This is a genomic window from Mycobacterium sp. (assembly GCF_035570115.1).
GTDB lineage: Bacteria > Actinomycetota > Actinomycetes > Mycobacteriales > Mycobacteriaceae > Mycobacterium.
The window spans coordinates 1-57,671 of the sequence record NZ_DATMLH010000088.1 but is presented as its reverse complement, the minus strand read 5'-3'; the positions used below and the strand labels follow the sequence as shown (position 1 = coordinate 57,671).

Annotated in this window: 52 protein-coding genes (1 of these 52 running past the window's edge); 22 read left to right on the top strand and 30 right to left on the bottom strand. The window is 64.1% G+C overall.

All coding sequences use genetic code 11. From position 1 onward, the window contains the following. A protein-coding gene (locus tag VNW74_RS07825) for a PEP-utilizing enzyme (protein WP_325676033.1) crosses the window boundary here: on the top strand, positions 1–1,428 show its 3' portion. 183 nt of this gene lie to the left of the window's left edge; only the last 1,428 of its 1,611 coding nucleotides appear in the window; its start codon lies beyond the left edge, outside the window; its stop codon occupies positions 1,426–1,428. Between the two features lie 45 nt (positions 1,429–1,473). Here the strand turns inward: VNW74_RS07825 and VNW74_RS07820 are convergent, their stop codons facing one another. Both VNW74_RS07820 and VNW74_RS07815 read right to left on the bottom strand, forming a co-directional pair. Further along, on the bottom strand, positions 1,474–2,208 hold the full coding sequence (locus tag VNW74_RS07820; protein WP_325676032.1) for a hypothetical protein: 735 nt from the start codon (positions 2,206–2,208) through the stop codon (positions 1,474–1,476). Beyond that, complete coding sequence (locus VNW74_RS07815) at positions 2,201–3,229, bottom strand: hypothetical protein (protein WP_325676031.1); 1,029 nt, start codon at positions 3,227–3,229, stop codon at positions 2,201–2,203. The genes VNW74_RS07820 and VNW74_RS07815 overlap by 8 nt, the downstream gene beginning before the upstream one ends. 162 nt (positions 3,230–3,391) lie before the next feature. Here VNW74_RS07815 and VNW74_RS07810 point away from each other — a divergent pair, with 162 nt between their 5' ends. Beyond that, positions 3,392–4,486 carry an AraC family transcriptional regulator ligand-binding domain-containing protein gene (locus VNW74_RS07810; protein ID WP_325676030.1) on the top strand — a complete coding sequence of 365 codons (1,095 nt, stop codon included), beginning with the start codon at positions 3,392–3,394 and terminating at the stop codon, positions 4,484–4,486. A 73-nt stretch (positions 4,487–4,559) separates the two neighbouring features. On the opposite strand, the gene VNW74_RS07805 is transcribed toward VNW74_RS07810, so the two are convergent. The 4 genes from VNW74_RS07805 to VNW74_RS07790 all read right to left on the bottom strand — a co-directional run bounded on the left by VNW74_RS07805 (position 4,560) and on the right by VNW74_RS07790 (position 9,731). Further along, entirely contained in the window at positions 4,560–6,209 is a 1,650-nt protein-coding gene (locus VNW74_RS07805; RefSeq protein ID WP_325676029.1) for a PEP-utilizing enzyme, read from the bottom strand. A 2-nt stretch (positions 6,210–6,211) separates the two neighbouring features. Next, positions 6,212–6,832 (bottom strand): hypothetical protein, encoded by a 621-nt coding sequence (locus VNW74_RS07800; protein WP_325676028.1) that lies wholly within the window; start codon positions 6,830–6,832, stop codon positions 6,212–6,214. Between the two features lie 430 nt (positions 6,833–7,262). After that, entirely contained in the window at positions 7,263–8,276 is a 1,014-nt protein-coding gene (locus VNW74_RS07795; protein ID WP_325676027.1) for a spirocyclase AveC family protein, read from the bottom strand. A gap of 219 nt (positions 8,277–8,495) precedes the next feature. Continuing rightward, positions 8,496–9,731, bottom strand: a complete 1,236-nt coding sequence (locus VNW74_RS07790) for an LLM class flavin-dependent oxidoreductase (RefSeq protein ID WP_325676026.1) — start codon at positions 9,729–9,731, stop codon at positions 8,496–8,498. A 564-nt stretch (positions 9,732–10,295) separates the two neighbouring features. Here VNW74_RS07790 and VNW74_RS07785 point away from each other — a divergent pair. Then, entirely contained in the window at positions 10,296–10,700 is a 405-nt protein-coding gene (locus VNW74_RS07785) for a nuclear transport factor 2 family protein (RefSeq protein ID WP_325676025.1), read from the top strand. A gap of 34 nt (positions 10,701–10,734) precedes the next feature. Here the strand turns inward: VNW74_RS07785 and VNW74_RS07780 are convergent, their stop codons facing one another. The 16 genes from VNW74_RS07780 to VNW74_RS07705 all read right to left on the bottom strand — a co-directional run bounded on the left by VNW74_RS07780 (position 10,735) and on the right by VNW74_RS07705 (position 28,475). After that, positions 10,735–11,934 (bottom strand): acyl-CoA dehydrogenase family protein, encoded by a 1,200-nt coding sequence (locus VNW74_RS07780; RefSeq protein WP_325676024.1) that lies wholly within the window; start codon positions 11,932–11,934, stop codon positions 10,735–10,737. A 92-nt stretch (positions 11,935–12,026) separates the two neighbouring features. Further along, on the bottom strand, positions 12,027–13,199 hold the full coding sequence (locus VNW74_RS07775) for an acetyl-CoA C-acyltransferase (RefSeq protein WP_325676023.1): 1,173 nt from the start codon (positions 13,197–13,199) through the stop codon (positions 12,027–12,029). Positions 13,200–13,387: 188 nt separating this feature from the next. Continuing rightward, entirely contained in the window at positions 13,388–14,227 is an 840-nt protein-coding gene (locus VNW74_RS07770) for an acyl-CoA thioesterase (RefSeq protein WP_325676022.1), read from the bottom strand. Beyond that, positions 14,220–14,924, bottom strand: a complete 705-nt coding sequence (locus tag VNW74_RS07765; protein ID WP_325676021.1) for a TetR/AcrR family transcriptional regulator — start codon at positions 14,922–14,924, stop codon at positions 14,220–14,222. The genes VNW74_RS07770 and VNW74_RS07765 overlap by 8 nt, the downstream gene beginning before the upstream one ends. Before the next feature lie 42 nt (positions 14,925–14,966). Beyond that, positions 14,967–15,734, bottom strand: a complete 768-nt coding sequence (locus tag VNW74_RS07760) for an SDR family NAD(P)-dependent oxidoreductase (protein WP_325676053.1) — start codon at positions 15,732–15,734, stop codon at positions 14,967–14,969. A 2-nt stretch (positions 15,735–15,736) separates the two neighbouring features. Beyond that, positions 15,737–17,428: an AMP-binding protein gene (locus VNW74_RS07755; RefSeq protein WP_414686623.1), complete on the bottom strand. Its 1,692-nt coding sequence runs from the start codon at positions 17,426–17,428 to the stop codon at positions 15,737–15,739. 45 nt (positions 17,429–17,473) lie between these two features. Continuing rightward, entirely contained in the window at positions 17,474–19,093 is a 1,620-nt protein-coding gene (locus tag VNW74_RS07750; protein ID WP_325676020.1) for an AMP-binding protein, read from the bottom strand. A 124-nt stretch (positions 19,094–19,217) separates the two neighbouring features. Then, positions 19,218–20,057, bottom strand: coding sequence for an enoyl-CoA hydratase/isomerase family protein (locus VNW74_RS07745; RefSeq protein WP_325676019.1), 840 nt, complete (start codon positions 20,055–20,057; stop codon positions 19,218–19,220). Continuing rightward, complete coding sequence (locus VNW74_RS07740; RefSeq protein ID WP_325676018.1) at positions 20,050–21,717, bottom strand: AMP-binding protein; 1,668 nt, start codon at positions 21,715–21,717, stop codon at positions 20,050–20,052. Before VNW74_RS07740 ends, VNW74_RS07745 begins: the two co-directional genes overlap by 8 nt. Then, on the bottom strand, positions 21,717–22,685 hold the full coding sequence (locus VNW74_RS07735; RefSeq protein ID WP_325676017.1) for an acyl-CoA dehydrogenase: 969 nt from the start codon (positions 22,683–22,685) through the stop codon (positions 21,717–21,719). The genes VNW74_RS07740 and VNW74_RS07735 overlap by 1 nt, the downstream gene beginning before the upstream one ends. Further along, on the bottom strand, positions 22,682–23,830 hold the full coding sequence (locus tag VNW74_RS07730) for an acyl-CoA dehydrogenase family protein (protein WP_325676016.1): 1,149 nt from the start codon (positions 23,828–23,830) through the stop codon (positions 22,682–22,684). Before VNW74_RS07730 ends, VNW74_RS07735 begins: the two co-directional genes overlap by 4 nt. Continuing rightward, a complete protein-coding gene (locus tag VNW74_RS07725; RefSeq protein WP_325676015.1) occupies positions 23,827–25,068 on the bottom strand; it encodes a cytochrome P450 in 1,242 nt (413 codons plus the stop codon). Before VNW74_RS07725 ends, VNW74_RS07730 begins: the two co-directional genes overlap by 4 nt. A gap of 27 nt (positions 25,069–25,095) precedes the next feature. Continuing rightward, the gene (locus VNW74_RS07720) at positions 25,096–25,344 is read right to left on the bottom strand and encodes a ferredoxin (RefSeq protein ID WP_325676014.1); all 249 of its coding nucleotides are present in this window, start codon (positions 25,342–25,344) and stop codon (positions 25,096–25,098) included. Positions 25,345–25,366: 22 nt separating this feature from the next. After that, positions 25,367–26,179 (bottom strand): enoyl-CoA hydratase-related protein, encoded by an 813-nt coding sequence (locus VNW74_RS07715; protein WP_325676013.1) that lies wholly within the window; start codon positions 26,177–26,179, stop codon positions 25,367–25,369. Further along, positions 26,176–27,294: an NDMA-dependent alcohol dehydrogenase gene (locus VNW74_RS07710; protein WP_325676012.1), complete on the bottom strand. Its 1,119-nt coding sequence runs from the start codon at positions 27,292–27,294 to the stop codon at positions 26,176–26,178. Before VNW74_RS07710 ends, VNW74_RS07715 begins: the two co-directional genes overlap by 4 nt. 38 nt (positions 27,295–27,332) lie before the next feature. Then, positions 27,333–28,475 carry a Rieske 2Fe-2S domain-containing protein gene (locus VNW74_RS07705; protein ID WP_325676011.1) on the bottom strand — a complete coding sequence of 381 codons (1,143 nt, stop codon included), beginning with the start codon at positions 28,473–28,475 and terminating at the stop codon, positions 27,333–27,335. A 455-nt stretch (positions 28,476–28,930) separates the two neighbouring features. On the opposite strand from VNW74_RS07705, the gene VNW74_RS07700 reads away from it, so the two are divergent. Next, positions 28,931–30,067: an LLM class flavin-dependent oxidoreductase gene (locus VNW74_RS07700; RefSeq protein ID WP_325676010.1), complete on the top strand. Its 1,137-nt coding sequence runs from the start codon at positions 28,931–28,933 to the stop codon at positions 30,065–30,067. Between the two features lie 12 nt (positions 30,068–30,079). Here the strand turns inward: VNW74_RS07700 and VNW74_RS07695 are convergent, their stop codons facing one another. The 3 genes from VNW74_RS07695 to VNW74_RS07685 all read right to left on the bottom strand — a co-directional run bounded on the left by VNW74_RS07695 (position 30,080) and on the right by VNW74_RS07685 (position 32,092). Next, positions 30,080–30,676: a TetR/AcrR family transcriptional regulator gene (locus VNW74_RS07695; RefSeq protein ID WP_325676009.1), complete on the bottom strand. Its 597-nt coding sequence runs from the start codon at positions 30,674–30,676 to the stop codon at positions 30,080–30,082. 176 nt (positions 30,677–30,852) lie between these two features. Further along, positions 30,853–31,374 (bottom strand): MarR family transcriptional regulator, encoded by a 522-nt coding sequence (locus tag VNW74_RS07690; RefSeq protein WP_325676008.1) that lies wholly within the window; start codon positions 31,372–31,374, stop codon positions 30,853–30,855. A gap of 169 nt (positions 31,375–31,543) precedes the next feature. After that, positions 31,544–32,092: a TetR/AcrR family transcriptional regulator gene (locus tag VNW74_RS07685; RefSeq protein WP_325676007.1), complete on the bottom strand. Its 549-nt coding sequence runs from the start codon at positions 32,090–32,092 to the stop codon at positions 31,544–31,546. 123 nt (positions 32,093–32,215) lie between these two features. Here VNW74_RS07685 and VNW74_RS07680 point away from each other — a divergent pair, with 123 nt between their 5' ends. Together VNW74_RS07680 and VNW74_RS07675 are read left to right on the top strand one after the other, a co-directional pair. Continuing rightward, complete coding sequence (locus VNW74_RS07680) at positions 32,216–33,118, top strand: hypothetical protein (protein WP_325676006.1); 903 nt, start codon at positions 32,216–32,218, stop codon at positions 33,116–33,118. A gap of 2 nt (positions 33,119–33,120) precedes the next feature. Continuing rightward, complete coding sequence (locus tag VNW74_RS07675; protein ID WP_325676005.1) at positions 33,121–34,215, top strand: phosphotransferase family protein; 1,095 nt, start codon at positions 33,121–33,123, stop codon at positions 34,213–34,215. A 22-nt stretch (positions 34,216–34,237) separates the two neighbouring features. Here VNW74_RS07675 and VNW74_RS07670 read toward each other — a convergent pair whose 3' ends face one another. Next, positions 34,238–34,651, bottom strand: coding sequence for a hypothetical protein (locus VNW74_RS07670; RefSeq protein ID WP_325676004.1), 414 nt, complete (start codon positions 34,649–34,651; stop codon positions 34,238–34,240). Between the two features lie 273 nt (positions 34,652–34,924). On the opposite strand from VNW74_RS07670, the gene VNW74_RS07665 reads away from it, so the two are divergent. The 10 genes from VNW74_RS07665 (at position 34,925) to VNW74_RS07620 (ending at position 45,097) form a co-directional block, all read left to right on the top strand. Next, the gene (locus VNW74_RS07665; protein ID WP_325676003.1) at positions 34,925–35,992 is read left to right on the top strand and encodes a phosphotransferase; all 1,068 of its coding nucleotides are present in this window, start codon (positions 34,925–34,927) and stop codon (positions 35,990–35,992) included. 82 nt (positions 35,993–36,074) lie between these two features. After that, entirely contained in the window at positions 36,075–36,269 is a 195-nt protein-coding gene (locus VNW74_RS07660; RefSeq protein ID WP_325676002.1) for a ferredoxin, read from the top strand. Positions 36,270–36,712: 443 nt separating this feature from the next. Further along, positions 36,713–37,588, top strand: a complete 876-nt coding sequence (locus tag VNW74_RS07655; protein WP_325676001.1) for an SDR family oxidoreductase — start codon at positions 36,713–36,715, stop codon at positions 37,586–37,588. Between the two features lie 41 nt (positions 37,589–37,629). Further along, a complete protein-coding gene (locus tag VNW74_RS07650) occupies positions 37,630–38,862 on the top strand; it encodes a cytochrome P450 (RefSeq protein WP_325676000.1) in 1,233 nt (410 codons plus the stop codon). A gap of 4 nt (positions 38,863–38,866) precedes the next feature. Continuing rightward, on the top strand, positions 38,867–40,045 hold the full coding sequence (locus tag VNW74_RS07645; RefSeq protein WP_325675999.1) for an aromatic ring-hydroxylating oxygenase subunit alpha: 1,179 nt from the start codon (positions 38,867–38,869) through the stop codon (positions 40,043–40,045). Positions 40,046–40,052: 7 nt separating this feature from the next. Continuing rightward, complete coding sequence (locus VNW74_RS07640; RefSeq protein ID WP_325675998.1) at positions 40,053–40,949, top strand: hypothetical protein; 897 nt, start codon at positions 40,053–40,055, stop codon at positions 40,947–40,949. Further along, a complete protein-coding gene (locus VNW74_RS07635) occupies positions 40,946–41,704 on the top strand; it encodes a Zn-ribbon domain-containing OB-fold protein (RefSeq protein WP_325675997.1) in 759 nt (252 codons plus the stop codon). Before VNW74_RS07640 ends, VNW74_RS07635 begins: the two co-directional genes overlap by 4 nt. Beyond that, the gene (locus tag VNW74_RS07630) at positions 41,701–42,867 is read left to right on the top strand and encodes a thiolase C-terminal domain-containing protein (protein ID WP_325675996.1); all 1,167 of its coding nucleotides are present in this window, start codon (positions 41,701–41,703) and stop codon (positions 42,865–42,867) included. The genes VNW74_RS07635 and VNW74_RS07630 overlap by 4 nt, the downstream gene beginning before the upstream one ends. Positions 42,868–42,891: 24 nt before the next feature. Next, on the top strand, positions 42,892–44,418 hold the full coding sequence (locus VNW74_RS07625) for a class I adenylate-forming enzyme family protein (protein ID WP_325675995.1): 1,527 nt from the start codon (positions 42,892–42,894) through the stop codon (positions 44,416–44,418). Next, positions 44,384–45,097 (top strand): TetR/AcrR family transcriptional regulator, encoded by a 714-nt coding sequence (locus tag VNW74_RS07620; RefSeq protein ID WP_325675994.1) that lies wholly within the window; start codon positions 44,384–44,386, stop codon positions 45,095–45,097. Before VNW74_RS07625 ends, VNW74_RS07620 begins: the two co-directional genes overlap by 35 nt. A gap of 216 nt (positions 45,098–45,313) precedes the next feature. Here VNW74_RS07620 and VNW74_RS07615 read toward each other — a convergent pair whose 3' ends face one another. Together VNW74_RS07615 and VNW74_RS07610 are read right to left on the bottom strand one after the other, a co-directional pair. Then, on the bottom strand, positions 45,314–46,120 hold the full coding sequence (locus VNW74_RS07615) for an SDR family oxidoreductase (RefSeq protein ID WP_325675993.1): 807 nt from the start codon (positions 46,118–46,120) through the stop codon (positions 45,314–45,316). After that, positions 46,117–47,280 carry an aromatic ring-hydroxylating oxygenase subunit alpha gene (locus VNW74_RS07610; protein WP_414686624.1) on the bottom strand — a complete coding sequence of 388 codons (1,164 nt, stop codon included), beginning with the start codon at positions 47,278–47,280 and terminating at the stop codon, positions 46,117–46,119. Before VNW74_RS07610 ends, VNW74_RS07615 begins: the two co-directional genes overlap by 4 nt. Before the next feature lie 322 nt (positions 47,281–47,602). Between VNW74_RS07610 and VNW74_RS07605 the strand changes: the two genes are divergently transcribed. From VNW74_RS07605 to VNW74_RS07585, 5 genes are all read left to right on the top strand, one after another. Continuing rightward, a complete protein-coding gene (locus tag VNW74_RS07605; protein WP_325675991.1) occupies positions 47,603–48,847 on the top strand; it encodes a cytochrome P450 in 1,245 nt (414 codons plus the stop codon). Positions 48,848–48,867: 20 nt separating this feature from the next. After that, on the top strand, positions 48,868–49,362 hold the full coding sequence (locus tag VNW74_RS07600) for a Zn-ribbon domain-containing OB-fold protein (protein ID WP_325675990.1): 495 nt from the start codon (positions 48,868–48,870) through the stop codon (positions 49,360–49,362). 10 nt (positions 49,363–49,372) lie between these two features. Further along, positions 49,373–50,551 (top strand): thiolase C-terminal domain-containing protein, encoded by a 1,179-nt coding sequence (locus tag VNW74_RS07595; protein WP_325675989.1) that lies wholly within the window; start codon positions 49,373–49,375, stop codon positions 50,549–50,551. Between the two features lie 66 nt (positions 50,552–50,617). Further along, entirely contained in the window at positions 50,618–52,105 is a 1,488-nt protein-coding gene (locus VNW74_RS07590) for an aldehyde dehydrogenase (RefSeq protein WP_414686622.1), read from the top strand. 165 nt (positions 52,106–52,270) lie between these two features. Further along, positions 52,271–53,791 (top strand): class I adenylate-forming enzyme family protein, encoded by a 1,521-nt coding sequence (locus tag VNW74_RS07585; protein WP_325675988.1) that lies wholly within the window; start codon positions 52,271–52,273, stop codon positions 53,789–53,791. A gap of 5 nt (positions 53,792–53,796) precedes the next feature. Here the strand turns inward: VNW74_RS07585 and VNW74_RS07580 are convergent, their stop codons facing one another. Beyond that, entirely contained in the window at positions 53,797–54,492 is a 696-nt protein-coding gene (locus VNW74_RS07580; RefSeq protein WP_325675987.1) for a TetR/AcrR family transcriptional regulator, read from the bottom strand. 121 nt (positions 54,493–54,613) lie between these two features. Continuing rightward, on the bottom strand, positions 54,614–57,457 hold the full coding sequence (locus VNW74_RS07575) for an ATP-binding protein (RefSeq protein WP_325676050.1): 2,844 nt from the start codon (positions 57,455–57,457) through the stop codon (positions 54,614–54,616). Between the two features lie 101 nt (positions 57,458–57,558). Here VNW74_RS07575 and VNW74_RS07570 point away from each other — a divergent pair. Further along, positions 57,559–57,671: FAD-dependent oxidoreductase (locus VNW74_RS07570; protein WP_325676049.1), on the top strand; the 113-nt coding region annotated here is incomplete at its 3' end.

Here is a 57,671-nt window from a genome sequence, read left to right as displayed (position 1 = left end):
GATGCCGAGCTGAAGTTACCGGCAGATCCCGCCGACTGGTACCTGCGCGTGTTCTACGGACGACTGTCGTGCCAGGTCGAGTACATGGCCGCGATGGGTGATCGCGTGCCCGGCACGACGGGGCAGGACGCGGTCCGCTCACTATTTGGCGAGGCGCCCCCAGATATGACGTTCAACCCGACGCGGCGTTACTACGCGTCGATCGCGTGGCGCCTGCCCCGCATGTTCCTGCGGTTCCCCGCCACGCTGGGCAGGCTGGCTTCCGAAACGGACATGTGGTGGCGGGACTCGGTGGCGCGCGTGGACGCGATGACCCGGGACGACGCACTCAGGGTGTTCTCCGAGGCGGTGCGCCGTTTCGAGCGCACCAGCTGTCTCCAGATGGTCGGCACGTTGTGCAGCGTCCAGCCGCTCTACGATGCCGTCGAACGGCTGATCGCCCGGACCGGGGTCGGTGACATCGGTGTTCTCAGCGGCACCGGTGGCGCCGAAATGGCCGTCATCGCTGACATCTGGAAAGCATCGCGGCACCAGACAACGATCGAGCAGGTGGTCGCAAACCACGGCTTCCACGGTCCGGGCGAAGGTGAGATCTCCAGCGTGGTGTGGCGCGAGGATGACACGCCACTGCGCGATCTGATCGCCCGCTACGCCGAGCGGCCTGAGAGCGAGAGCCCGATCGCCCGAGAGCGTGCGCGAACCGAGGAGCTGGCCCGAATGCAGGCCGCCTTGGTGGCGGCACTGCCACATCATGCGCGTCCAGGGGCCAAGCTCATACTGCGTTTGGCGGCCCGGCGGATCCCGCTGCGTGGCGTCGGCAAACGCGCATTCCTGCAATCAATCGATGCGGCCCGCGCCTCCGCCCGTCGTGTGGGGGATCTGCTCGTGGAGGCCGGGCGCGTTCGGGACGCCTCGGACGTATTTCTGCTCACCGGTGAGGAGTTGCTGGCGGCGCCGCCCACCGATCTCGAGGACCTGATCGAGCGGCGGCGGCTGACGCGGGCAAGGTACCAGGCGCTCAGGCTGACGAGCACCCACTGGGTGGGCCTGCCCGGGACCGAGCCAGCTGGCGCCGCGGGCCCGACCGGCACTGACGGCGTGATCAACGGCGTCGGCGTGTCCGGTGGTGTGGTCGAGGGGACGGCGCGCGTCGTCACCGATCCGTCGTTCGCCGAGGTCGAACCCGACGAGGTTCTCATCGCACAGACCACCGATCCCAGCTGGTCGTCGATTATGTTCATCTCCTCGGCGCTGGTTGTCGACATTGGGGGCGCGCTCAGTCACGCGGCCGTGGTCGCACGCGAGCTGGGGATTCCGTGCGTCGTCAGCACGGGTCATGGGACGAAGCTGATCAAGACCGGAGACCGGGTGCGGGTCGACGGCTCCACAGGAAAGGTCGAGATCCTGGCCCACGGGCCCGCCCGCTGAGCGGGCGATGAGCCCGCCCCGGTCGTCCTGGTGTACCGCCCGCCGTCACGCGGTTGCGTACGTAACCGGCTGCTCGGCCTCGTGCGTCTCATCCAGCAGCGAGCGACGAATCAGGTAGAACATCGATACGAACCAGCCGCAGAACACCGTGAGCGGTATCCAGAATCCCAGCACGCCGTTCCACGCGAAGGGTCCGGTCTTGAAGAAAAACAGTGCTTGATCTGGGAGGAACGCGATAAAGGTCATGATGCTCTGGTAGCCGAACCATCGTGGGAACACCGGGTGTGCGCTCTTGTCGTTGAATGCCACGACGACCACGACGACGAACATCGGCATGATGAGCGACAGAGCGCCGAGGAATTGGAGCCAGGCGATGTCGTTGAGCATCCGGGTCGTATCTGCCGAGCGCTCGGTGGTTCGCCAGGTGGCGGCGATCCACCACAGCGGGGGGTAGAAGGTCAACAGGGCGTTGGAGTAGCCGGCCATGGTCATGGTGCGGGTCAGTGGTCCGGTGCGGCCTTCGAACCGGGCGACGTAGTCGGCCATCGTCGATGTGAAGGGAATGAATACGGCCGCGCCCCACATCACAATGACCATGCCGAGGCGGATGCCGACGACGTCCTGCCGGAAGAAGCCGGCGATCTCCTCGGCCCCCGCCGAGGGTTTGTGCAACGGGAAGAACCCGCCGACCACCCACCAGCCGAGCAGCAGCAGCGCGATATAGCCGATGCCGCACCAGGCGCCGAACAGATTGGTCTTCCGGATAACGGTTTCATGCATGGGTCGGCTCCTTTTCCATCAATACCTGACGGAGATCCGGCGTCCAATGATGCGTGGTATGGAAGACGGGCAGGATTCCCGGCGCGGCGTTCACCACGTATGGAATTGCCTGCAGGCACGGCGCCGCGACCGCGTGGTAGCTGGCTTCGAAATTTGGGTTCCCGGGAATCGCGTAGCGTTCACCGGTCTCGAGATCCGCCTTCAAGTCGATCACCGTCCGAATGCTGGGCCGCCCTTCGACGGACAGCACCCAGCCGGTGACGTCCTCCTTTACATGGCTGGGAACGGCCTTGCCGCCCGCGTGCCAGTTGTATTCGATTTGGAAGAACGGCTGGTCGCCAAGTTTGTCGAGGTAGCCGCTCCACCGTGTGGTGTAGCAGCACACCGTGCCTTTCTCGACCAGCAGCCCCGAGGGCGTTTGGATGTCTTCGGGCGCAACGGGAAAGATGCGCTCGACGGTGCGCCGGTCATAGGTGACGCCCATCATCTCGGCCCAGGCGTAGGTGACCATCTTGCCGTAGTTGTCGCCGAACGACAGGCTGTCGGCGTTGGCTTCGACTTGTTCCCTGGGCTGGCCGAAACCGATCACCCGCAAGGTGTCGATGCCAAACGCGCCGACATCCCAGTTTTCCTGGATCTGCGCGTGGCGGATGTCGGTGCACATGCTCGTCAACGCGGGCAGCACTCGGTCGCAAACCGTGTCGGGGTCCACGCCGGTGGCGTGGAAGACCGACCGCCCTTTTCGGCAGGCCGCTTCCAGACGATCTATGAAGGCCTGATCCCTGACGGCTTCCAAATGTTGGTACGGCAGGGTCGTGATGACATTCTTGCCCGCTTCGAGCAGCGCAATGATCTCGTCATCGGTGTGGTAGATCCCCATGTCCAGGGCGCTGTAGACGACGGCATCGCAGTCGATGCTCATGACGGCGGCCACGTCGGTGCTGACCGTGACACCGATCTCGCCGATGCCGATCAGCACGCCCGCGTCGACGCCGTGCTTGTTCTCGCTGTAGGCGCGCACGCCCACCAGCCTCAGAGCCGGGTTGAGCGTGCATTCCCTGATGCAGATCGCGCCAAGGCGACCGGGGCCCCAGACAATAACCCGAAACGGGTCTCGCATCTTTCCCCTATTCCCCATTAACGTTAGGCGGCACAAGCCTATGGTTGGGCCGGAGGACTGAGAATGGCGAATCCGGTCAGGATGCGGACCAACCAGGACGATTACAGCGGGCCGGCCACCGGCGAGCTCACCCGGCTCCGGCCGGCCAAGATCAACTTCTACCTCAAGGTCATGCTGCAGCAGGGATATCCCGGCGAGCAGGTACTGGCCGGCACCGGCATCGGCGTGCGGGATCTTGCTGACCCGCTGTATCTGGTGGAGATTTCGAAGTACATCCGGATCATTTCCAATATCAACCGCCTGTCCGGATCTGCCTCCCTGGCCTTCACGCTCGGCGAGCAGTTGACCCTCGGTGACCTCGGAATCCTCGGTTACAGCGTGATGACCTGCGAAACTTCAGACGAAGCGACGCGGCTGTGGCATCAGTACAACCCGGTCTTTTTCGGCAATCTGATTGCGATGGATTTCGCGCCCGTCGGCGATCAGTTGTTGCTGACTTATCTTCCCTATCCGCATATTCGTTCCGACCTGCTGCAGTTCCTGATCGAAGAGAAGATTGCCTGCGACATGGCCTTGCAGCGGCTGATCGGCATCAGGAAGTTCCCCGTTGAGCGACTGGCGCTGACCTACCCGGAGCCCGCGCATCTGCACCGTTACCGGGAACTGATGGATTGTCCGATACGGTTCTCCGCCGTCCGCAGCACCATGTTGCTCACCACCAACGCCATGAGCATTCCGCTGCGCGGTCATGACCCGGAAACGCACCAGCTTTGTCTGAAGCACCTGACGGACGTATTCAACAGCGTCAAGGCCGGCTCCATGGTCTCGCACAAGGTCCGGGCCATCCTTTACCAGAACCTGCACCGCCACTTGAGCATTGCCGATGTCGCCGAACGGCTGCACTGCACCGCCAGGACGCTGAACCGCAAGCTCGAAAAAGAAGCACTCAACTTCAGCGAGGTCAACATCGCCATCCGGCTGGAAGCGATTCAGAATCTACTCGCGACAACGGATCTGGAGATTAGGCAAATCGCTCATCGCGTCGGCTTTTCCGACGAACGCAGCCTGAGGCGCTTCTTCAAGGCCCACATCGGCAGGACCATTCAGCAGTTCAGGAAAGAGACGCTCGGGGATGGAATGAGCCTCGCCAGTCGGTAGCTGAGACGATCGCTGACCTCAACTCGTTCGATGCGACAGGGCTTTAACCGGTCAGAAGCGTTGTGTGTCAGTGCTACTGCGGCCCGTGCGCCGTCTGGACGGGTTGGCGCTGGACCACCTCGACGATCCCCGACGAGCCGTCGACACGAACGATGTCACCGTCACGAAGATCGCGGGTCCCCGATCGGGTGCCCGCCACGCACGGCACCCCGAGTTCGCGCGCCACGATCGCCCCGTGCGAGCCTGCGGCACCGATGTCGATGACCAGTGCGCCGGCAAGCGTCATGAGCGATACCCAGCCCGGATCGGTTGTCGGGCAGACCAGGATGTCACCGTTATCGATGGTGACGTCGTCGGCGGCGTCGCGCACGATACGCACACGCCCCTGCACAGTGCCGGGACTGACCCCGAGACCCCGCACCGTCGTCACGTCCGCGGTGGGCGACTCCGGCCGTGAACCGACGACCGGCTCACCCTCCCATGTCTCCGGGAAGTCTTCGGTCAGGAACGCCGCGTGCAATTCTTTGCGTGCGTCGATCGTCGCCGCGACGTGGCGGCCGTTCCACTCGGCGATTTCATCGCAATACAAATGGAATACATCGTCGACGTCACTGGTGATCCGTGCGGCGACCATCTCAGCGCCAACCACGCGAGCGGCGGCCCGGCCGACATCCACTGTTCGCAGCATCGACGTCTTGGTCCCCTCGATACTGCGCGCGGCTATCGGCGCCAGGTGAACCGCCAAGCGCGCCAACGGCCTTCGATGTACGGGCAACTGGGCGAGAACGGCCTCGACAGTTCGACGCCGATCGGCAACCATCCGGGCGCGGCGTTCGGCCGGTGGCTCCGCAGTGGCGAGAGCATCGAGCAAGCGCTCAACTGGCCGGCGGTCCTCGCGCCAGACACGGGCAGCCGGATCCCCCGAATTCGGTCCTTGATACCCGTGGTCGGCGATGAACCGGTCCAGGGACTTGCGACCCGTAGCCACGTGAAACAAGTCATCCGCGATGCGGGCTTCTTCGGTCGCCGCTGCGCCGCCCAGCAGCGTACCCACGATTTCAGGCCGCCCGACGAAGTCCGCGACCGCGGCCAGCTGGGCGGACACGGCTTGACCGAACACCCGCATCCAGATCTGCAGTCGCAGTGTCGTGATGAATTCTGCCAGTGCCGCGTGGGCAGTGCCGATGGGATCCAGGCCCTCTCGCAGGGAGTTGCCGTCGACGCAAGCGCGCCACCAAGCCTCGACCCTTGCGTGATGCTCACGCGCTTGCCGGCCGCCGGTGAACATCACCGCGGGGATGCGGGTCATCAGCGCCCCCATGCGTCCGGCAGGCGGATCCTCGACGATCCGGTCGCGTACCGAGCCCAGCAGATCGCGTTCGATGTCATCACCGGAAACTCCCGGTAAGGCACCGAAGATGCGCCGCGCCACATTGACGTTGCCGCTCAGCCGGCCATGGAAGGAGGCGACAATTCGTTCGCGCACCGGCAGTGGAAAGATCGACTCGCCGGCGTCGATCAACCCGAGATGGTGGAAGCCGCGCCGAAGACCAGACTCCACTCCGTACGCGTAGTAGCTCCAGGCAAACGGCTTCATGATCCCAGGCATCAATTCACCGGTGTTCACCCGCGTCCACAGCACACCATCCGCTGGAGGACACGTCAGACCTTGGTGGCTGCACCCCGCGCGGGCGTCGGACTCTGAAGGCGGAACAACCTTCATGCTCACGCTCCCTGAGGCCGCGGCAGCGTCGATTGACGTGCGCTGCGCTCAAGGAAGCCGACGCCGCGCTCGCCGTCCGCCGTCGTCAGGGCGACGATCCCTTCGACCATGACCATCGGGTCCGACGACACCTGCCAGTCGACGCCGTTGTAGTTGTCACCGTCCTCGGTGATGGTGATGGGCAGAGCATGAATAATACTGGCATTCAGTGTCATCGGGCCCGACGGCCCGTCTACCACCATCACGTTGTCTACCGGTGCACCGGTAGCGTCGCTGAGTCTGGGCGCCTCGAACTGGGTGATGGCTGTCGTGACACCGTCTTCCATGACCAAGCCGATCGGTTCAGCAGCGGTACGGTCGTCACGGAACACCGTGAAAGCATGAACCACCCACCGGGGCATCAGCGCGATCATGAACCGGTGGCCGTGCCAGGCACCGAAAGTCCTAGCGCCGCTGGAGTGGTCCTTGAATCCGACGCCGTGAAGTGGATACTCGACGCCGTCCACCCATAATGTGCCTTCAGTGGTGGCGGCTTGTTGGATGTGCAGCATTGACGCGAAGTCCTGTTCGCGATCGGTGCTCGAGTACACATCCCAGACCGGTGCCGCGGCGGTAGCGGTCACCTGCCACCGTACTCCGGCTGTAGGTCCTGCACATCCACGCGAGGCTGCGCTGAGCGCGGCCGTGCTCGTCAGTTCGCATACTCCGTCAAACCTGGAGTGCCAACCACTTTCGCTGATTGTGAGGCTCAGGTTCTGCGAATCGAGACCGGCCGGACTCACGTTGCGGAACCAGAACCGGTCAACAGCCAACAAGCCATCTGGAAGGTACGCGGCGATATGCGCCCACCACATGTCAAGGTCTTTACGGAACCGCCCAGTGTGAATGTAGATACCCGCTCCGGCCTCTACGCTCCAGCAGCAATGCCATCGCGTCTCGCTCCACAGTGGCACGGTGAAGTCGGCATCCGCGTTCCGGTCCAAAGTAGCACCGGCGGAAAAGCTGCGGGGTCGCGAAGCCTGGCGCCTGTTCATTGAGCCCTTCGACCGCCGGTCATGAAGCTGGGCACGGGTAGGGCGTCGCGCCATCGCGGACATTGTTGTCGCACATGCCGTTTGTGAGGTAGGCAGGGTAGTGCTCCCAGGGGCCCGCGTACGGTGCAGCGAGCATAGCGGGCGCGAACGAGACAATCACCGTGAGCTGAATGAAGCCGATAACGGCAAGAAGGGAAACGAATCGGCTTCGGACCGTTCGGGTTTGATTCCGCTCCAAGAAGCTCTCGCCACGGTCGTTGCGGTGCATGCGAAGGGCAGTTACCGAAGCAGTGATGAGGGCGAACGTGAACGCCGTGGTCAGCGAATACCGGTTCGCATCTTGCAACCCCGGCGGCGCGAGCAGGTCGGGTCCTGAGGCGTACTTCCACAAGCCGAGATGAACTGCAGGCACTTCCATGACGAAGTCAAACACCGCACCAACCAGGCCAGCCCAGGCGACGGTATGCCACACACTCCAACTGCCGACGCGTGGACGGACCTTGCTTATCACCCATGCCGCGAGCAGCGCCGCGACGAGGACATCGACGTAGAGAAGGGGAACGATCAAGGGTTCTGGCGTGTTTCCGCATTGCGTGTTCAGGACGCCGGGCATGTCGCCGCACCAGGCACGCACATTGACGAACTGCGAGCTGTAAAGAAATATCTGCTTGTAGAACATGAACGCGGGATCCAGCCAGGCCGATGACAAGAGCGCAACCGCGATCATTGCGTCTAGGGTGAACCTCTTCTGGCGCAGCGCATTCCGCGCGATGTATACGATCAGCGCGATCGTTATCGCGAGAAACACCAGCTCGAATACCCGGGCGGCAACCCACGATGTCGCGCCGGGATCGCGAAACCGAACGATGGACTCAACGTGGCCCCGCGCGAGCCACCGCACAAAAGTCGACGCCTGCCAAGCAAGAAGCACCGCACCTGCTACGGCGAAAAGCCACGTCAACGCGCCCCGCCGCCGATTGGGCAGGTGAACAAGACGATCGGGCTCCGAAGTAAGGGTCCGGGTGATCGTCATCGTTGGACTCCTATGCTCGTCGCTACACCTGACTGGTGGCAGCCTAAGCCAACGCGCATCACATTATCAACCGATCGTTCGAGGTTTTCTGTCGAAGGTTCAGGGCCGCGATCGACTCCCAGTCGCGCTGCGGCACCAGAGTTCCCCACCAAAGGCGGGACGGCGCGACCAACTGGTTTGGCCCTCATCCTCAACTGATCGGTCGACATTCTCGGGAACTCATACTGCGAGGCCCGAACCTACGTAGTCGCGAAGGCTTTGCATGGTCTCTGCGAGCAGATTGACATTGGCGACCGCGTCGCTGAAGTCACCAGTAGTGACGAGCTGGCCATAATTCGCGACGAGAACGTGGGTCATTCCGGCATCGATGTACGGTGCGATCATGTTCGCAATCGTCTTCGGACTGCCGGTGAACTTGGATTGCGCCACGATCTCGGGCGGGACCGACTGGGCGATTCGGACCGCGTCCTCGCGTGACCACTCCATAGGAATCAGGTCGCGGGCATAGTGGAATTCGTCGCCGAACGGGTGCGGTGGGTTATCCGGGTTCCACTGGTGCCATGACGCTCCGCTCGGCATCATCACCGCTGCGTCCCAACGCAATGCGAGGTTGTCGCACAGCGCTTCGGCCGCCGCGTCGGTTTCCTCCATGACACACAAGAACATGCCCATGAGAATCTGAGCATCGGGGTCCCGGCCGGCCCGCTCGGCGAACTCGCGCAGCTCTTGGCGGCGGCCGGCGAACCATTCAGCGTCTCCACATGCCGGAAAATAAGACGCCCACCCGTCAGCGTGGGTGCCGGCGATCTCGATGGAACGCCCCGGGCCGCCGAGCACGACGATCGGAGGCGGCTGGCCGACGTTGTACGGATTGAGGCTCAGGATGGCGTCTTCCAACTTCCAGATTGGTCCGTCATAGGACACGGGATCGTGGCTCGCCCAGAGCTTCTTGATGATCTTTATCGACTCCTGCAGATGAGTGAAGGGCCTCCGACGCTCCAAGCCATACGGGCGAAACTGTTTGGTCTCGCCGGCGCCCATGCACAACATGAACCGGCCTTTGCTCATATGGTCAACGCTCAACGCCAGCTGAGCCAAGTTCGCAGGTCTACGGCGAAGCGCATCGCTGACACACGAGAGCTGCACTTTCTCCGTGACGACGGCCGCCGATCCGGCAAGCACCCAGGGATCCATCCAACAGTCGATGTCAAAATTGGCCGCGGCCTTGACCAACTCGGGTACCCACATCGAGCGCGGGATCGTCAGGTTCAACTGGTCGAAGAAAATCGAGAAATCGATACCTGTCGCGTCGGCCATCTGAGCCCCGGTCAGCACGTTGTCGGCCGGGGGAAAGTACACGCCCGCGTTGCCGAGCTTCACCTTGGCCATCCGAACACTCCCGTTCTCCTCGAGGAACACCTGGCACAACAAGATGTCGCCGAGCGCTACGACCACCCCCGCCCGACGCCTCCGGTCGTTCGGAACAAGTGCGGGCGGGGCGGACGGTCCATCCGGACACCACGGCAGGTCGTAACGTAACCCGCGTTACGCCAGTCTGTCAATCGTTCGGTTGAAAGAGCCGCGCTCGGTCAATGACAGCGGACCGCTTGCGCGATACTGCCCTGATCCAAGGCACTTTGACCATCACGGCTACTCCCGCGGCCTAGGATCAGCGAGCACTGAACGCACCCCATAAGAGGTCTTTTTGGACCGAATCCAACCGTACGTATGGTGCAGCTTCGTCGGTCACCGAGCAGCCTGAAACGGCGCGCGGCTGCCACCAGCAACGGTCGTACGTGCGGTTGAAATGAGGCCATCTGGCTAGCAACGCCTATCGGTCTGCGGTTGGCAAGAACAGCCGAATCACGCGCTCCATGTACACGTATATGCGTTAGGCAAAGGCAATTTCACTCTCCGGCGCCGGTCTCGCAGGAAATCTCAGGCAATCGCCGTAGCTCACAACCGAACGGCTGATAACCTTGGCTCTTTGCAAGGAAGGGACTACACACCATGGTGCATGTGGAATCGCCAACCACGACCACAACCCGCGCTGTCGTCAGCGCGGCATACGCAGCGGCCAGCAATTCCGATATGGCGGCAATCCTGGAGATTCTGGATCCCGACGTGGTTCTGCACGAACCGGCCAGCCTGCCCAACGCCGGTGTTCACCGCGGACTGCAGAATGTGTTGCGAGCGCTGGCGTACGTCTTCGAGGACTTCGACATGTCCCGGCTCACCGTCGATGAGCTCATCGTGGACGGCGAAAGGGCGGTTGGCCTGGTCAACCTCACCTTGCGTGGCCGCGAAATCCAGAGCAGCGTCGCCGAGGTGTGGCGAGTGCGCGGCGGCCGAGTGGTGGAGATTCGCCCGTACTACTTCGACACGGCCGCGATCTTGGGGCCGATCATTTGGTCCTGGAGGTGATTCCCTGGCATCGGAACCGCAGGGGTCGCGGCGCTCAGGTGCGGCTCAGCAGATCGCGGGCGATGGTTCGCACCTGGATCTCGTCGGTTCCGCCGTAGATCTGCAGGACTTTGGCGTCGCGGTACAACTGTTCGACGTGGTTCTCCGCCATGTAGCCATTGCCGCCGAACACCTGCACCGCCTCGCTCGTAACGTCCACTGCCGCTTGGGCCGCATAGAGTTTGACGGCCGACGCCTCGGCCATCGTCGGTCGGACGCCGGCGTCGGCCATCGCCATGTACTGCAACAACAGGTGTTCGGTATTGAGCCGCGCCACTTCCATTTTGGCCAGTTTGAGCTGGATAAGCTGATAGTCACCGATCGGCCTGCCGAACTGCACACGGTCGCGGGCATAGGCGACAGACAACTGCAGACAGCGCTCGATGATGCCCAACGCGGTCGCCGCGATGCTGGCCCGCTCCATGGCGAACGTAGAACTCGCGCCCGAGCTGCCCGATCCCTTCGCGGCATTCCGCGCTGGTCCCTTGAGTAACCGGTCTTCCCTGACCTGAACGTTCTCGAGGTGAAGCTCACCGGTCGGCGAGGAATGCTGACCCATCTTGCGCAGCGGCTTGCTCTGCAAGAGCCCGGGCATGCCACTGTCGAGGACGAAGGTCATGATGGGACGCTGCCGAGACGGTGTGTCGGACCCGTCGTCGAGCTTGCAGATGAACACCAGCGTGTCCGCGTAGGGGCCGTTGCTGATGTACGTCTTGCTGCCATTGAGGACCCATCCCCCGTCGACGGGACGTGCGCTGGAACGCATCCCGCCGAACGCGTCCGACCCGGACTCAGGCTCGGTGATCGCCCACGCGCCAACCTTTCTCAGCGTCAACAGGTCGGGAGCCCATCGCCGCTTCTGTTCATCGGACCCGTCCCGAAGGATCGCACCCGCAGTCAGGTCGATGCTGGTGCCGAGCGCGACCGCCAAACCGGGGCTGCACCGGGCGAACTCGACCAACGGGATCAGCTTTTCCGCCGCGTCACGAGGTGGCCGCGGACCACCCGACATTGTCGCCTCGAACCGCTCGATCGCGCTCTCGCCGACGCCGAACTCCTTGTAGAACTGACGCAGCACGTCGTACGGCGGCAAGCCCTCGAACTCCAGCGCCTCACGTTGTGGCACAACCACCGTCTCCACGAATTTGCGTACCGCCCGCCGGTACAACGTCTGTTCCTCGGTCCAGCGCAGCATGGCCGATCCCTTTCTCTCCTACTGGTGGTGGCGTCAGCTGGCGGACCAGCGCGGCGCGCTTCTCGGCAAAGGCGCGTGGGCCCGCCTTGCCGTCAGATCCGTTGCACGAGGGTTCCGGTGCCGAGCCCGCCGCCACAACACATCGTGACCAGCCCGTATTCGCCGTCGCTCCGAACCAATTCGTGCACAGTCTTGGCGACGAGGGCCGAGCCCGTTGCCCCCAGCGGATGACCCATCGCGATGGCGCCGCCGTTGGGATTCACGGTGGCCATGTCCGGCGACAACTCGCGTTCCCAGGCCAGCACAACCGAAGCGAACGCCTCGTTGATCTCCACGACATCGATATCGGACATGGCGAGCCGGTGAGCCTCGAGCAATTGGCGTGTGGCAGCGATGGGGCCGGTGAGCATCAGTACCGGGTCGGTACCCACCAGCGCCGTCCCGACCACCTTGGCCAGCGGGCTCAGACCTGCCGCAGCCTCCGCCGACATCAACAGCACCGCCGATGCCCCATCGGAGATCTGCGACGACGTCGCGGCGGTGTGCACGCCGTTCTCGCGGCCGGTGGGTTTGAGGGTGGCCAGCTTTGCCAGCGTCGTCTCCCGGACTCCCTCGTCGGCAGTGATGGTGCGCGTCTCGCCGGTGGGCTCTCGGTCATCGCCCAGTGCCGGCGCGTCGACATCGACAAGCTGTGTCGCGAATGCCCCCACGGCCTGCGCGGCCTTGGCGCGGTCTTGGGACAACTTGCCAAATGCGTCGGCGTCGCCGCGGGTGATCCCCCACCGTGCTGCTATCCGTTCGGCCCCCTCGAACTGGCTGGTGTACTCGTAGTGTTTCCAATAGTTGCGGGTGACGGGCTTACCCAGGTGACCGTCGCGGGGCACTGTCGAACCCATCTTCACGGTGCTCATCACCTCCACCCCGCACGCGAGAACCACATTGGCGGCGCCCGAGGAGATCAAGGCGTGAGCGAGATTCACCGCCTGTTGCGAGGAACCGCACTGAGTATCGATCGTGGTCGCCGGTGTCTGCATCGGTAATCCCGCCGTCAGCCAGGCTCCGCGACCCACGTTGAACGCCTGCATGCCGACTTGCCCGACACAGCCGGCCACCACCTGATCCACTGCCGTGGGGTCGAGCCCGGCGCGCTGCAGAACAGTCTGCTGCACCAGGCCGAGCAGCTCGACCGAGTGCATTCCTGCAAGTGCACCATCGCGCCTGCCGAACGGCGTCCGCACGGCCTCCACTACCACCACATCAGGCATGCGCACCTCCGGATCGACCAGTCAACATACTGTATGTATAGCATATGATATTGGCGGCTACAACACGGCGTCGAGGATCGGTAGATGAATTCAATTACGTTGCAGGAGTTTGATTTCCGCAGACCGACGACGCCATCGCGCGGCATCCCCGCGGAATGACGTGGCGCTTGGACGTCGACTATCGGTGCTCACGCCGGTGTGAGACCGATTGCCACCTCTTGGACGATCGTGGCGACGGGATCGCCACCGACGGTGCGGACTTCGCCATAAACCAATCCGCGGCCGCCGGCCAAGGCCGGGGAGCGGGATTCAATGAGCAGCCAGTCGCTGAGCACGGGACGCTGATGAAACCACATCGCGTGCTGGGTAGTTCCATACCGAATCCTGCGGTCGTTGCCCTGGCAGCCGTGCTCGAGGCAGATGGGCTCAAAGAAATAGATGTCGCTAACGAACGTCAGGACACACTCGTGGACGGCGACCGCGGCGGGCAGGTCCTCGAGCGCCCGGAACCACAGTCGCCGAACGACCCCGTGCTCCTGCGTCGACTCGTCGTGATAACGAATGTCGAAATCGGTCGCCCTGACCGCGCGCGCCCGATGCGGTAATCCCTTCGCCGGCAGGCCATCTGGCTTCTCCCCGGGGTCCCGTCGGCCGTGGGACCAACCGTCGCGGGGGGTGTGGAACGAAACTGTGCCCACCGCAACGGTCCGGCCATGCTGGGTCGCCGTCACCCGCCGCACCGCCGAGGAGCGACCATCGTGGGCGCGTTCCACGTGATAGTCGACGGGTAGCCCGCCATCGGCGGGCTGCAGGAAATGGATATCGAGGCCGCTCGTGGCGGGCGGACCCACGGTTGCGGCGCGGGCCGCCGCGAGCAGCCGGGCGGCCAACGTGCCGCCATACATCCGGCCGCCGAGCGGATCGCAGTCGCGGCCACGCCAGGTGAGGTCGGCGATCTGGTCCACCGCGAATCTGTCCAGGACGGTGGCACCGGCCTTGTCGGGCGCCGACAATTCCGAACTAGCCACGCGACTTCTCCGGCGCACTCGCGCCCTGCGGCAGGCCGCCTTTCGCGGCGTACTCCACGATGACGAGCGCCAGCCGCTGATACCGCTCCACCAACTGCTCGACAGTGATGTCACCATCGTTCCGATACCAGTTCGGGATAGCGTTCAGCGTCGCCAGCAGCGAGCGGCACGCGTCGTCGGGAAACGGCGTCGCAAAAGCCCCACGTTCGACGCCCGCCTGTATCAGCTCGGCGAACAGGTGCTGCACTTCGTCGCGCCTGGTTGCCAGGCGATCCGCGAATTGGGGCTCCAGATTACGGAATTCGCGGATGAAGAGCAGACTCTCGTTGGGCAGCAACGCGCGGTAGCGCACGGTCGCATCGACCAGGAGAAGGAAGGACGACACTGGATCGGCGCCCGGGCCTATCTCCGTCATCCGTTGTTCGTAGATGGTGTGAAATGCATCAACCGCGTCGTTGAGCACCTGATAGAGCAGTTCCTGTTTGCTGGTGTAGTAGTGGTACAGCACCGACAACGTGATACCCGCCTCGCGGGCCAGATCGCGGATGGAAACTGCGTAGTACCCCGAGGCGACGAACTCACGTAAGGCGACTTGACGCAGAGCTGTCAGCGCGGCCTGGCTGTTTCGCTCAGCTCGCCGTGCGGCGCTACGTGGCCCGGATCCCTTGGCAGCAGCCCCACGTCGCTCTTTGGTCACCGACACAGTCTCGCACCTCCAGTGGCTCGGTCGACGGTGCTGTCAGCGCGGCGGGAGTCGAACGGCACCGTCGAGCCGGACGACTTCGCCGTTCATGTAGCTGTTGGTGATCAGTTCCAGCGCCAGCGAGGCAAACTCGTCGGAGCGGCCGAGTCGCTGCGGAAACACCACGCTGGTCCCGAGCTTGGCCTTGAAGGCCTCGGCCTTCTCCCCTTCGCCGTAGATCGGTGTGTCGATCAGCCCTGGCGCGATCGTGTTTACCCGGATGCCGTGCAGGGCAAGATCGCGGGCCATCGGCAGGGTCATGGCCACGACACCGCCCTTGGCCGCCGAATAGGGCGTCTGACCGATCTGCCCGTCGAACGCCGCCACCGAAGCGGTGTGCAGAATGACACCGCGTTCGCCATCGGGGCCGGGCTCCGACTTGGCCATGGCCGCCGCAGCCAGGCGCGCACAGTTGTAGCTACCGATGAGGTTGACGCGGACCACGAACTCGAACTTCTTCAATGGGATCGGAATGCCGTCGCGATCGACGATGCGGGTTGCCGGCCCCAGCCCGGCGCAGTTGACCAGCACGCGCACGGGTCCCAGCCCGATGGCAGCGTCGACGGCCGCCTGGACCTGGTCCTCGTCGCTGACGTCGGCGAGCATGTACACCCCGCCGATCTGCTCGGCGACCCGTTGGCCCGCCTCGGCGTGCCGGTCCAGGATCACCACACGAGCGCCGCCGGCAGCCAGCGCCCGCGCGGTCGCCTCGCCCAGGCCCGACGCTCCGCCGGTGACGATCGCTGAGACGCCGTCAATGTCCACAGTCACTCCGTTTCATTCGGTTGCGGTCGTATTGCGGGCTCGAACACCTGCTCCGCTGCCCACCCGTAATCGCCCTTCCCACTGGGATTACGGCGGATGAGGTCGACGACGTGCACGCATTTGGGAACCTTGTAGCGAGCGAGCCTGCGACGACAGAACTGCAGGAGCTCCTCGATATTCATCACGGGACGCGCGGCCACCACGGCGACGACCTCGGTGCCCCATCGCGCGCTGGGCCTACCGACGACGAGAGCATCCACGATGCCGGGATAGTCCTTGAGGACGGACTCGACCTCCTCGACGAACACCTTCTCCCCACCGGTGTTGATCGTCAGAGAATCCCGGCCGAGCAGCTCGACTTGGCCATCGGCTCGCAGCCTGGCCCGATCGCCGGGGATCGTCACACGGACGCCATCGACGACCGGAAAGGTGCGCGCCGTTTTCACCGGGTCGCCTAGATAGCCCAGCGGGATGCGTCCGCGGCGGGCGAGCCAGCCCGTCGCGTCGTCGCCGGACCTGAGGAATGAGGTCATGTCCTCGGAGGCCACCAGGGTGGAGCGGTCGGGAACGAAGGCCCCGTCGTGGCCCACGGCGGTCGTTCCACGGCTGCCCTGAACGCCAGACTCCGAGGACCCGATGTTCTCGACGATCCGAAGGCCGGGGACGAGCTCGTGCAGCCGGTTTCGTGCTGTTGCGTGCAGGGCCGCGCCTCCCGACACCACAACACGCAGCGACGACACGTCATGCTGGTGGCGGTCGAGCTCCTCAACGAGCGGATAGGCAAACGCGTCACCCACGATCGTCACAGCGGTGACACGGTGTTGCTCTACGGCGCTGAGAACATCAGCGGCGCGAAAGGATTCGGCCCGCTCAGGGAACACGACAGTGTTGCCCTCACACAGGAATCCGAGCACCGCCCATTGTGATGCGCCATGCATCAACGGTGCGCACGGCAACACCCGGGACGGACGCGACCGAACCGCATCGACGATCTCGGTCACCGACTGCCATTCGCGGGCATGCCGCCGGTTCTTGATTCCGAACGTCGACACCGCGGCGTCGGCCTGCCGCCAAAGCACCCCTTTCGGCATCCCGGTGGTTCCGCCTGTGTAGATGACGTACAGGTCATCCGGAGAAGGATGGGTGTCGATCGCGGGTTCGGAGCCCGCCAGGGCTGCTTCGTAATCGAGTGCCCCGGCAAGAAGCGGGTTGGCACTGTCGTCGCTCACCTGCAACAGCAGCGGCACCGTCGTCAGCTTGGGCAGGACTTCGGCCAACTGTGGAGCAAACGCCGCGTGGTACTGAATAACGGCCGGCGCGCCATCCTTCAGCAAGTAGAGCAGTTCGTCGGCGCGGTAGAGGTAATTGACATTGAAAGGCGCGACCCGGGCCCGGAATCCGCCGAGCAGTCCCTCGATGTATTCCTGTCCGTTGTGCAGATACTGAGCGAGCATGTGCTGCCCGCTCTCGTGCCCAGCGAGGTCGCGCCGCTCGGCGAAGCATCCCAAACCGCGATCGCTGAGAAACCGGGCCAGGCGCGCGGAGCGCTCCGCCAGGTTGCGATAAGTCTGTACGTCATCACCGCGGATGATCGCGGGCCGGTCTGGGTGTCGGGCAGCCACGGCGGTGAACAGTTCGCCGATGTTGATCTCGACCGCAGGATCAGCCGTTGCCGTCGTCACCGCATCCGCCACGAAATCAACTTATCGAACGTTCGGCTGAAAACGCAAGTTGGCTGTTCAACGCCTCTTATCTCGCGAGATACCCAAGCCCAGTTTCTCGAAATCCCATGCGTTCTCGTTCCCCCGCTCGCTCAGCTTGAACTTCTGCACCCTGTTCAGGGCATTCACCGGTAATTCATCGATGAGTTCCACGTAGCGGGGCACAGCAAAATACGGAAGCGCGCCGACGAGGAAGGCGTGCATCCCATCGGGTGTCAACGCCGCGCCTGGCTCGGCCACGATCCAGGCCTTCAGATCGTCTTCACCCAGCGCCGACGGAACGGCATGTGTCGCAACAGCTTTGATATCGGGATGCTTGACGATCGCGGCTTCCACCTCGACGCAGGAAATATTCTCCCCACGGCGTCGAATGGCGTCCTTCTTTCGGTCGAAGAAGACCAGACTGCCGTCCTCGGCTCGTCGCGCCATATCTCCGGTGTGATGCCACAGCGTGCGGCTGGTCGCAACGGTGGCGGCCGGATTGTTCCAGTAGCCATCGAACATCACCATCGGCTCCCGGGGCCGGATCGCTATCTCGCCGGGTTGGCCGTCGAGTACTGGCTGATCGTTGTCGTCGAGGATCTCGACGTCGACCCAAGCAGCAGGCGCACCGAGCACGCCCGGCTGAGCTGTGTGCGCATCGAGCGGACTCAGAGTGATCGGATTGCATTCGGTCTGGCCGTACACCTCGCTGACCACACCAACTCCGAAACGCTGCTGGAACTGTTGTCGCGCCGTGGGCGCCATCGGTGGGAAGACGGTGATCCGCAGGGTGTGGTCACGGTCGTCGTCACTGGGCGGGGTGGCAAGCACCGCCATCCCCATTGGCCCCACCCCGAACGCGGCGGTCGCGCCGGCCTCGCGGCATTGCGCGATGAACCGACCGGCGCTGAATGACCGAAGGAATGTCGTCGCCAAACCGCCCTGCAATGCCGACATGAGCGTCATACCCTGACCGGCGATATGAAACATAGGCAAGGCGGTGATCACCCGTTCATCCGGGCGGTACCAATCGCTTTCGAACCAGCCCCGGGGAAGGAACATAAAGTAGCCCTGGCTCAGCACACACCCTTTGGGGAGTCCGGTCGTGCCCGAGGTGTACATGATCGCCATCGGGTCGCGCGCGGCGATGTTGTGGTCGGGGCACGACAGTTCACTGTCCACGAGCTCGCCGAAACCCACTGCGCCGGAGACCGTCTGGTCTCCGATGCTGACGAAGTGCCGTAGATCGCTCAGTTCGCCGCGAACGCGCATCGCTTCGGCGATACCGGGCGCGTCACTGAGTAGGCACGTCGTTCCCGAGTCGGCAAGTTGGTGGCGAAGGAACTCGCCCTTGAGGTAGGCGTTGAGCGGTACTTGGATCGCGCCGAGCTTGGCCAACGCCAGTATCCCCAGGTATGCCTCTTCGCAGTTCGGCAACATGACGGCCACCCGGTCGCCTTTGGTGATACCGATCTTCGACAGTCCACCGGCGATGGCGTCGGTCTTGGAGTCAACTTGCCCGAAGGTCAACCAGCCGCCGCCACAACGGAAGAACGTTCGATCGGGCTCGGTGCGCGCCCAGTGGCGCAGGCGGTCGGGAATAACACGCCAACGGTTGATCTCGGCGAGTTCGTCAGGCTCCCAGCGTCTGCTCATCGATGCACCTTTGCGTCGGTGAGGGCAGACCGGGCGCACTCGCCGGCATGCCCCTCGGTGGAATCTGTTGAACGTGGCGTCGCCAGCGCCGCCTTCACGATCGCTCCTGCGGCGGAAGTTGGACTCATGACTTCCCCTGGTGGCGGTCGGCCATCCGCCGCAGCGCGTCCGTCGTGTCGGCGTGGGCGAACAACTGCCGCTGAACCATCCATTCCCGTTCCAGCTGTTCACCGATCGACGACGACCAGGCTGCCCGCAGCAGGCGCTTGGCCGCCCTGGCACTCTGAGGTGGCAGCGAAGCCAATGCGGTGGCCCTGGCCAGCGCAGCGTCCATCAGCCCGTCGGAATCGACCAACTGGGTGACCAGGCCCAGTGACAGTGCTTCTGGCGCCTCGACCGGCGACGTCCGCGTCATGACGTCAAATGCCCTGCCCGAGCCGAGTACACGGGGTAACAGCCAGCTCATGCCCATCTCCGGCGCCAGTCCGATGATGGGCATGGCAGCGTGGAACCTGGCTGTCGTCGCGGCGATTCGGACGTCGTGGAGCAGCGCGAGGGCGAAACCACCGCCCGCCGCGGGCCCGTTAACCGCAGCTACCATCGGAGCGCCGATGTCCAGTACACGCAGGACCCACCGCCCGATGCCGAGATGGTCGGCCTGGATTTGTGACCGCGACTGCGGGCTGAGCCCCTTCCGGCCGCCCAGACCGTCAACTCCGATGTCCCCCAGCTGTATCGGTCCCCGGTCCAGCGCGGTTCCGAGTTCGGACGCGTCGGCACCGACACAGTAAGTCCGCCCGACTCCAGTCGTGACGATTGCTCCGACACGCTCGTCTCTGTCGGCCTCCTCGAGCGCAGCGAGCAGGTCGGCGAAAAGGGCGCCCCCGACGCTGTTGGCGTTGGCGGGACGGTCGAAGGTGATGACGGCAACCGGGCCGTGGCGTTCGCTGCGGACGTCAGACATGGTCGGCGTGACTCCTTGCGGCGAGATCGCCTCGACGCTGATCACGGCGCACGATGAGGCCGCGATCGGCGAGGTCGATCGTTTCAGGTGTGATCCCGCGCGCCCGTAACTCGTGCTTCATGACGCGGCCCAGCGCATTGGTCGGCAGTGCGTCGAGGAACTCGACGTACGCCGGTACGGCGAAATATGGTAGCGCACTGACGAAGTGGTCGAAGAGCTCCTCTACCTTAAGGATCTCTTCGCCGGCGGGCACGATACAGGCCTTGATGTCGTCTTCGGACAACCGCGAGGCCACCGCGTGCACCGCGCACGCGGCGACCCGGGGATGGTCGAGGATGGCCTTTTCGAGTTCCAGTGACGACACGTTCTCGCCGCGCCGCCGCAGTGCGTCCTTCTTGCGATCAGTGAACGTGATGAATCCGTCTTCGTCTGCATAGGCATAGTCGCCGGTGTGATGCCAGAGATTGCGCCAGGCCTGGGTGGTGGCCACCGGGTTGCCCCAGTAGCCGGAGTACATCGCCTCCGGGCGGCGCGGCCTGATGACGATCTCACCAATCCGGCCGGTCGGCACCGGCCAGTCGTGGTCGTCGACGACCGCGATATCGAGGTAGGGAACAGGTTTGCCCGAAGTTTGCCGTCGACGATCGCCACTGATGTGGTTGATCATCGCCGGTGCGCATTCGGTTTGGCCGTAGCCCTCACAGATGGTTGGCGTGTCGAACCGGCGCTCGAACTCCAGTTGCGCCTCCGGTGTCATCGGTATCCACGTTGCCAGCCGAAAACCCCGGGGCTCCGAGGTCGTGACAGGCTGGGCCAGGATCGCCATCGCCATCGCCCCGATGCCGAACAGCATGGTAGCGCCCTCGTCGCGCGCCGAGCACATGAACGTGCTTGCCGAAAACGACGGCGTCACAAAGACACTGATGCCCAGCTGTAACGCGGTCTGCATGACGATGGTCTGCCCGCTGAGGTGGAAGAGCGGAAACGGCGTACAGATGCGGTCACCGGGAATCACCCAGTGCGCCTCGAGGTAGGCGCTGGGCACCAGTGTCAGGTATCCGTGCGACAGCATGCATCCTTTCGGCATACCCGTGGTGCCTGACGTGTAGACGATCGCCCCGATGTCCTCGGCGGTGACCACGGTGTCCGGCAGCGGCCCTGTGCAGGCACGCAGCTCGTCGAACGGCACCGCACCGACAACCCTGCACCCGACACTGACAACACGTTCCACGATGGTCTGGTCACTGATCTGCTGGTAGGCGGCGATGCCGCCGCGATCGGCGATCAGTGTGGTGGCGCCACAGTCAGTCAGCTGATACCGCAGGAACTCTCCGCTTAGATAGGTGTTCAGCGGCACCTGTGTCGCGCCGAGTTTGGAGCAGGCGAAAACGGTGTCGACGAATTCGTCGCAATTGTCCAGCACCACTGCCACCCGGTCGCCCGGCCGAACCCCGGCAGCGGCCAACCCGGCCGCCACCCGATCTGACCGGGCATCCAGTTCCGCGTACGTCACCCAGTCGCCGCGGCATTTCACAAACGGGGCGGTGGGCCGTTGGGCTGCCCAGTAGCGAAGCGGTTGGTGAACCACGGCCGTGATGCGGTCAACACCGCCCAACGACCTGGCTCGGATGGCGGGCCCGTCGTCAAGCGACGCGGTCATCACCGACTCGCCGCCGACTGCAGGGTGAGCTCTCGGTCCACAAGCTGCCGCGCCAGGCTCAGGCTGCCGCCGAGGTCGTCTTGCAAACACAAGGCTCTCTTGTAGAAACGGTGCGGAATCGCTTCGCTGGTGAATCCCATCCCGCCGTGTACCTGTATGGCTGTTTCGCCGGCCGCGACCGCAGCGCGGCCGGCCACCAAAGCGGCCGCGGTGCCCTGTACCCGCGCACCAGCATCGCTTTCGGCCCAGCACAACGCGGCAACCAACACCTGGCTGCGCGCCATCTCCACCTCGGTGTAGGCGTCGGCCAAAAGATGCTTGATCGCTTGAAAGCTGCCGATCGGTTTGCCGAACTGGTTGCGGTCCTTGGCATAGGCCACCGAAGCGTCGACCGCGCCGCTCCCGATCCCAACCAAGTGTGCCGCAGTCAAAATGCTGAATTGCCACCGCCACATCCGGACCGTTTCCGCGTCCGCGATCAGCGTGCCGGCTTCGGACGATGGAACACGGACAACGGCGCGCGGCGCCGCGGGATCCAGTTCCGGCAGGGGTGTCCAGTCCAGGGCATCGGTAGCGAAAGCCCGCGCGCCGGCGGTATCAGCCAGCACGGTGACGTCAGTCGCGCCGCCGAAGCTGACGGCACACCCCGGCGCGAGTGCTCCGGTGACCGACACGGCACCGCTGAGCGCCCCCGGTACGGCAGTGCCGACAAGATCAGCCCACACCAGAAGTGCCGTCGGGGCGAGCGCAGCACCGCACACCTGCGCGACGAGAGCGGCTTCGACGGGCCCGAAACCACTTCCGTCCGGTTCCGGATGGCGCACACCCAGGATGCCCACCGAACCGAGTTCTCTGAGGCCCGCGTGACGTGCCGACGAGAGATCGCGCCAATCCGCGGCGAGCGACTCGCAGATATCGGTGGTTGTCGACACCAACGCGCGCTGATCGGCGTCCAACTCAAGATTCACCGTGCGCTCCTTGGAAGTCCCAGTAACCGTTCGGAGATAATGTCTCGCTGGATTTGCGATGTCCCGCCGGCGATCTCGAGCGCGAATGTCCACAACCGTTGCCGCAGAACATCGGAGGCCCATTCCCGATCCGGGCCGCTCAATGCCGCAGTCGCCACCGGTGCGGCCAGCGCTCCCAGCCGGTTGGCCAATCGCGAGAAACCGAGTTTGAACGTCGATACCTCGAACCGCGGAGCCTGGCCGTACGCCGACGCGGAGACGTTCCGGCGCAACAACGCCCAGGCCGAAGCGAGTTCGGCTCGCAGCACGGCGAGCTCGCTGACGAGTTCAGCCTCGTGAACCCGCGCGGCCAGCTCGTCGGCAAGTGTGGTGGCCGCGACCAGATCCCCCGTGAACGCCAATAGGCGTTCATGTGTCAGGGTGGCCATCGCAACCTGCCAGCCACCGCCTTCATCGCCGACGCGGTGCGACAACGGGCATCGGACCCCGTCGAGAAAGACCTCGCAGAAGTCTGCTCCACCGTCGATCGTCTTAATGGGGCGGACTTCGATGCCGGCAGAGTCCATCGGCACAGCCAGCCAGCTCAACCCCTGGTGCCCCGACGAATCGGGATCGGTACGAACGACCATCTCGCACCAGTCCGCGACATGCGCATTGGTGCTCCAGATCTTTTGGCCGGTGATCACGTAATCGTTGCCGTCGCGTTCGGCGCGGGTACGCAGGGCGGCCAGGTCGGATCCCGCTCCGGGTTCGCTGAACCCCTGGCACCACACCGTGTCGCCGTGCAGGATGGGCGGTACCAGCCGGTTGCGAATGTCGTCGTCGGCCATCGCTACCAGAGTCGGCCCGGCGTGCATCAGTCCCACCAGGTTCACCCCGACCGCGGGAGCGTTGGCACGGCCCGCCTCCTCGAGGAAGATCAACTGCTCGGCCGCGGTGCCGCCCTGTCCGCCGAACTCGACCGGCCAGTCCATTCCCGCGAAGCCGGCATCAGACAGTCGCCGCTGCCAATCCAGATCGTAAGTCCGTCGACCCCAATGGTCGTCGCGCGCCGGCGGCGACGGAAGCCCCGGAACGGTGTTGGTCAGCCAGGCGCGCAGCCGGGCCCTCAGCTCGGCCTGGCGTTCGTCGTCGCGCAGCCTCATGCCGAACCGGCCGCGCCGCGTCGCTTTCCTGGGGTGAATCGGACTTTGAGGTTTGTCACACCGCGGGTGATGCTGGCGTACCGTGCGATCGGTTCGACCAACTCGTAGTCGCCCAGGCGCGGAAGCGATTCCTCGAGAAGCACTTTGAGCTCCATGCGCGCCAGTGCCGCACCGAGGCAGCGGTGCACTCCGACACCGAACGACAAATGCCGGTTGGGCGCGCGGGTCAGGTCAACCGTCTCGGGGTCGGGGAACTCCGCCGGATCGTGATTGGCCGCCATATAGCACAGTTGCACCTTCTCACCCTCGGCGATCTCCCGCCCGTGCAGCGTCGTAGCCTGCGTTGTGGTCCGGAACAGGGCGGGCAGTGGCGTCAGGTGACGGAGGAGTTCCTCGACCGCAGAAGGGATCAGATCCGGATCCTCAATCAGCTGGCGACGCTGGTCAGGGTGCTTGGCAAGGTAATCGAACATCAGCGCGCCGCTGTTGGTCGTCGTATCGAGCCCACCCACCATGATCATGATCATTGAGAGAATGAACTGTGTCTGATCCATTGGGGCGCCATCGATCTCGATGCGGGTCAGAATCGTCGGCATGTCATCATCACGCGGTTCACGCCTGACCTCGTGGTACATCTCGGCGAAATAGCCCATGCACGACCCGATCGCCTCCAGGTCCTGGCCCGCCGAGGACAGCAGAGCGGCCCCCCACGCCTGAAAGTTGTCACGGTCCTCTACCGGAATGCCAAGCACCGGAGTGTTTACGATCGCAGGCAGCGGCATCGTCAACTGCGTTGCCAGGTCGGCGTGACCATCCTCGATGAACGCGTCGATCAGGCCGCTCACGACCTCACGCGCATGCGGCTCCTGTTTTGCCATCGCAGCCGGCGAAAAGTGTTTAACCAGAGCAGATCTGTAAACCGTGTGCAGTGGGGGATCCACCTCGATGGGCGGCAGCGGAGCCATCCCGTGCCACGGCATCGAGACACCCTGTGCCGAGGAGAATACTGCGGTATTGCGCTCCACATTCCAGATATCCTCGTAGTGCGTCAGCACCCAATTGCCACCCTGCTGTTCGCTCCAACCAATCGGGCAGCGCTCTTGCATCTCCCTCAAGCGCGGGATTGGGTCCTCATCGAGCGACAGGGTCGTGAAGTTGTCGAATGAACCGAACAGATCATCCGTCGGATGGCGGGGTTGTTCATTCTGCCGTTGGTCGTCACTTTGGCTGATGGACATCGGCACTCCTCGCTACGCGGTTGCAGGTCAAGGCCGCGCTGGCGGCTTGGTGTTGGCGTTATCGACTGCTGAGCATCGGTCAGGAACTGATTGCAGAGTGATCGCCCGTTCAGGGCACGCCGCAGCTCCCCGCCGAGCTTGTTCGACGAACTGGGCGGGAATATCCTCCACGGGAGATATCGCGTTACCCAGGTCGTCGAGGACGAACACATCGGGCGCGTTTGCCGCGCACTGTCCATGTCCGACGCAATGACCGGCGTCAACGCGGGCTCTCATGACGGTCCTCCTTTCAGCGCCTTCAGCGCCACTGCCAATCTGGTTTCCGCTTCTCCAAGTACGCCGCCCGTGCCTCGGCACTGTCGGAGTAGGTGAGCAGGCGGTTGGTGTAATCCTGTTCGGTCCGGTACGCCTCTTTGAGAGGTAAGAACTCCACCCGGTTCATCGCCTCCTTCGCGAGCCTGAGCGCGATCGGGCTCTTGGCGGCCAGTTGCACGGCCACCTCATGGGCGGTCGCGTAGAGCTTTTCCACGGGTACGACCTCGCGGATGGCACCGAGACGATGAAGTTCCTCGGCGTCGACCTTCTCGCCGAGGAAGTACATCTCCCGCGCTTTATGTCGGCCGACCATCAGCGAGAGTTGCGCGCTGGCACCGAGCAATCCGACGTTGATCTCGAGCGCGCCGAACTGCGCGTGGTCTGCGGCGACAATGATGTCGCAACATCCGGCGAAGGCCACACCGGCACCGATGGCGGGTCCGTTAACGGCAGCGATCACCGGCACAGCACAGTCGGTGACCGACCACAGCGCTTCCCGAGCGACCACACCCATGTCGACGGTCTCCGAGGGCGGTTCGTCATCAAGGCGGACGCCGTAGCTGTCGAGGTCCGCACCCCCGATGAAGGCACGGGTGCCGGCTCCGGTGAAAATCGCCGCTCGGACATCGCGGCGCTCGTTCAGCGACGTGAACGCACTCCGAATGGCCACCAGCGCGGCGCGGTCAACGGCGTTGACCGGTGGCCGGTCCAGCGTCACCGTGGCCACGAAATCCGAAACCTCTACCCGGACCGGGCCGAGATCCGTTCGCCCATCGGACGTCGACGAGGTAGTCATGAGAAGGTGATGATGCCGCGGAGATTCTTGCCGGCCTTCAGATCCTGATACCCCTGGGCGACCTGATCGAGCGGATAGCGCGCGGTGATCAGCTCGTCGAGTTTGAGGTTGCCATTCAGGTAGAGCGCCAACTGTCGTGGAATGTCGCGCGACGGGTTGCACTGGCCATACAGCGAACCCTGAATTCGTTTCTGGGACAATGTCAGATCCATCAGCGGGATGTTGGTTGCGGTCTCGGCGAAGTTACCGATGCCCGTCACGACACAGATGCCACCCTTCCGGATCGTCGCGAAGGCGGCCGCGACATGCTCACCGGTGGTGACACCCACCGTGACGATGGCCGAGTCGGCACCCTGGCCGTTGGTCACACTGCGCGCGAAATCGCCCGCCGCCGCGATGTTATCGAAAGACTCTGTTGCGCCCAGCTTCTCGGCGAGTTCACGCTTGAACGGTACGGGTTCCACGGCGATGATGTGGGACGCCCCAGCGTGCGCAGCGCCCTGCACGGCGTTGATACCGATGCCGCCGACCCCCATGACAATGACGGTGTCCCCCACCTGGACCTCTGCCGAATTCACCGCTGAACCCCAACCCGTTCCCACTCCGCAACCCAGCAGGCACAACGTCTCCAACGGAACTTCCTTGGGAACTTTCACCGCACTGTTGACATCAACGGTGGTGTACTCCGAGAAGGTCGACAGGCCGGCCATCTGTCCCACCGACTGCCCGTCGAGATGCAGCCGGAAGCTGGTCGGATCATCAAACCGAGAACCCACCAGCAGGTTTGCACCGAGATCGCAGAGATTCTGCATACCCGAGGCGCACCAGCGGCAGTGTCCGCAGGCGGGCAAGAACGAGAACACCACATGGTCGCCTTCGGTGAAACCTTTGACGCCGTTTCCTACTTCGACCACGACACCGGCACCTTCGTGTCCACCGGCGAAGGGCAACGTGGCCATCGGCATGTCCCCGGTCGCGAGATGATCGTCGGAGTGGCACAGGCCCGCCGACACCATCTTCACCATGAGTTCGCCGGCACCGGGAGAGTCCAGATCGAGCTCCACCACTTCGTACGGGCTTGGGATTGCGCGGACTATCGCTGTTCGCGTCTTCATCTCGACTCCTGCGATCGGGGTTACTTGTCGGGTAGGTGCTATCTGGCTGCGGTGGTCACGGTGGTGGCGCCGTGCGCAGGCCCGTTTGCCGAGCCGTTGGCATAGACGGGGTTGGGATAGAACTGATCGAAGTGGCGGCGGATAAACGCGTAGCGGGACTGCTCTTCGGGGCCGGTGAAGATCGGCTTCACCAGATACTTCTGGTTCTGCCAGATGTGAAAGTCATTGCGGATCTGCCAATGTTGGGCCTTCATCATCCGCCCGCTTCGGCCCCTCGGGATGTCGCCGTCATCGCCCGGCTCCCGGGTCCCCGTGACGGTACTGAAGAAGATCGCGTTGTCGTGGTCGACCGGCGTGAGTGTCGGGAGGTGGATACATACGAGATCGTCGATCCGGAATCGTGCGACCCCCAACGACGCGCCCCAGAAGAAATTGTCGACGTAGCCACGGACAGGTCCGTTGGGTGTCAGCCAAGTCTGCTCCTGGCCACCGCCGAACACCAGCCGCATGACGTTCTCCGCACACGCGCCGTCGACCTTGTAATCGGAGAACTCCGCATCGAGGTAGGACCCGTGCACATATTTGAAATGGTGTGGGTCAGCACTGTTCTCGAACGGAAACTGCGGCTTCGCGAGATAAGGTCCGTCGACTGTCGTGTCGAGCGGGTAGTAGCTGGACTTGTCGCCGTAGTAAGGCAGTCCGGGCCACTCGTAAGTGGGGGCACGGCGCTCGTGATCGAACCACATGAGGATGATGTCGTCGACCTCCGCAACATGCTTCTTCTCGATCGTGGCTTTGACCGGATGCCCAGGGCGGTAGGGGATGTCGACGTTGCGCCCTTCAGGGCTCCACTTCCAGCCGTGGAACGGACACTCCAATGTCTCGCCACAGACGCCGCCCCCCAACTCAGCCGGGCTTACCTTGCCCAGGTGGGCGCCCATGTGGGGGCAGTAAGCATCAAGGACCGAGAGCACGCCGGAGGCGGTGCGGAACACGACGAGATCCTGATTGAACCATTTCGCCGGCTTGACTTGACCCGGCTTGATCTCCCACGAATAGCCGATGACGTACCAGCCGGTGGCGAAGTCCGAATAGGGCCAGCCAGCCATCCGCTCGGGTCCCACCCCCAGGCCCATTTCGATGCCGCTGCGGGTGTCAGTCCGCATATCGAATGTCGCCATCTCGTCCTTCCTCAGACTGCTGCGTCCTTCTGGACGTCGTCTGATGAGACTAGGCCGCCTGTCATCCGTCGTCAAACGATCGGTTGGAATAATTCACGCCCAGACTCACTAATCATGGTTTGACCATACTATTTCGCGATCGCGGTTTGGTTGAATTCCGGGAAGGTGGGGGCGGATCTCGGTGATGTGATTGGTCAACGAGGCGGCGACGACGACGGCGCGGACGACGGCGTCGCGAGAGAGCTCCGTCCAGTTCGGCGCTGCGGGGCAAGACACACCCCTCCAGGAGTGGCGTCGTTGGTCGAACGGTTGAACTATCGATCGGTGAGACCGTACTGTCAGGATGGAAGACCTGGATAGACCTGCTGTGGACCGGCTGACGGGCAGCAGGTCATTTCAAACGACTGGTTGAAACTCCTTGAATACTCGGCGTGGCTTCAATAGCCTCATGTCCTATGACTCCGCTGACATCGGTGCCGGTTCATTTCGATCGCTCCCGCTCCCCCCGGCTAGTGGGTGACATCGCCCGAGAGCTCGAATCCTCTGGCGTCGTGGATTTCTTCCAGACCTATGACCAACTGACCAACTTGTTACCCAATGCGCTGTGGACGCCGGAGGTCACGCCGCTGTCGGAGTTATCTGCGGACAACGACAGCTTCGCCGATGGACTGCTCCTGGCAGCCTTCGGTATGGCTGCTACCGAGGGGCGCCTCGGCGTTTCATGGACTACCGATGCGGTCCGGCGCGGACCCGCCGAACTCGCGCAGAGCATGCTGACGCTGGCCAATGCGGCGAGCTCCACGGTCCTCATGCTCGGCGCCGGCGAGCTCAAACAGTGCCGACCCTACGGCTACAAACGTGCTGAAGGGCTTGCGCGGCTCGAAGACCATCTGCGGCTGCTCCCCCAGCTCTTCGAGGCCACCGGGCCAATCGATTTCGAGGGAAATCACTGGAACTACAAGCGCGCCTCAATCGGATGTATTCACCCCAACCGGCCCAAAGTGTGGGCCATGGGCGGCGGTCCGCGCCTCATCGATATGGCCACGCGCTACGCCGACGGGATATCGGCGTCCTCTCCGTGCGCCATCGCCAGCCCCGAGGCGCTCGCCCAGATCGTCGCAGAGGTCAAGCAGAAGGTCGAGGAAGCCGGCCGTGATCCCGACGCTTTCGACTTCAGTCTGTGGATCCCGACGTTCCTCCACGAAGACCCCGCGATCATTGACGAGGCTCTCAACAACAAGCTCGTCAAGATGTGGGCCGCCGTCTTCGGTCGATTCCACCATGATTCGTGGGCCGACGAAGGCATTGCGCCGATCATGCCACCGGGATTCCACTACGCGCTCAAGGCGATTCCGACACAATGGTCGCGCGAAGAATGCGAGGACATCGTCTCCAAGGTCACCCGGCCGATGACGGAGAAAAGCGTCTTCGCCGGCTCGCCTCCCGATGTCGCCAAGGCGATAAACGAGTACGTCGACGCCGGAGCCACCCACGTCGCGATCTGGGACTTCGGCCCAATCGTGCGACCAATCGACGAAGCTCCCGCAGCCCTGGCCCGGTCACTCGAGCTCTGCAGACTGCTCAAAGCCTGATACCGCTACGTGTTATCGGGAATAGAGAATGCCCTCGAACAAGTAGCTGACGATGGTATCGGCCACCAACTCGGCTGCTGGCTCATTCTCGGCGAGGTGCCACCGATAGAGAGAAGAGATCATCGCCAGCAACTGGACGGACAGCAATTCGTCGTTGACTCGACGAAATACGTTCGCCCGCATGCCCGTCTTGATGATCTCTCGAATACGCTGGGTGAATTCTGCCTCTTTTGCGCGGATATGCGTGGCCTGCTCAGCCGTCAGCGACGATTCCAACCAGGGATGTTCCTGGAAATAGACTGCAATGACGTCCGGCGCTGACGCTATCGTTCGCAGGATGGCCTTGACGTAGGAAATAAGCTCTTCGTCGGAGGCTAGGTCAGCTGGAATCTCTGCGATTTGCGCGTCCAGTCGGGCGTATGCGTCTAAGTAGATCGCGTACAGGATGTCGGACTTGGACGGAAAATAGTAATACAGCGTCCCCTTGTTCAGAGAAACGAATTCGCCAATATCGCTCATCGACGTACCGTGATAACCGCGGCGTCGGAACAGCCGCGCGCATTCGTGCATCAGTAGGTCACGTTTCTGCTCATTCGCAGTGATCGCCATGCACACCTTTCTCGCTGTTGTGAAGCTCTGGGGCTCGGCCGGTCGGTTGGAATTGCCCCAGGTATCCACGACCGCTGACACGTCGATTGTAAGATGTACGGGTGTTACGCGGGGCTTTCGGTCGTGGTTCGGCCCCAAAACAGGTGCCAACCTACCGACCGTTCAGCCGGCTTCCCTCATTGTCTGAGTGCCCGCGACGCCGATCCGCCGGTACCCGCCTGACCGGTTTGCTTATGCTCGAGTGCGTCGATGTTCAGCTGCAGCCTCGTCAACGTGTGCGCCAGTTGTTGACGGTCCTGCCTGCTGATACCGCGGCGCAACTGCTCCCGGAGGCGACGGTCGATGTCGTTGATGCTCGCGACATAGTCACTTCCGTTATCGGTGAGATGCACCAGCCAGACCCGGCGGTCGGTCGGGTGTGGCCGGCGCTGGATCGCGTCCATCTGCTCCAGTCGGTCGATGCGCGCGCCGAGCGCAGCCTTGCCGATAGCTAGCCGCTCCGCCAGCCGCGTTTGTGTTTGGGGATCGATCTCGGCGATGTAAGCGAGGAGGCTGGCTTCGGGCAGCGTCAGGCCGATGTCGCCAAGAGCCTGGTCATACGCTCTCCGGATCGCTCGGGCGGTCGCCATGATCGTCCCGTCCAGGCGGCGCCACGGTGGCGTATCTAGTTCGTGCCCCGCAACTACGCCAGGATTCATTCCGCTCCCCCAGGTGGGTGCCCGTAACTACACCGTTCGACATCGGCGAAGACGGCGACAGCGTGAGACCGAATCGGAGGCACCCCACGAATATACCCGGCAACAGTATGGGGGAATACCGTATGCAATCGGTACGGTCTAGGCCGAGGCGACGCGGTGGCACGCGCAATCAGCCTTCGGGTGAAAACGCGCTCAACACCGCCCTGAGCCCGGCGCGGAACTGTGCGGCATCAGTCCCGGGTCTGGGCGAGGCCACCGAATTCTCGGCGATCTCGAATAGCGCGAATCCGAGCGTGTAGGTCGACAGCGTGCGGTGCACGGTCAGCGCCTCCCGCTCTGCGAAGCCGGCAGCGTTAAGCAACGCCAGCACCCCGGAGAATAGTTTTGCCTGAGCGTCGCTGGTAACCGGAAGCGCGGCGATCAACTGTGTGACGTTGCCGTGCCGCACCAGCCTGCCGTGGACCTCGACGAAGCATGCGTCGAGCTCGTCGCGCCACCGGGCGCCTGGGTCGATCGGAGGAAGGTCTGCCAGCAGCACGTCGGGCAGCATGTTGACGATTTCCTGCTTGCCGGCGGCGTAGTTGTAAAGCGTCATCTGGGCCACACCAAGGTTGTCGGCCAGCCGCGCCATGGTGAGTGCGCTCCCACCTTCGGTATCGACCAGTTCGAACGCGGCCCGGGCGATGCTGTCGTGTGTCAACAAGCGGACCCGAGCCATGGTCGAGCATCTTCTCACAAACCTCATCGCCGCGAATTCCTCGGAAGGGTTCCGCCGCCTCCGTTTGGCGGGTAGCTTTCACTCCAATACGTATGCTGCACGTTTTGAAACGGGAAGGACAGCATGACAATCCAAAAGATTGTTGACCTGGGACGTTGGGGGCCGCTGGCGACGCCGATCCATCACGATGTGGTGCCGATCGACGATGACGGCACGCCATGGCGTGACTATGCGCTGTTCTGCTGGTGGGATCCAGACTCCGATGTCTACGTGATGACTCACCACATGTCCTCGCCGGACCTGTCCTTCCCTGGACGCAGCCGGGTGTCGGCGTGGGCCGGCGGGAAGGCGTTCGAGCTCATCGAAACTCCGCAGCAGGGCACCCACCAAAGTGAGCACATCAGTGTCGATCCCGACGGCCGCCTGATCGTCGACCATCCCGACTTACAGTTGGACGCGACCGTAGATCCGATGTACCAACCGATCGACCTGCACGCGCTCAAGGCGTTGCCGTCGAACAAGGCGGGCCGGCCACTGCACCACTACGAGCAGCCGCAACGCGCAACCGGAACCATCACGGTGCGCGGCGAGCAACGTAGTTTCGACGGCGTCGGGCTCCGGGACCGCACCTGGGGCTATCGCAGCGAGTCATCACAATGGGACGAGTACCAATACCTGATGGCCGACCTCGGCGACCAGTTCCTGGTCTTCTGGAAGCTCAGAGGGATCGACGGTCCACAAATCGATCTGGCCTTCCGCCTTGCCGAGGACGGTCAGCACCGACTCGATCATTTCGCCTTCGCCCGCAATGGGTCCGGCCTGCTCAATGATGTCGAGACTGTGCTACCGAGCGGGGCTGTCCGCATCGAGATCACCGAGCGACCGGTAGGGTTCTGGGTTCCCCAAGGCGGGCGACAGACCGGTCCGACGTTTTCCGCCTACGACGAGTTCGTGACACTGCGGCTCAGCGACGGACGCCGCGGCACCGGCCTGGCTACCTACGGTATCCTCCGGAAGCTGGTCTGAGAATGGCGATCGTCGGCGGAATCACCCCTGAAGAGATTCGCATTAGGACGGCATCGTGGATTGCCGAGCGCTTCGCAGGGGCCGCCATCGCGGAAGCGACCACCCCCGTTGGCAACGGGCGTTCAACCGATACCTTCCTCGTCGACCTCGACAACGGCGAGCGCTTCGTCATACGAGTCGAACCCAATGCGTTCCGCGTCGTCTACGAATACGACCTCGCAAGGGAGGCATTGGTTATGGACGCGCTGGCCCGCAACACCGAGATACCGGTGCCCAAGGTGCTGTTCTATGAACCCGACCCCGCGGTCCTGGGCAGCCCCTTCCTCGTGCTCGAGCGGCGCGAGGGTCGCATCCCGGGCGACGAGCCCCCGTTTCCCGCCGACCCGAACAGCTGGGTTCATTCGCTATCCGACGCACAGCGGACCGTCATGGCCGACGATGCGCTGCGTACGCTCGCCGCGATTCACGCGGTGGACTGGCGCGCCCTGGGACTGGAAACACTGAGCCGGCCCGGGCTTGGGACCGGCCCGCTGACCCAGCACGTCGCTTGGTGGCGGGCGTTTTTCGACTGGGGGTGCGCCGGCCGCCCTTGTCCTACCATCGACGAAACATTCACCTGGCTATCCGAACATTGGCCCGCCGATCCAGGGCCGACCGTATTGTCCTGGGGGGATTCACGGTTGGGGAACCTGATGTTTGAGGGCAGCCGCGTTTCGGCCGTCCTGGACTGGGAACTCGCCACGCTGGCGCCCGCCGGCTGTGACCTCGGTTGGTGGTTGTTCTGCGACCGGCACCACAGCGAGGGCGTCGGCGTTCCGTGGCCGGCCGGCCTACCCGACCGCGACGAAACCCTACGCCGGTATGGATCATTTAGCGGCCGCGCCATTCCACACGCCGACTGGTTTGAGGTCTACGGTGGACTGCGCTTCGCGGTGCTGATGAACAGGGCGGGCAACATGATGATCGAGGCCGGTGCGCTACCGGCCGATCACACCATGGCCATCAACAATCCGGCGACCCAGCTGCTGGCCCGGATGATCGGCGTCACAGCCCCTGAAGGACCGGCCACCAGTTTCCTGGACCCGGCCTCGACGTAACGGGCGCAACCGATCTCGAGAATCAAACACCGACCTTCGCCTGCTCGGCCTGCTGGTGCGGAATCGCATATCGCACCAGGCATATCGACACCGCAAAGATCCATCCGCCGAATATCGCCAGTCCAAGCCACCATGCCAATAGACCGTTCCAGGCGATCACCCCGGTCTTCGCCAGACAGTTCAGACCTCCGGGCAAGAAACACAAGGCGGCCCACAAGCTGGCATAGGCCAACCAGCGCGGGAACACCGGATGTCCATGCGGATCCTGAAATATGGCTAGCGCCAGAACGATTGCCTGCAGCATCCCGGTCCATGGCAGCGCGATGAACATGATCGACGCCAAGTCGTGGATGCGGTAGGTGAAGCCGGGATCCATTTGGGGCCGGAAGGCCGCGGTCTCCCACATGATCGCCCCCTTTGTCGCCCTGTCGTTCATCTTCACCGTTCGCCGCCTGGATCCTTCCTTCCGCAACCCCAGCCAGACGCATACCTCCTGAAGAGCGGGATGCCGCGGCACACGGTTGACCGCCGACAAGCCGCCAACACCTCGTTGACAACCCCGCACCGGCGATTAACCTAATGCCATGAGCTTATTGGGCTGGCGGTGGTGCGACCCTGCACTACAGACGCTGAACTCTGCATTTCCGGTTGGAGATGGGCCGCTCGAACACGGCTTGACGCAAAGACGCGGCGTTGAAGAGTGATCACCATGTCCACTGCTCAGGTCTCCACAATGCCAACACGACTCGACCAGATCACGCCAGCCTGGCTCACGGCGGCCATCGCGCAGCAACACCCCGGGTCAGTCGTTGACCACGTCGAGATCGAGTCGGTGACCTGGGGAACAGCGACCAAAGTGTTTCTGCGAGTGTCCTACGCGAACGCAGCAGCGGAAGGGCCCGGGCCGGCTCTCTGCCTGAAGGGCGGATTCGATGAAAAGTTAGACGGCGTGCACAACATCGGCTACCGCGCCGAAGCGCGTTTTTATCGCGACATCGCGCCAGTTGTCGGCGAGGTTCCGCAGTGCTGGTTCGCTGCTGAGGATCCCGTAACGGGCCAGGGACTGGTTCTGATCGACGACCTGCGCCCTTCGGGTGCAGTGTTCGGCAAGCCCGAGGATCAGGTGGGTGTCGACGATGTCGCGAACTGTCTTGAACTGCTTGCCCGTTGGCACGGTATGACCTGGAAGCGGTCCAGTGTAGCCAGCCTGCCGTGGTTGACGGTCGGCTCAGAGCTGTTCCGACCGGTGGCCGAGGCCTTTTTGAGTCCCGCGCATTGGGCCGCCTTCATCGACTTACCGCAAACTGCGGCATTCAACACGTCGTTGCGCGACAGAGCCCGGCTACTGCGCGGCCTGCACGCATTATGGCAGCTCGATGACTCAGGGCCGCTTGCCCTTTCCCACGGTGACCCCCACGTCGGCAACAGCTATGTACTGCCCGATGGGGTACGCCGCTTCCTCGACTGGCAGACAGTATGTCTGGCTCCGTGGTCGGATGACGTCGCCTATTTCGTCACCGGAATTCTCGGCGTAGAAGACCGGCGACGCCATGAAATCGATTTGCTGAAGCACTATCTGGATGCAATGAGCGCATTCACCGATGACGCTCCCCAGTTCGACGTCGCGTGGCTCTCCTACCGGCAGCACCACTTACACGGCCTCATGTTTGCGTTGTGCCCGCCGCAGATGCAGTCGGCGGACGTGTGCGCACAAATGGGCCAGCGCTATGCGGCCGCCGCACTCGATCACCAGACGCTTGATGCCCTGCATATTTGACCCTGCGAGGGCACCTGTACACAGGCGTCCGAGCAGTTCGCTGCGATTGTTGATTACCCCGACGAAGTGGAGGCGATAGGTGATGAAGGTGCGCCTTGAACGCAGTAAGTGCGCCGGACATGCGCAGTGCTACGCGGTCGAGCCCGACTTGTTCCCGATCGACGATGACGGTTACTCAACGCTGCAGGAGCACACTCTCGCCCCCGGCGACGAGGAGGCCACCCGTACGGGTGTGGCGGCGTGCCCGGAGCTTGCACTGATCCTCGAGGAGGACTAGCGCCGTCGCGGATGCCGCCGGCAGCGCGTGCGGGCCGCTCGCGCTCACCCGGTGCCATGAGTCCATCACACCTCCGCACGACACCGACTAACCTTGCTATCGTAGATTACGGCCCACTGGCCGTGGGCGCGCAGCGGGATGTGGCATTGCGGATCCGGTCTCGCCTGAGGTGCGCGACCCGCAGATACCCGCACCCCAGACCAGGGTGAACCCCGAGCCGACATAACCTTTGAAGCAGCCGCGCGGGACCACTCACGACGAGCCGGCCGGCTCGCTGCACACCAGCTGACATTTCTTGATTGACGTCTCATACCTAATGTCGTAAGTTTATGGCGAAGCCGGGTAGTCCAGTTCACAACGATTGCTCGCGTGGCTGCACGATCACATCAGCGGCCGAAATGGAAGGGTTTTCGGGACCGGGCGCAGGCCAACAAAGGAGGATGATGAGACTCGAAGGCAAGGTTGCCCTGATCACCGGAGCGGGTTCGGGCCTTGGCCGGCACGCGGCGCAACTATTCACCGCAGAGGGCGCCAAAGTCGCGATCGTCGACATCGACGCGGATCGGGCCGAGCAGACGTTGAAGCTGGTCGATCAGCAGGGCGGTGACGCCATCGCGATCACCGCCGACGTCGCCGTCAAAGATCAGATCACCGCTGCCGTCAACGCGACCGTCGACCATTACGGCAAGCTCGACATCGCGTGGGCCAACGCGGGAATTGTGTCGCGCGGTGGTGCAGCGGCTCTCGGTACCGAGCAGGCCGTCGAGTTCGAGGACATGACGGAGTCCGATTGGCAGCACGTGTTGGGTGTCAACCTGAGCGGTGTTGTCTACACCGCTCAGGCCGCGATTCCCCACCTGAAGGCCAACGGTGGCGGCACCATTCTGGCCACGTCCTCGGCGGCGTCGTTGGTTGCCTACCCGAAGATCGCCATGTACTGCGCGACCAAGGCCGGTGTCAACGGGCTGGTACGCGGCTTGAGCCTGGACCTGGGCCGCTACGGCATCCGGGTCAATGCCATCGCGCCGACCCACGGCATGTCGCCCAACTTCTTGATGCCCGCGGGTGCACCGGTGGTCGGCCAATCCTACGAAGAGGTTGCGGGCCCGTGGAATCCCACCGTCTCGCCGATACCGCTCAAGGTGGCCCGCCCCCCGTCGCTGCTCGACAACGCCAAAGTGGCGTTGTTCTTGGTTTCCGACGATTCGGCTTATATCTCCGGGGCCACCCTCGGCGCCACTGACGGGGGCACCCTCGCGCGCGTCGGAATGTGGTTCCCCGAAGACCTCAACCCCGAGGCCGTTCCCAACGCGAATTGAGCTGGCACCGAAGCTGACTGCGAACGAATGGAGCTAGAGAGATGACCACAGCAATGGATCGGGTACCGCCAAACCTCGTCACGGACTTCGACGTCTATGAGCCGAGCCTGGCCACCCCGGTGGACGTGTTTCAGCAGCGGGTAGCCGAGCTGGCCGCCAAGGGCCCGGTGGTGTATTCGCCGGCTTACGGTGGACACTGGGTTGTGACCCGGTACAAGGAAATCCAGCAGATTCTGACCGACCCCAGTACGTTCTCCAGCTACCCGAACAACCTGGTCACCCCTGCCGATTTCGGCAAGTTCATTCCGCTCGAACTCGACCCGCCGGAGCACACTGCTTACCGCCACGTGTTGCAGCCACTGTTCAGTCCGCAGCGAATGAAGAAGCTCTCCGACGACATTCGCACGGTAGTCAACGGGTTGATCGATGAGTTCGCACCAAAAGGCCAGGCCGAATTCATCTCCGAATTCGCCCACGAACTACCCGCCAGGGTCTTTTTGGCTTTGATGGACTGGCCGTTGGAAGACGCCGCGCTGTTCGCGGAGGCCACCGATGTGGTGCTGTTCGGCAAGCCGGGCGGTACCCCGGAGGAGTCCGACCAGGCCAGGATCGCGGCCGGTTTGACCGTGGCCGGCTACTTCCAGAAAGTGATCGAGGATCGGCGGAGCAATCCACGGGACGATGCGACGTCCACATTGATCAACACCGAGGTCGCACTGCCCGACGGCACCCGGTTGCTCGAAGACCAAGAACTCATCTTGATGTTCTACCTGCTGTTGATGGGTGGCCTGCACACCGTACAGGGATCGCTGGCATGGGCAATCCTGCATCTGGTCGACAACCCCGCCCAGCGCGAGAGCATCATCACCGACCCGGCCGTGATTCCCAGGGCCGTGGAGGAGATTCTTCGCATCGAAGCGGCCGTCGCCGCCGGCCGCCGCGCGACGCGCGACGTCGAACTCGGTGGGGTCAGCATCGCCGAGGGTGACCAGCTGTTGTTGATGTTGTGTTCGGCGAACCGCGACCCGGATACGTTTCCCCATCCCAACGACTTCGACATCAACCGCTCCCCCAACCGGCACTTGTCATTCGGCGCCGGGGTGCACCGCTGCCTGGGTTCACATCTCGGCCGCGTCGAGTTGACCATCGCGCTTGAGGAACTGCACCGTCGGATCCCCGACTACCGGCTGGTGGATTCGGATCCTCCCGTCTTCCACTCGACCCAGGTGCGGGGCTGCCTTCGCATGCCAATCACCTTCACGCCAGAGAAGTGACCCCATGACCACATCGCTTCCCCGCCAGGACCGAATTCGTCGAGCACTTGAGCTGTTGCGTAATGAGACGACCGACAAGTTCGACGACGTTCTCGGCTTTTCTGCGCGCGAGTTCACCGATCCGGTACTCGCTCAGCAGGAGCGCGATCTCATTTTCGGCCGTGTCCCGTCAATCGTGGCCCACGGCTCCGAGATCGCTCGCCCGTATGACTTCATGACCGTGCAAATGCCACGCAACAACCTCATCGTCGTGCGCCAAAAGGACAACAGCGTCAAGGCTTTCGTGAATTTATGCCGTCATCGCGGCGCCCTGCTGGAGGACAGCGAGAAGGGCCGCTGCCGGTTTTTCTCCTGCCAATACCATCGGTGGTCCTACGATCCCAACGGATCGCTGCGAATGGTTACCCGCGATGCCACTTTCGGCGAGATCGACCGTAAAAAGCAGGGTCTTGTGGAAGTGCCGTGCGAGGAAAGGCACGGCTTCATCTGGGTGGTCGACAACGCTCACGCCTCGATCGATGTCGCTGCGTGGCTGGGCCCGGATATGGATTCCATCCTGGCCGGCTATCACCTCAATGAGCTCCAGTGCTTCCGGTCGGCGGGATTCGACGAACCGACCAACTGGAAGATCATGCAGGATGCGTTCCTCGACGGCTACCACATCCAGTACGCCCACCCCAACACCGCCGGCAAGATCATCCACACCAATGTCATGGCATTCGAGGATTTCGGTCGGCATTGCCGGTTCATCGCACCGCGCAAGTCGATCGACCGCTGGCTGGAGGAAGACCCGGGCGACCGCCAATTGGATCGCTATGTGACCGAGACACACTTCTTGCTGCCTAACAGCACGTTGTTGCGCCAACCGGATCACTTCCAGCTGTTGACCTTCCGGCCCCATCCGAGCGATCCGACCAAGTCCCGGATGGAGCAACGGCTGATGGTCCCCGCGCAGAAAGACTCGGGTCTGGAAGAGGATCACTGGAACAGCTTGTGGGAGAAGAACTGGGACATTCTCCTGGCCGTGTTGCACAACGAGGATTTCCCGTTGCTGCGCAATTCGCAGCGCGGGATGGCCAGTGCCGATGCCGGCGATATGCTGCTGGGCCGCAACGAGACCGCCAACCAAGTGTTCCGCCGCGAGACCTCAAAGCTGCTCGCCCAAGGCAACACCACAGCGTGATTACTCGATGATCAAATACGAGTGGCGGACTAGTCTCAGTCCCGACGAATCGGCCGAACTGTCCGACCTGCTCGGGCGGGCCGCAGAGTACGATACCGAGGCCGAATACAACAGAATCGACTTCGTCGAGGTCGATCGTGCGATGGCTGAATCCGATTCGTCAGTGCGCCATCTGGTGATCTGGATGCTGTCCCACGCCACCGCGATGGGTGAGCCCGACCAACCCGATCGCATCGCCGGGTTGATCCGCCTGGAGTGCTCGCCAGACGGGTCCGCGAACGCCAGCGCCGTGATCGACCCGCAGCTACGTTCGATTGGCATCATGACACTGCTGGTAGAACGGGTCGGCTTGGACACGGAACGTCCCGGCGGCTGGCTGGACACCGGTGCCCACACGGTGACCGCCTGGGCACGAGGTAACCATCCCGCGGCCGGCCGGCTTTCCAACCGGTTTTTGATCCCGCGCACCCGGCGGGTCTGGAAACTCGTCCGATCGGCTGACGCCGTCGAGGACGCCACCGCTGCACCGGTTCTGGAACCTGTCGATGATGCGGCGCTGGCTGACCTGGGCTGGGTATCGGCGCTCCCCGGGAGCGACCACACCTGCGCGCTGCGTGAGGCCGGGCGCATTGTCGGGGTGACCGCACTGGATCTGCGCGCGGTGCCATCTGAGGAGTTCGGTCACTGCGCCACCATCGTTTGGGCTTTCGCCACACCGGCCGCCGATGCGCTGCAGCGCCGGCGCCTACTCGACGGTGCGGCAGCCGTTGTCCACGAGGCCGGGATGACCGGCGTGATCATCCACGTCGACTCCGATGACACCGGCATGGTCAATGCCTGCCGACTGGTCGGCTTTCAACACGACCGCACCGACGTCCGCTATCAAATCGGTGGGCAATCATGACCGACACGATCCCGGCCGACCTGGCCAGCACCGTCGTCGCCCATGGCAAAGCGGTTGCCGCGGGCGACAATGACACGGTACTGGCCGATTTCCTGCCTGACCGCATTGGTCAGTTGATCGCGTCCGCCGACGTCCCCGCCCGGCTCAAGGGTGCCGAAGTACGCACTATCACCGAAGCCGGGCCAGGACAGTACGACGCCATCATCCGCTACACCAAACTCGACGACCAGTGGTTTGAACTACGCAGCCGCTGGGTGTGTTTCACCGACGGCACCTGGCGGGTGTCGAGCGTGCGCAACACCCCCGACACACCGCCGTGGATGGGCCTCACCGGCCCGTCTGACGACGGGCTCGACACAGCGCACTGGGAAGGGCTGCGCGCCGGAAAGCTGCTGTTGCAACGCTGCCGCCAGTGTGCGACCTGGATCTGGTCGCCGCGGCCAATCTGTCCGGCTTGCCATTCCTTCGACACGGGTTTCGAGGCCGTCGACCCGGTGGGCATCATCTATTCGTGGACGCGAACCTGGCAGCCGTTCAGCCGAGAGGCCACCGGCCACCTGCCCTACACCGTGGTGCTGGTCGAACTACCCGCGGCCGACGCCCGCCGGGTCCTGGGCGTGCTCGCCCACGCGGACGGGCTGACCCCACGCATAGGTGCGGCGGTGCAAGGGATCATCGAGCAGCCTCCCGACGACCGGTACTGGCCCCTGGTGCGCTGGCACCTCGACCCTGATTCCGACTTGGAGGCGCGGTGAGTGGATTTCGCGCTTCGACCGCGGTGGTGGGAGTCGGCGCCACCGACTATTACAAACGCGGCACCAGCCCGCTGTCGTCGGCACAGCTGGTGCTGCAGGCGATTCTGCGGGCTTGCGACGATGCGGGCACCGACCCGCGCGCCATCGACGGGTTCGTTTCCTACGCCGGGGATTCCAGCGAAGGCCTGGCCATCGGCGCGGCGCTGGATGTGCACGAGGTGCGCTGGTCGACGCAGGTGTGGGGCGGCGGAGGTGGCGCGGTGGCGGCGGCGGTCAACTGCGCTGCCGCCGCGGTACACAGCGGTCAGGCTAGCTGCGTGGCGGTCTACCGGGGCCTATCGGAGGCTACCGATGGGCGCGGCGCATACAACAAGGGGCACATGGGCCACCTCTATGGCGCTCACGGCATGCTGGCTCCCGCCCAGGTGTGTGCGATGCGCACGCAACGGATGCTCGAGGTCGACGGCGTGCCGCCCTCGACGCTGGAGGCAGTGGCGCTGGCCGGTTACCACCACGCCCAAAACAATCCGCGCGCAGTCGCCTGCGGTCAACCGCTCGACCACGACCGCTACCAGGGCGCCCGGCTGATTTCCGAACCGCTACGACTTTTTGACTGCTCACGTGAAAATGACGGCGCCACAGCAATTTTAGTCGTCAGCGGCGCACGCGTCGGCGACTACCGCGGGGTGCCGGCGTACATCCTGTCCGGCGTGCAGGGCGCCGCCGCGGGCTGGACCGAGTCAGTCGAAAACGAAAACAACTACACCAGCGCGGGATTTCATCCCGCACTGGTGAAGCGACTGTGGGACGGTGCTGAACTCACCGCCGCCGACGTCGACGTGGCGCAGGTGTATGAGAACTTCACCGGGCCCGCGGTGGCGTCGATGATCGATCACGGACTGTGCCCACCTGGGCCGGCCGCCGGTGAGGTTCTCACCGTCGATAACTTGACCGTCGAGCGCGGTCGCCTGCCCATCAACACCGCGGGCGGAAACATCGCCGAAGGATTCGTGCACGGCATCGGCCTGGTCGCCGAGGCAGTCCGTCAGATCCGCGGCGGCTCGCCCAATCCTGTTACTGGTGCCGATGTCTCATTGCTGATCGGCGGTCCGATGGCCCCGCTGGTCAGCTCGACCGTGTTCGGGTCGGCAGCCACAATCTGACCCACCGGAGAATCGAGGAAGAATATGGCCGCGACCGTCGGATCCGCACTGCACTGGTGGGCACGAACCAAGGGCGGCGAGCCCGCGATCCTCCTCGGATCCGACCAGCTCAGCTATCGGCAACTGCACGACTGGTCCGGGCGGTTGGCCCGGCGGCTGGCCGATGATGGCGTAAAGCCCGGTGACCGCGTCGGCCTGCTGGCGCCCAACGCACTTCAGTGGCCGGTGGCGGCGCTGGCGATCATGAAGGCCGGGGCGGTGCTGGTGCCCTTCAATGCCCGCCTGAAGCCCGGCGAGGTCCGCAAGATCGCCGACGACGCCGGGCTAAGCATGTTGATCGCCGCGCCCTCCCATACCGCGATCGCACACGAGGCACGCCAAGCCGGCCGCGAATTCGCGGTGCTGTCTTTTGACAGCGTCGACGCGGAGCGGACCGGTGATCCCGACGATTTCCGCGTCGACCGTGCCGGCGAGGAGCCGATCGCGGTGATCTTCACCAGCGGGTCCACCGGCCTGTCCAAAGGTGTCGTCCTGACCAGCAACACCTTGCTGGCCATCGTGCTGGAGAACACCCTGACCGAGGAGGGTTTCCGGCCGGGCACGGTAACGTTGCTGGTGTTGCCGCTGGCATTCACCCCGGGCCTGGTGTACGGACTGCTGATCACCACGGTGCTGGGCGGAACCCTGGTCGTCGAGCCGGAACTCAATCCGTCCCGCGCGGTCAACCTGATCCAACAGCACTCGGTGCGCGCGATCTTCGGAGTCCCGCTGATCTTCGAGTCTCTCTCTCGCGCGGATGAATTCGAAGATGCCGACCTGAGCTCGCTGCAGACCGCGATCGTCGGCGGCGCCGCCGTGCCGACCGACCTCCTGAAGCGCTGGGCCGACAAAGGGGTGTTGCTGCGCCAGATCTACGGAATGACCGAGGCCGGAGGCGTCGCCACCGCCACGCAGAAGGCCGACGCGCTGGCCCACCCCGACTCGTGCGGCATCGGCTCGATCTTCACCGAAGTGGCGGTGATGGCCGACGATGGCTCGCCGGCCCCACCGGGTCAGCACGGCGAGATCGTGGTGCGCGGCCCCGGGGTCACCCCGGGGTATTGGGACGATCCGGAGTCCACCGCCACCGCGATTCGTGACGGCTGGCTACACAGCGGGGATGTCGGAACACGCGACGCACAGGGGCGCATCACCTTTCTCGACCGCATCAAAGACCTGATCATTTCCGGCGGAATCAACATCTCACCGGTGGAGTTGGAGGCGGCCATCGCAAGCCTTGACGGCGTGGCCGAGGTCGCGGTCATCGCCGCGGCCGACCCGCGCTTCGGCGAGACTCCCGCAGCGATCATCACGGTAGCGCCCGAAGCCCAGGGCCTCGACGAGGCCGCCGTAATCGCGCACTGCGAACAACTGCTGGCCGACTACAAGGTGCCGCGCTACGTGGTGCTGCGGTCGGAGCCACTGCCCCGGCAGCCCAGCGGCAAGATCGCCAAACGGGCCGTCCGAGAGGAATACCATGACATCGGCCAACGATTTACCCGCGCGAGGTGAGGCCGGGCCCAACGCGGGCGCGCTGTCACCGCCGGCAGCATCGCGCAGCCACGCCCCGCAGGGCAGGATCGGGCGGCACACCAATAGCAGCGTTCTCAGCGGCGACGCCACTGAGGCACGTCGGCAGATCTTGGCCGCTGCCGAGATCGTGATTGCGCGCTACGGCGTCTCGAAGACCACGATGGACGACATCGGCAAGCAAGCCGGCGTCTCCCGGCCCACCGTGTACCGCTATTTCGGCGACCGCGATAACCTGTTGGGCGCGTTGATCGAGCGGCGCGCGCGGATGCTGTTCGACCGAGCCCGCGACTACATCTTCGGGTTCGAGTCGTTCCCTGAACAACTCGTCGAAGGGCTGTTGTATCTTATCGACCACGGCCGCAGGGACCCGATCGTGCGGACTCTGGTTGGCCCCGAATACCTCGATGTGACAAGCTCAATCGTCAACGGATCCGCACTCGCCGCCGAATTGACGGCCGAGATGTGGGCGCCAGTGCTCCGCCGGGCAGCCCAACGCGGCGAAATCCGTTCGGACTTGGACGTAATGGCGGTCGGCGAGTGGCTGGCGGTGGTGCAATTTATTTTGCTGGGGAACCGCGATGTTGCCAGCGCCGACGATCCAAGCACCCGACTACTACTGAAAACGTTTGTGCTGCCTGCGTTTATGCCTGCCGCCTGAGCGGCACTTCAGGCGGCGTGAACCGTGCTGGCCGCGTCCACCGACGTCAATGACCCGAGGTGCCACCGTCGACGGCGATGGTGGAGCCGGTGATATAGCTGGACCCGCACCGGTAACGACTGCGACGCGACCCGTGCTGCGGAACAGATCAAGCACGCTATCGCTCGTCGACACCGCCGATTCCACCTTTCAATTTTCCAACTGCGCGTCCGGCGTTCAGAAGACGCTGTAGGCGCCGTCGACGACCACTTCATTGCCGGTGTGGAAGGTCAGACCAGGGTGCGCCAGAAACGCTGCGACGGCGTAGTAGTCATCCGCAGTTGCCCAGCGGCGCAGTGGAGTTCGTGCAGTTGTGGCTTGCAAGAACTTCGCGTTGGCATGCGACTTCTCGGTCATCGCTGTGACGGTCCACCCCGGTATCAGGATGTTGACCCGGACGCCGTGGCGGGCCAACTCCACGGCCAAGGTTCGGCCCAGGCCGACCAGACCACTTTTGGTCGTGGCGTACGACGCCTGCCGGGCGGCTCCGTAACGCGACACCGTCGACGACACCACGACGATCGACCCGGCACCGTTGTCGACCATGTGCCGTGCGGCCGCGCGCGTAGTCAGGAAGCTGCCGTCCAAATTGGTTCGCAAGACGCGCTGCCAGTCGGCCAAGGTAGTGTCCACATACGGAGTGGTGTCGGCAATACCGGCGTTGGCGAACAGGCTGTCGACACGGCCGTAGCGCTGTAGGGTGGCGTCCATCGCCCGCTCGACATCGTCTTCGGCGGCGACATCGCAGACCACCGACCAGGCTTGAACGCCGTCGGCGCGCAACGAAGCCACCATCGCTTGGTTGCGCTCGTCGTTTCGGGCCCAGATCGCCACCGCGGCCCCGGCAAGCCCCACACCCCGAGCGAGCGCGGCGCCGATGCCGTTATTGCCCCCGGTGACGACAACTGTCATACCGCTCAAGTCGTGGGTGCCCGAAGGCGGATGCGCGGAGTTATGGGCGCCAGTCCCGTCAGCGTTCGTCACGAAGTGAGCTTATGCAACTCTCGGCGGAATATGTGGTTCACCAATTCATTGCGCCCCAACAGCATGGGCCCCGCGTTCGCGCTTTCCATGGCTCCCTGCGATCCCCGCAGCAGCGGAAAGTCTTCGTCGTAGAGCACCGCTTGCAGGATGGCCCAATTCTTGTCCCAAAGCCGTTGCCAATCCGCCTTATCCATCCCGGCGTCCTCGACGGTAGGCACCAGCGTCCGCATCTCCATGTGGCACCGGCCGGCCACGCTGGGATGGGGCCGAAACGTCAACAACTCGAAGTGGGTGGTCTGGCGAAGCAACGTGCTGTTGGGCAATAGGAAATGCCCGTCGATGACGTGTTTCGCCAGGAGGTCGACCGACGGGTCGTCGTCCAGCACACGGTCGATCGACTTGCGGGGGGTGGTCATGCGGGCATGGCGGCCGTAGTCTTCGACGGTCTGCACATTGGTGTATACGTGCTTGCCGGCGGAATTGGGATGCGCGTATTGGATGTGGTAGTTGTCAATGAACGCGTCCTGCATGATCTTCCAGTTAACCGGCTCGTCGTAACCCGCGCTGCGGAAGGTGATGAGCCGATCGATCCGGTAGCCGGCCAGCATCTCGTCGACGGCTTCGCCCAGCCATTCGGCCACATCGATGGACGCGGTGGCCTCGTCGACCATCCATACCAGCCCGTGGCGCTCCTGGGTGGGCAGCTGGATGAGGCCGTGCTGGGCGCGGTCCACGTCGCCGAAGGTATTCCCGCGCGTCACCGTACGCAGGGAGCCGTCGGGATCATAAGACCAGCGATGGTATCCGCAGGAGAACAGTCGACAGCTACCGCGCTCCCGCTCCTCAAGCAGCGCACCGCGGTGCCGGCAGTGGTTGACGAACGACTTCACGCTGCCGTCCCGCTGGCGCACCACGAGGACTTTGTTGCGCGGCATCTGCACGGTGAGGAAGTCACCCGGACGCGCTATCTCGGAGCCGTGGCACACAATCGACGGCACCCTGCCGAACACCAATTCGCGTTCACGCGCCGCGATCGCCGGATCGGTGAACTCGCCGGGCTGCACGGCGACCACCTGCTCGTATTCGTCCGTGGTGCCATTTTTCAAGTGATTGAGCATCTTCCATATGCGTCCCTGCGACGCCGTCAAAGACTGTGTCACCGCCGCGTCCTCCTTGCGATCCGCCATGTCAACGCGCTATCTCAATACCTACTACCACTAGGTTTACACCATTCGCTCCGACAAACAAAGACCACCCCAACGGCGGTACTCCCCGCCGGTTGAGGCGATGCCGCGGACCCGCAGTGAGGAGTCCGCGGTGACGCTTGACACAGTTTACCTATACTCATAAGTTATGGGCATTGACCGCTCCCTCGGCGGCAATCGGTCGGCGGCGCGCACAAAGGCGCGGACGCTTTACGCGGGCCATTAGGGCAGCCCCCTGGTCAGCGCAACAAAGGCTACGGCAGGAGCGAGCTTGGTCATGGCCACCACCACCAACGCAGTCCCCGCAGATCTCGTCGTCGACTTCGACGTTTACGATCCCACACTGGCCGCGCCGGAAGACGTGTTCCAGCAGCACGTTCTGGAGTTGGCCGCCGTCGGCCCGGTGGTCTACTCCCCGTACTACGGCGGGCATTGGATCGTAACCCGGTACAACGAGATTGCCGAGGTGCTGCGCGACCCCGCCCGCTTCTCCAGCTATCCGAACAACCTGGTGCCGCACGGCTTCGGCAAGTTCATCCCCCTCGAGTACGACCCACCTGTGCACACGGTGTTCCGGCACGCGCTGCAGCCACTTTTCAACCCGAACCGCATGAACGCGCTGGAATCCCAGATCCGCGCCATCGTGACCGAGTTGATCGACGGTTTCGCCGCGCGCGGGTCGGCGGAGTACATCGCCGAATTCGCCCATGAGGTGCCGGCGAGGGTGTTCCTGGCGTTGATGGGCTGGCCGCTGCAGGACGCGCCGATGTTCACCGAGGCCACCGACACCACGCTGCACGGCATACCGGGCGCCAGCGAGGAGGAGTCCATGGCCGCCCGGACCGAAGCGGCCGGCAGGATGATGAGCTACTTCGCCGCGGTGGTCGCCGACCGGCGCACCGGGTCAGCGGACGCATCCGACGTGACTGCATCGATCATCAACAGCGACATCGAGATCGACGGTGAGCTGCGACAATTCACCGACGACGAGCTGTGCAACATCTTCATGCTGCTACTCATCGCCGGCCTCCATACCACCCAGGGGTCGTTGGCCTGGGGCATCATGCATTTGGGGGCGAACCCGGAGCAGCGGGCGGCGCTGGTCGCAGACCCCAGTTTGATACCCGCGGCAGTGGAGGAAGTACTGCGGATGGAGGCCGCCGTCTCCGCGGGACGCAGCGTGGTGCACGACACCGAACTGGGCGGCGTGCGGCTGCGGGCCGGCGATCAGATGTTGGTGATCCTCGCCGCCGCCAACCGCGACGGACGAGAGTTCGACAACCCCGACAACATGGAAGTGACCCGCACACCGAACCGCCACCTGTCGTTCGGCACCGGACCGCATCGGTGCCTGGGCTCTCATCTGGCGCGCGTTGTGTTGCGCATTGCCTTCGAGGAGCTGCTACGTCGGTTACCCGATATCGAGCCTGATCCCGACCGATCGTCGATATCGAACACCGCGCAAGTCCGCGGAGTGCTGGAATTGCACACTCGCTTCACCCCTGAGGCACCGACAGCATAACCGGCCCATGCGATCCAATTTTGTTCCGGCAGAAGGAACTCCAGTCGGACAGCCAAGAAGGCGGTGAATCACCGGCCGTGCAGTACAACTTTCACGCCCACCGAATCACCGGCGGGATCTGTGCCGACGACCGCTATTGGGAAGCATTGGAGGAAGGCATCTTTGAGCTTCCTCGTTGCGCGGACTGCCGGCGATGGATATGGCCGGCACACTTCCGCTGTGGGCAATGCGGGTGCTGGCAGGTGTTGTGGGAACCCGTGGATCCGGTCGGCACCGTCTACGCCTGGACACGCTGCTGGTACACGTTCGATCGCACCGCCGAGCGCACGCCCGATGTGCCCTATGTCGTGGTGTTAGCTGAGATTCCGGCCGCCGAGGGCGCCCGGGTCGTCGGCGTGCTGCGCGGCCCCGAAAAGCAATTGGGCATCGGAGCGGCGGTTCGCGGACACATCGATGCGCCATCGGCAAAAACCAAGGGATACGCGGCGATTCGTTGGGAACTGACCGCAAAGTGAGACCCGCACTATGAGCAATGCAATCAACACGGTGCTCCGTGGAACCACAGCAGTCGTCGGAATCGGCCAGACACCGTTCTACAAGCGCGGGACCTCCGGACAGGCCGCCCTCAAGCTTGCGCTGCAAGCTATCGTGTCGGCTTGCGAAGACGCCGGGATCGATCCCGCGGATATCGACGGATTTGTGTCCTACGGTTCCGAACGTAACGATGGGCAACGCATGATGCCCGCGCTCAACACCAAAGAGCTCCGGTTCGGCGCGCTGGTATGGACCCACGGTGGTGGCATCCCGGGGGCTTTAGGGCTGGCCGCGACGGCAATCGTGACCGGCCAGGCGAACGTGGTCGCCGTATATCGGGCAATGTCAGAAACCGGCGGACAACGCTTGCGTGTTGCTGTCGCCCAGGACGATACGGCTGCCCAGCAACTTGTCAACGGTTTAGACGGACCCGCGCAGATGTGCGCTATGCGCTCGATGCGGCTCATCGAGGCCGAAGGGGTACCGGCGCGCACACTGCGGGACATGGCGCTGGCGTCGTACTATCACGCGCGGCGCAACCCGGCCGCGGTTGGACGCGGAATCGAGCTCGACGAATCGAAATACGGTTCATCACGGTGGATCTCAGAGCCCTATCGTCTATTCGACTGCTCGCGCGAAAACGACGCTGGGGTGGCATGCATCATGGTTTCCGCCCAGCAAGCCCCCCATCTGCGCCAGCCGCCGGCCTACCTGCTCGGCGCGCCGATGGGTGCGGCGCGCGGATGGGGAATGCTCGAAGAGAACCACAACCCGTACTGGTCGGCGGGTTTTCAGGGCGTCGCGAAAAGGCTGTGGTCCGAAACCGGATGCCACCCCGGCGATGTCGACGTTGCGCAGATCTACGAGAACATGACCGGCATGGGCGTCTCAGCGATCATCGAACACGGCTTTTGCACCCTGGAAAACGCCGCTGAGTTCATCACGTTCGACAACCTCATCGCGCCCAATGGCACACTGCCCATCAACACCTCAGGCGGCAACCTCGCCGAAGGCTTCATCCACGGGATGAGCCTGGTCAACGAAGCCGTCCGCCAGATCCGCGGCACGTCGCCCAATCAGGTTCCCGGAGCAGCGCTGTCGCTGATGACCGGCGGCCCCGGCGACCCGGTCGTGTCCACCGCCCTGTTCGGCAGCGCCGACACCCTCTGACTCCACCGGTTGCCGACAGAATCGACCGCATTGCCCCAATCCTCTAAACCTACTAGCATTAGGCCCTTGAGTATCAGCGACATCAGCCTGGATAGGGATGCGTTCTTCATAGCCGGCGCGTGGTTGCCCGCGTCTGCACCGACAGGCACCACTGAGGTGCTCGAAGCGGCCACCGGCAACGTGCTGGGCAGCGCGGCATTGGCGGGCACCGCCGACGTCGACGCCGCGGTGAGCGCCGCAGCAGAGGCGCTGCGCGGTCCGTGGGGGGCCACATCGGGGGCCCAGCGCGCTGAGGTGATGCGCGCGATGGCGACGTCGCTGCAGGCGCGCGCCAAGGACACCGCCGCTCTGGTCAGCCGCGAAAACGGTATGCCGCGCCGACTTTCCCTGGGCGCCAACGGCTTTTTCCCGTCCATCGCGCTGAACTACTACGCCGGACTGGCCGAACACATTGACGACGAAGACGTGCGGGCCGGCGCGCTTTCGCAGGTCAGCGTGCGCCGCGAACCCGTCGGGGTGATCGCGGCGGTGGTCCCGTGGAACTACCCCATGAGCCTGGCGGCGATGAAGATCGCCCCAGCGCTGGCCGCCGGCTGCAGCGTGGTGCTCAAACCGCCGCCGGAGACAGCACTGGACGCCTTCGCGTGGGCGGATGCCGCGATCGAGGCCGGCCTGCCCGCCGGAGTGCTCAACGTGATCCCCGGCGGCCGCGAGGCCGGTGCCGCGCTGGTCGCGCATCCCAGGGTCGACAAGGTCGCGTTCACCGGCTCGACCGCCGCCGGACGGGTGATCGGCGAAATCTGCGGGCGGCTGCTACGGCCGGTCACGCTGGAGCTTGGCGGCAAGTCCGCGGCGATCGTCACCGACGACGCCGAATTGGACGCCTTTGTCGCCGCGCTGCCCGACATCTGCCTGCCCAATAACGGCCAGACCTGCCATGCCAGTACCCGCATCCTGGCGCCGCGGTCACGCTACGCCGAGGTCGTCGATGCGGTCACCGACACAGTCCGCGGGCTGCACGTCGGCGATCCGCTGGACAAGGCCACCCAGATCGGGCCGTTGGTCAGCGCGGCCCAACGTGCCCGCGTGCTCGGCTACATCGACAGCGGCCGAGCCAGCGGCGCGCGGCTGACTACCGGAGGCGGCTCCCCGGCCGATCAGCCCCTGGGCTGGTTCGTCGAACCGACGGTCTTCGCCGACGTCGACAACGCCATGACGATTGCCCGTGAAGAGATCTTCGGGCCGGTGCTGAGCGTGCTGCCCTACGCCGACGACGACGAAGCCATCGCCATCGCCAATGACTCCGACTACGGTCTGGGCGGCACGGTGTGGACGGCCGATCCGCAACGCGGCGCTGAGCTGGCGGCGCGGATGCGCACCGGATCGGTGGGAATCAACCACTACGCCCTCGACGTGGTCGGGCCGTTTGGCGGTGTCAAGGCCAGCGGGCTGGGTCGTGAACTGGGGCCCGAGGGCCTGGCACCCTACGTTGCGTTGAAGTCGGTGTACCGGCCACCGATCGCGGACGCCGCCGTGTCCACACCGCAGCGGTGATCGTTGACACCTACTAATCTACTGAAATAAGGTTTTCTCCGGATGGCCGCATATGCGGGCCAGCCGGATGTTGATCAGAACCGCGTCTGGGTCACGCCGCACCGGCTGTGGCGTTGACCGCTTTTCGCGACGCTGTGGCCCAATCCGCAAGGGAGAGCGCACGCGATGACCGAACTGGTGACCGACGGCTTGAGTTACTGGGCGCGGCAGTCCCCGGAACGCGCGGCCATCGTGTTCGACGGCACCGACACCATCGATTACCAGACGTTGGACCGGTGGACCGATAATGCCGCCCGGCATCTGACCGCTGCCGCGCTTGCGCCCGGCGACCGGGTCGGCATCATCGGCGACAACAGCCTGGAGTGGGTCGTTTCGGCGATCGGAGCGCTGAAGCTCGGGGCCGTCGTTGTCCCGTTGAACAACCGCTTCACCCCCGAGGAGTTGCGGTATCTGATCGACGACTCGACCCCTTGCCTTGTCCTCGCCGACGACGCCCACCGCGACCGGATCACGATGGCTGTGCACGGAACTTCGGCTCAAGTGCGGCGTCTGGAAGACTTCGTCGCGTTGCGCCACGAACAGCATCCGCCACTTCCCCGCCGCGAGGATGCGCAACCGGACGACATCACCCAAATCGTCTACACCAGCGGAACGACGTCACACCCAAAAGGTGTCATCTTTACCCACCGCAGCACCTTCAACCTTGTCGCCGACCTGGCCATCACCGAGCCGGCGCTTCGGCCCGGCGCTCGAATCATCTACACGCTGTCGATGTCGGGCGCCCCCGGGTTGCTCTGGCACATCCTGCACCCGTTGATCAGGGGCATGACGATCTTCTACGAGCGCGGCTTCGATGCCGCCACCACGCTGCACCGACTCGCCACTGAACGGATCCAAATCCACTGTGGCGTTCCCGTTTTGTACGAACGCATGGCGGCCCATCCGGAATTCGAGTCGGCTGACCTGTCGGCGTTGGAGTTGGCGACGATCGCTGGTGCCTCGGCCCCCGTTTCGCTGATCAAGTCTTGGCTGGAAAAGGGCGTGATCGTCCAGCAGGCCTACGGAATGACGGAACTGGGCGGGATTTCCACCATCAACCCGAAGGATCAGGCCGTCGCGCGGCCCGAGTCGATCGGTCGCGGAACAGTTTTCACGCGGCTGCGCGTCGTGCGGCCCGACGGTAGCGACTGCGATCCCGATGAGCCCGGCGAGATCATCGTCTCCGGCCCGGGCATCACCCCGGGGTATTGGCGAAACGATCACGCCTACGCCGCCGCGATGCGCGATGGCTGGTTTCACAGCGGCGACATCGGGATCAAAGACGCCCACGGGATTCGCGTTGTCGACCGGCTCAAAGACATCATCATCACCGGCGGCTTCAATGTCGCCCCTTCGGAGATCGAGGCGGTGGTCGCCGAGATACCCGGCGTGATCGAGGCTTGCGTGGTGTCAGCGTTCGACGCCACATTCGGTGAGGCACCCGCGGCGATCATCTACACCGAAAAGCACGTGACACCAGAGGCAGTCACCGAACACTGTCGCGCGCATCTCGCCGGTTACAAGGTGCCGCGCCACGTCATCGTCGAGCCCACGCCATTACCTCGGATGGCCAGCGGCAAGATTGCGCGACGCCAAATCCGTGACGCTCACCCCGAGCTGATGCAACACACGCAAGCGGCCGGGTGAAGCATCTAGGAGACTGTCGACTCCTCGAGATCCGTTGCAGCCGAGCCGAAGTTGCCCCAATGCTGCGGGGGCGGCGCCGTCTCCGGCACACCCGGCGCCGCACCGCGCAGGAAACTGCGGATGGCCTCGGCGAACCCGCCCGTGGCGGATCGCTGATTGGCGGCCACCGCCGCGACCAACACCGGCTCGGTGGCTGGATCGGCGTTGCCGAATGGGCGGCCTCTCCCCTCGTCGCCGTGCATCGCCTCGGTGATACCGGCACCCAGGGTCAACTTGTCCAGGCCGTCTAGGATCAACACCACTTGTTCCAGCGGCACACCGATCTCGATCAGATACATTGCGGACTCGTTGTAATTGCGGATCAGCACATCGCGGGGCATGAACTGCAGTAACAGCGGCACAGCATTGTGGTGGCGCATTATCGATTCACGAAATGCCAAGCTCAGCGCGACAAGCCACTCAATCCAATTGGGCACCGACTTGGGGTCGGGCAAGCGTGTCTCGACCACGATTGCCCGCGCCACCGCCCTCAAGATCTCCGCTTTGTCCTCAAAGTGGTGATAGAGCGACGGCGCCTGCACATTGAGCTCCCGCGCGAGCCGGGGCAGGCTGAACGCGTCTAGGCCCTCCGTATCGATGATGCGCAGCGACGCTTCCACGACGGCGTCACGGCGGATTAGGGGCTTGGAGGGGCGGGGCATAGTCACAGTATCGACTATCGGCGGCTCGAAAGCAGCAATAGAGCCCGCATTAACCTAAAACCAACAGGTAAACCGCCCCACGAGTGCGTGAGATTGCCCCGGCTGCGTCGCTTAGGGTCGCCTAGCCGTCGGTTTGGCCCGGCCCGGAGTCCGCCAAGGCTTCAGCCAGGGCCTCCCGGGAATCTACTGCGAGCTTGCGGAAGATATTGCGCAGATGCCACGCAACGGTATTGCGTGAGACGAACGTCAACTCCGCGATACTCCGATTGTCGTGACCCGATGCGGCGAGCTGAGCGAGCCGCCGCTCGGTCGGGGTCAGCGATTCGGTGCCGACCCGGGCCGGGCGGCGTGGACGGGCGCCGGCTGCCACAAGCTCCTCGCGCGCGCGGTTTGCCAGTGCCGTCGCCCCGCCACGGTGCGCGACATCTAGGGCGTTGGTCAACGGCTCACGCGCAGCCACCCGCGATCCGGCGCGGCGCAAATGAACCCCGAGATCAGTGAGCGCCCGCGCGAGTTCAAGCCGGGCGCCGGTTTTCTCGAGGATCGCCACGGCCTCGCGGAGGGTAGCCAGCGCCTCCGAAGGCTCGTGCACGAGCGCGCACCGTCGAAGCGCGGCGCCCAGCGCGATGGGGGTTTCGAATCGCCGGGCGAGCTCGATCTCGGAGTCGATGAGCTGACGGGCTCGCTCGGTGTCGCCCGCGGCAGCGGCAACCATGCATGCCAGCGGCCGCCACGGCAGCACCGCCGGGTTGATCATGCCGTAGTCGCGCAGCGACTGGACTGCTGCATCCAGGTCTGCCTGTGCCGCCGCGATCTCCCGGCGGCACAGTCGAAGCCGCGCCCTCGCGACGTAGAACCAAGCGTTGATTCCCAACGCTTCCGGGGGTGCCAGCTCGTGCTCGCCACGGGTCAGCATGTCGGCGGCTTGATCCAATTCGCCGCGCTCGATCATGCAATGCACGAGCGTCGCCAGCGCGGTCGGAGCCAGGGCGTGCCAACCGCGGTTCATCCCCTCGACCGCGATTTGCGCGTCCACCATCGCATCGTTGACGCGGCCCGCCGCATAGCACACCAGTGCCCGCATCAACGCAGCCTCGGCGAACGCCAAGGACGCGCCGCGGCTGCGTGCGTCGGCCAGCACGGCATCGATATGTGTTTCCGCCGCCTCTAGCTCGCCACCGTAGAGCAGCGGCAACACAACAAGATTGACCACCGGCGATTCCGATGTCTGTTCGAGCAGAAGTCTGCCGTCGGCAATGGCCATGCCCGCCAGATTCGCCGCCCTGGACGCCGGGGGCTCCGTCAGCGACACGTGTAGTGCCCGTGCGGCCAGCATCGCCCTGTCACCGGCACCCTGTGGCGGCGCCACTTCGGCGGCGCCCAGCGGGTCGACTCGGCGGTGCATCGGCGCCAGATAGTATTCAGAACACATCGACGATGCCTGGAATCGCCGAAAGACCTGTAGGTCGCCGTCCTCGAATAGCTCGGCGCCCCAGCGGAACGCGGCGGCGGCCTCCCCGTACCTGCCGTAGCGGTAAAGCGTTTGCCCCAGCGAATACAACGCATCGGCCCGCACCGTCGGCTCGTCGATCAGCAGCAATGCCTGCTCGAAGCGCTGCAGCGACGTCGTCTGGCCCGCGGCCGCCTCGGTGAGACCGAGGTCAATCAGAAGACGCGGCGAAACCGAGTCGTTTGGGGCGGTGTCCAGTGCGCGGCGCAGATAACGAATCGCGGTCGCCGGAGATCCTTTTCGTGCGGCCGCACGGGCGGCCGCATGAAGAACCCCCGCCACCCAGGCCTCCTCGCTCGGCGTGGCCTCCAGCAGGTGGCGCGCGATGACCTCCGAGTCGGATCCGGTGGCCGCGAGCAGCTTTGCCGCGCGCGCGTGGGCTTCGGGTTTCTCCCCGGGCGCTAGAGAGGCGTAGGTCGCCGAGCGGATCATGGGATGAGCGAACGAGGCTGGGTCGGCGGTGTCGAAGACCCGCGCCGCAACGAGCTGCTCGGCGGCGGTGACCGCCTGGGCGGGTCGCAGCGCCGCCAAACGGGTGACGACCGCCAGCGACGCCCCGTCGCCCAACACGGCCGCAGCCTTCGCCAGTTCGCGGGGATCCGGTCCCAGACGCGCCAGTCGGCGGGCGATCTGGCGTCGCACCGAGTGCGGTGTTCGCAACGAACCCCTGCTGGCCGCGGTGATGTCTGACTCGTCGCGCAACTCCGCGATGACCTCGCTGACCAAGAAGGGATTCCCACCCGTCTCGTGGTGCACGGTGTCGATCAGGGCGTCATCGACCGGACACTCCAGGCCCGTTGCGAGCAGCTCCCCGACCGCCAGCCGACTGAGTTCGGGCGGGCGAATCGACGGTGCCGCACTGCTCTCCCAGAGTGCAGAGACCAGATCCGAGTGGGTCTCGGGGTCATCGGTGCGCACAGCGGTCAGCAGCGCGATCGGCAGATCCTCCAGCCGCTCGCCCAGATAGGCGAAAAACTTCAGTGAGCCGGGATCGGCCCACTGCGCGTCGTCGACGAGCATGGCGAACGGCCCGTGGCTGGAGAGGTTGACCATGAGCCAGTACAAGCCGTGAATGACGGTGAACTCGTCCGTTGTGACAGTGTGCTCCGCCGGCTGGACCCGACGACTCACCATCGTTTCGGCGAGCACCGCCGGGCCACTGAGCAATTCGGCGCGCTCGTCGGCGGTGGCACGCACTAACCGTGCTTCCACCAATTCGACGGCCATACCGAAGGCGAGCTCCCGAGTGAGTTCGCTGCCCCGCGCCCGCAGCACCGTGAAACCGGCCTCGGCCGCTAGTGTGGCGGCCTCGTCCAGGAGGTACGTCTTGCCGATACCGCTGGGTCCCTCGATCACGCAGGCCTGCCCGCGACCGCCCCGCGCGTGTCCAATAACGGAGCGCAACGCATCCAATTCGCGGTCGCGCTCGAGCGGGTGAACGGGTCTCGACTTTATTCGCGCAGTATCGCACTAACCGAAAACCCACCATAGGGCCGTGAAAAACCTCCTCGGGATTGGTGGCGACTGCGGCCCGTTGCGGGCGATACGTTGCCGCCATGGGTACGAGCACGCAATCGAAGACGTATGACGTGGTGGTCGTCGGCGGCGGCCACAACGGCCTCACCTGCGCGGCATTTCTGGCCAAGGCGGGCAAGCGGGTTTTGGTGCT

What these genes read in the sequence shown, in the direction of transcription:
- VNW74_RS07775 (WP_325676023.1), bottom strand. Translation starts at nt 13,199, where the DNA reads ATGCCTGATGTGGTGGTAGTGGAGGCCGTGCGGACGCCGTTCGGCAGG.
- VNW74_RS07605 (WP_325675991.1), top strand. Translation starts at nt 47,603, where the DNA reads ATGGCCACCACCACCAACGCAGTCCCCGCAGATCTCGTCGTCGACTTC.
- VNW74_RS07665 (WP_325676003.1), top strand. Translation starts at nt 34,925, where the DNA reads ATGTCCACTGCTCAGGTCTCCACAATGCCAACACGACTCGACCAGATC.
- VNW74_RS07795 (WP_325676027.1), bottom strand. Translation starts at nt 8,276, where the DNA reads ATGACGATCACCCGGACCCTTACTTCGGAGCCCGATCGTCTTGTTCAC.
- VNW74_RS07745 (WP_325676019.1), bottom strand. Translation starts at nt 20,057, where the DNA reads ATGTCTGACGTCCGCAGCGAACGCCACGGCCCGGTTGCCGTCATCACC.
- VNW74_RS07705 (WP_325676011.1), bottom strand. Translation starts at nt 28,475, where the DNA reads ATGGCGACATTCGATATGCGGACTGACACCCGCAGCGGCATCGAAATG.
- VNW74_RS07660 (WP_325676002.1), top strand. Translation starts at nt 36,075, where the DNA reads ATGAAGGTGCGCCTTGAACGCAGTAAGTGCGCCGGACATGCGCAGTGC.
- VNW74_RS07690 (WP_325676008.1), bottom strand. Translation starts at nt 31,374, where the DNA reads ATGAATCCTGGCGTAGTTGCGGGGCACGAACTAGATACGCCACCGTGG.
- VNW74_RS07715 (WP_325676013.1), bottom strand. Translation starts at nt 26,179, where the DNA reads ATGACTACCTCGTCGACGTCCGATGGGCGAACGGATCTCGGCCCGGTC.
- VNW74_RS07700 (WP_325676010.1), top strand. Translation starts at nt 28,931, where the DNA reads ATGACTCCGCTGACATCGGTGCCGGTTCATTTCGATCGCTCCCGCTCC.
- VNW74_RS07650 (WP_325676000.1), top strand. Translation starts at nt 37,630, where the DNA reads ATGACCACAGCAATGGATCGGGTACCGCCAAACCTCGTCACGGACTTC.
- VNW74_RS07625 (WP_325675995.1), top strand. Translation starts at nt 42,892, where the DNA reads ATGGCCGCGACCGTCGGATCCGCACTGCACTGGTGGGCACGAACCAAG.
- VNW74_RS07720 (WP_325676014.1), bottom strand. Translation starts at nt 25,344, where the DNA reads ATGAGAGCCCGCGTTGACGCCGGTCATTGCGTCGGACATGGACAGTGC.
- VNW74_RS07810 (WP_325676030.1), top strand. Translation starts at nt 3,392, where the DNA reads ATGGCGAATCCGGTCAGGATGCGGACCAACCAGGACGATTACAGCGGG.
- VNW74_RS07740 (WP_325676018.1), bottom strand. Translation starts at nt 21,717, where the DNA reads ATGACCGCGTCGCTTGACGACGGGCCCGCCATCCGAGCCAGGTCGTTG.
- VNW74_RS07655 (WP_325676001.1), top strand. Translation starts at nt 36,713, where the DNA reads ATGAGACTCGAAGGCAAGGTTGCCCTGATCACCGGAGCGGGTTCGGGC.
- VNW74_RS07680 (WP_325676006.1), top strand. Translation starts at nt 32,216, where the DNA reads ATGACAATCCAAAAGATTGTTGACCTGGGACGTTGGGGGCCGCTGGCG.
- VNW74_RS07635 (WP_325675997.1), top strand. Translation starts at nt 40,946, where the DNA reads ATGACCGACACGATCCCGGCCGACCTGGCCAGCACCGTCGTCGCCCAT.
- VNW74_RS07695 (WP_325676009.1), bottom strand. Translation starts at nt 30,676, where the DNA reads ATGGCGATCACTGCGAATGAGCAGAAACGTGACCTACTGATGCACGAA.
- VNW74_RS07780 (WP_325676024.1), bottom strand. Translation starts at nt 11,934, where the DNA reads ATGCTGCGCTGGACCGAGGAACAGACGTTGTACCGGCGGGCGGTACGC.
- VNW74_RS07620 (WP_325675994.1), top strand. Translation starts at nt 44,384, where the DNA reads ATGACATCGGCCAACGATTTACCCGCGCGAGGTGAGGCCGGGCCCAAC.
- VNW74_RS07580 (WP_325675987.1), bottom strand. Translation starts at nt 54,492, where the DNA reads ATGCCCCGCCCCTCCAAGCCCCTAATCCGCCGTGACGCCGTCGTGGAA.
- VNW74_RS07730 (WP_325676016.1), bottom strand. Translation starts at nt 23,830, where the DNA reads ATGAGGCTGCGCGACGACGAACGCCAGGCCGAGCTGAGGGCCCGGCTG.
- VNW74_RS07645 (WP_325675999.1), top strand. Translation starts at nt 38,867, where the DNA reads ATGACCACATCGCTTCCCCGCCAGGACCGAATTCGTCGAGCACTTGAG.
- VNW74_RS07670 (WP_325676004.1), bottom strand. Translation starts at nt 34,651, where the DNA reads ATGAACGACAGGGCGACAAAGGGGGCGATCATGTGGGAGACCGCGGCC.
- VNW74_RS07675 (WP_325676005.1), top strand. Translation starts at nt 33,121, where the DNA reads ATGGCGATCGTCGGCGGAATCACCCCTGAAGAGATTCGCATTAGGACG.
- VNW74_RS07585 (WP_325675988.1), top strand. Translation starts at nt 52,271, where the DNA reads ATGACCGAACTGGTGACCGACGGCTTGAGTTACTGGGCGCGGCAGTCC.
- VNW74_RS07805 (WP_325676029.1), bottom strand. Translation starts at nt 6,209, where the DNA reads ATGAAGGTTGTTCCGCCTTCAGAGTCCGACGCCCGCGCGGGGTGCAGC.
- VNW74_RS07820 (WP_325676032.1), bottom strand. Translation starts at nt 2,208, where the DNA reads ATGCATGAAACCGTTATCCGGAAGACCAATCTGTTCGGCGCCTGGTGC.
- VNW74_RS07725 (WP_325676015.1), bottom strand. Translation starts at nt 25,068, where the DNA reads ATGTCCATCAGCCAAAGTGACGACCAACGGCAGAATGAACAACCCCGC.
- VNW74_RS07710 (WP_325676012.1), bottom strand. Translation starts at nt 27,294, where the DNA reads ATGAAGACGCGAACAGCGATAGTCCGCGCAATCCCAAGCCCGTACGAA.
- VNW74_RS07640 (WP_325675998.1), top strand. Translation starts at nt 40,053, where the DNA reads ATGATCAAATACGAGTGGCGGACTAGTCTCAGTCCCGACGAATCGGCC.
- VNW74_RS07685 (WP_325676007.1), bottom strand. Translation starts at nt 32,092, where the DNA reads ATGGCTCGGGTCCGCTTGTTGACACACGACAGCATCGCCCGGGCCGCG.
- VNW74_RS07595 (WP_325675989.1), top strand. Translation starts at nt 49,373, where the DNA reads ATGAGCAATGCAATCAACACGGTGCTCCGTGGAACCACAGCAGTCGTC.
- VNW74_RS07750 (WP_325676020.1), bottom strand. Translation starts at nt 19,093, where the DNA reads ATGAGCAGACGCTGGGAGCCTGACGAACTCGCCGAGATCAACCGTTGG.